General features: G+C 44.3%; 46 protein-coding genes and 1 riboswitch (2 of these 47 cut by a window edge). Of the genes, 27 read left to right on the forward strand and 19 right to left on the reverse strand.

The annotated features are described in order from the left end of the window. Both vsple_RS19715 and vsple_RS19720 read right to left on the reverse strand, forming a co-directional pair. On the reverse strand, positions 1–686 hold the 5' portion of the coding sequence (locus vsple_RS19715; protein WP_261883530.1) for a metal-dependent hydrolase family protein. Its footprint begins 661 nt before the window's first position; only the first 686 of its 1,347 coding nucleotides appear in the window; it begins with the start codon at positions 684–686; its stop codon lies off the left edge, out of view. A gap of 34 nt (positions 687–720) precedes the next feature. After that, entirely contained in the window at positions 721–1,428 is a 708-nt protein-coding gene (locus vsple_RS19720; RefSeq protein WP_261883531.1) for a DUF3299 domain-containing protein, read from the reverse strand. Positions 1,429–1,654: 226 nt separating this feature from the next. On the opposite strand from vsple_RS19720, the gene vsple_RS19725 reads away from it, so the two are divergent. Beyond that, positions 1,655–2,494 (forward strand): helix-turn-helix transcriptional regulator, encoded by an 840-nt coding sequence (locus vsple_RS19725; protein WP_261883532.1) that lies wholly within the window; start codon positions 1,655–1,657, stop codon positions 2,492–2,494. A 126-nt stretch (positions 2,495–2,620) separates the two neighbouring features. Here vsple_RS19725 and vsple_RS19730 read toward each other — a convergent pair whose 3' ends face one another. The 6 genes from vsple_RS19730 to vsple_RS19755 all read right to left on the reverse strand — a co-directional run bounded on the left by vsple_RS19730 (position 2,621) and on the right by vsple_RS19755 (position 11,566). Then, positions 2,621–5,749 carry an efflux RND transporter permease subunit gene (locus vsple_RS19730; protein ID WP_261883533.1) on the reverse strand — a complete coding sequence of 1,043 codons (3,129 nt, stop codon included), beginning with the start codon at positions 5,747–5,749 and terminating at the stop codon, positions 2,621–2,623. An 11-nt stretch (positions 5,750–5,760) separates the two neighbouring features. Continuing rightward, a complete protein-coding gene (locus vsple_RS19735; protein WP_261883534.1) occupies positions 5,761–6,804 on the reverse strand; it encodes an efflux RND transporter periplasmic adaptor subunit in 1,044 nt (347 codons plus the stop codon). Positions 6,805–6,825: 21 nt separating this feature from the next. After that, the gene (locus vsple_RS19740) at positions 6,826–8,184 is read right to left on the reverse strand and encodes a TolC family protein (RefSeq protein ID WP_261883535.1); all 1,359 of its coding nucleotides are present in this window, start codon (positions 8,182–8,184) and stop codon (positions 6,826–6,828) included. A gap of 136 nt (positions 8,185–8,320) precedes the next feature. Next, the gene (locus vsple_RS19745; protein ID WP_255232022.1) at positions 8,321–9,463 is read right to left on the reverse strand and encodes a DcaP family trimeric outer membrane transporter; all 1,143 of its coding nucleotides are present in this window, start codon (positions 9,461–9,463) and stop codon (positions 8,321–8,323) included. A gap of 45 nt (positions 9,464–9,508) precedes the next feature. Beyond that, entirely contained in the window at positions 9,509–10,273 is a 765-nt protein-coding gene (locus vsple_RS19750; protein WP_261883536.1) for a hypothetical protein, read from the reverse strand. 336 nt (positions 10,274–10,609) lie between these two features. After that, positions 10,610–11,566: a helix-turn-helix domain-containing protein gene (locus tag vsple_RS19755; protein ID WP_261883537.1), complete on the reverse strand. Its 957-nt coding sequence runs from the start codon at positions 11,564–11,566 to the stop codon at positions 10,610–10,612. Between the two features lie 140 nt (positions 11,567–11,706). Between vsple_RS19755 and vsple_RS19760 the strand changes: the two genes are divergently transcribed. The 3 genes from vsple_RS19760 (at position 11,707) to vsple_RS19770 (ending at position 14,253) form a co-directional block, all read left to right on the forward strand. After that, positions 11,707–12,411: a DUF3299 domain-containing protein gene (locus vsple_RS19760; RefSeq protein ID WP_261883538.1), complete on the forward strand. Its 705-nt coding sequence runs from the start codon at positions 11,707–11,709 to the stop codon at positions 12,409–12,411. An 18-nt stretch (positions 12,412–12,429) separates the two neighbouring features. After that, positions 12,430–13,764 (forward strand): metal-dependent hydrolase family protein, encoded by a 1,335-nt coding sequence (locus vsple_RS19765; RefSeq protein ID WP_261883539.1) that lies wholly within the window; start codon positions 12,430–12,432, stop codon positions 13,762–13,764. Positions 13,765–13,857: 93 nt separating this feature from the next. Beyond that, the gene (locus tag vsple_RS19770; RefSeq protein WP_261883540.1) at positions 13,858–14,253 is read left to right on the forward strand and encodes a hypothetical protein; all 396 of its coding nucleotides are present in this window, start codon (positions 13,858–13,860) and stop codon (positions 14,251–14,253) included. 231 nt (positions 14,254–14,484) lie between these two features. Here the strand turns inward: vsple_RS19770 and vsple_RS19775 are convergent, their stop codons facing one another. Together vsple_RS19775 and vsple_RS19780 are read right to left on the reverse strand one after the other, a co-directional pair. Beyond that, positions 14,485–15,804, reverse strand: coding sequence for a diguanylate cyclase (locus tag vsple_RS19775; protein WP_261883541.1), 1,320 nt, complete (start codon positions 15,802–15,804; stop codon positions 14,485–14,487). Then, positions 15,801–16,676, reverse strand: a complete 876-nt coding sequence (locus tag vsple_RS19780) for an ABC transporter substrate-binding protein (protein ID WP_338116319.1) — start codon at positions 16,674–16,676, stop codon at positions 15,801–15,803. Before vsple_RS19780 ends, vsple_RS19775 begins: the two co-directional genes overlap by 4 nt. Before the next feature lie 424 nt (positions 16,677–17,100). Here vsple_RS19780 and napG point away from each other — a divergent pair, with 424 nt between their 5' ends. From napG to vsple_RS19795, 3 genes are all read left to right on the forward strand, one after another. Then, entirely contained in the window at positions 17,101–17,880 is a 780-nt protein-coding gene (gene napG / locus vsple_RS19785; RefSeq protein ID WP_150870166.1) for a ferredoxin-type protein NapG, read from the forward strand. Beyond that, a complete protein-coding gene (gene napH, locus vsple_RS19790; protein WP_261883542.1) occupies positions 17,880–18,725 on the forward strand; it encodes a quinol dehydrogenase ferredoxin subunit NapH in 846 nt (281 codons plus the stop codon). Before napG ends, napH begins: the two co-directional genes overlap by 1 nt. Before the next feature lie 328 nt (positions 18,726–19,053). After that, a complete protein-coding gene (locus vsple_RS19795; protein WP_261883543.1) occupies positions 19,054–20,607 on the forward strand; it encodes a methyl-accepting chemotaxis protein in 1,554 nt (517 codons plus the stop codon). A 138-nt stretch (positions 20,608–20,745) separates the two neighbouring features. On the opposite strand, the gene vsple_RS19800 is transcribed toward vsple_RS19795, so the two are convergent. Further along, positions 20,746–21,957 (reverse strand): MFS transporter, encoded by a 1,212-nt coding sequence (locus vsple_RS19800; RefSeq protein WP_261883544.1) that lies wholly within the window; start codon positions 21,955–21,957, stop codon positions 20,746–20,748. A gap of 91 nt (positions 21,958–22,048) precedes the next feature. Here vsple_RS19800 and vsple_RS19805 point away from each other — a divergent pair, with 91 nt between their 5' ends. The 6 genes from vsple_RS19805 (at position 22,049) to tenA (ending at position 28,295) form a co-directional block, all read left to right on the forward strand. Further along, a complete protein-coding gene (locus tag vsple_RS19805; RefSeq protein WP_261883545.1) occupies positions 22,049–23,737 on the forward strand; it encodes an ABC transporter substrate-binding protein in 1,689 nt (562 codons plus the stop codon). A gap of 228 nt (positions 23,738–23,965) precedes the next feature. Beyond that, positions 23,966–24,077, forward strand: a riboswitch (TPP riboswitch). A 103-nt stretch (positions 24,078–24,180) separates the two neighbouring features. Further along, positions 24,181–25,041, forward strand: coding sequence for a bifunctional hydroxymethylpyrimidine kinase/phosphomethylpyrimidine kinase (thiD, locus tag vsple_RS19810; protein WP_261883546.1), 861 nt, complete (start codon positions 24,181–24,183; stop codon positions 25,039–25,041). Further along, entirely contained in the window at positions 25,031–25,810 is a 780-nt protein-coding gene (locus vsple_RS19815; protein ID WP_261883547.1) for an ABC transporter ATP-binding protein, read from the forward strand. Before thiD ends, vsple_RS19815 begins: the two co-directional genes overlap by 11 nt. Positions 25,811–25,862: 52 nt before the next feature. Further along, on the forward strand, positions 25,863–26,606 hold the full coding sequence (locus vsple_RS19820) for an ABC transporter permease (RefSeq protein ID WP_261884024.1): 744 nt from the start codon (positions 25,863–25,865) through the stop codon (positions 26,604–26,606). A 61-nt stretch (positions 26,607–26,667) separates the two neighbouring features. Beyond that, positions 26,668–27,600: an ABC transporter substrate-binding protein gene (locus vsple_RS19825; RefSeq protein WP_419723813.1), complete on the forward strand. Its 933-nt coding sequence runs from the start codon at positions 26,668–26,670 to the stop codon at positions 27,598–27,600. An 8-nt stretch (positions 27,601–27,608) separates the two neighbouring features. Beyond that, the gene (gene tenA, locus vsple_RS19830; protein ID WP_261883549.1) at positions 27,609–28,295 is read left to right on the forward strand and encodes a thiaminase II; all 687 of its coding nucleotides are present in this window, start codon (positions 27,609–27,611) and stop codon (positions 28,293–28,295) included. Between the two features lie 287 nt (positions 28,296–28,582). Here the strand turns inward: tenA and vsple_RS19835 are convergent, their stop codons facing one another. Further along, positions 28,583–30,529 (reverse strand): methyl-accepting chemotaxis protein, encoded by a 1,947-nt coding sequence (locus vsple_RS19835; RefSeq protein ID WP_261883550.1) that lies wholly within the window; start codon positions 30,527–30,529, stop codon positions 28,583–28,585. A 332-nt stretch (positions 30,530–30,861) separates the two neighbouring features. Here vsple_RS19835 and vsple_RS19840 point away from each other — a divergent pair, with 332 nt between their 5' ends. From vsple_RS19840 to vsple_RS19865, 6 genes are all read left to right on the forward strand, one after another. Next, the gene (locus vsple_RS19840) at positions 30,862–31,269 is read left to right on the forward strand and encodes a hypothetical protein (RefSeq protein ID WP_261883551.1); all 408 of its coding nucleotides are present in this window, start codon (positions 30,862–30,864) and stop codon (positions 31,267–31,269) included. 105 nt (positions 31,270–31,374) lie between these two features. Continuing rightward, positions 31,375–32,829, forward strand: a complete 1,455-nt coding sequence (locus vsple_RS19845) for a TolC family protein (RefSeq protein ID WP_420833820.1) — start codon at positions 31,375–31,377, stop codon at positions 32,827–32,829. 9 nt (positions 32,830–32,838) lie between these two features. Beyond that, positions 32,839–34,551, forward strand: a complete 1,713-nt coding sequence (locus vsple_RS19850; RefSeq protein ID WP_261883552.1) for an efflux RND transporter periplasmic adaptor subunit — start codon at positions 32,839–32,841, stop codon at positions 34,549–34,551. 2 nt (positions 34,552–34,553) lie between these two features. Continuing rightward, complete coding sequence (locus vsple_RS19855; protein ID WP_261883553.1) at positions 34,554–37,673, forward strand: efflux RND transporter permease subunit; 3,120 nt, start codon at positions 34,554–34,556, stop codon at positions 37,671–37,673. Between the two features lie 72 nt (positions 37,674–37,745). Then, complete coding sequence (gene copI / locus vsple_RS19860) at positions 37,746–38,288, forward strand: copper-resistant cuproprotein CopI (protein WP_261883554.1); 543 nt, start codon at positions 37,746–37,748, stop codon at positions 38,286–38,288. 292 nt (positions 38,289–38,580) lie between these two features. After that, entirely contained in the window at positions 38,581–39,174 is a 594-nt protein-coding gene (locus vsple_RS19865; protein WP_261883555.1) for a hypothetical protein, read from the forward strand. A gap of 139 nt (positions 39,175–39,313) precedes the next feature. Here vsple_RS19865 and vsple_RS19870 read toward each other — a convergent pair whose 3' ends face one another. From vsple_RS19870 to vsple_RS19885, 4 genes are all read right to left on the reverse strand, one after another. Then, positions 39,314–41,074 (reverse strand): sodium:solute symporter family transporter, encoded by a 1,761-nt coding sequence (locus vsple_RS19870; RefSeq protein WP_261883556.1) that lies wholly within the window; start codon positions 41,072–41,074, stop codon positions 39,314–39,316. 474 nt (positions 41,075–41,548) lie between these two features. Beyond that, positions 41,549–42,175, reverse strand: a complete 627-nt coding sequence (locus tag vsple_RS19875) for a bifunctional 4-hydroxy-2-oxoglutarate aldolase/2-dehydro-3-deoxy-phosphogluconate aldolase (protein ID WP_255231997.1) — start codon at positions 42,173–42,175, stop codon at positions 41,549–41,551. Between the two features lie 130 nt (positions 42,176–42,305). Further along, positions 42,306–43,244 (reverse strand): 2-dehydro-3-deoxygluconokinase, encoded by a 939-nt coding sequence (gene kdgK / locus vsple_RS19880; protein WP_255231996.1) that lies wholly within the window; start codon positions 43,242–43,244, stop codon positions 42,306–42,308. Positions 43,245–43,278: 34 nt separating this feature from the next. Further along, positions 43,279–43,614: a cupin domain-containing protein gene (locus vsple_RS19885; protein ID WP_255231995.1), complete on the reverse strand. Its 336-nt coding sequence runs from the start codon at positions 43,612–43,614 to the stop codon at positions 43,279–43,281. A 332-nt stretch (positions 43,615–43,946) separates the two neighbouring features. Between vsple_RS19885 and vsple_RS19890 the strand changes: the two genes are divergently transcribed. Together vsple_RS19890 and vsple_RS19895 are read left to right on the forward strand one after the other, a co-directional pair. Then, positions 43,947–46,130, forward strand: a complete 2,184-nt coding sequence (locus vsple_RS19890) for a heparinase II/III domain-containing protein (protein ID WP_261883557.1) — start codon at positions 43,947–43,949, stop codon at positions 46,128–46,130. 2 nt (positions 46,131–46,132) lie between these two features. After that, positions 46,133–48,283 (forward strand): heparinase II/III domain-containing protein, encoded by a 2,151-nt coding sequence (locus tag vsple_RS19895; protein WP_261883558.1) that lies wholly within the window; start codon positions 46,133–46,135, stop codon positions 48,281–48,283. Between the two features lie 255 nt (positions 48,284–48,538). Here vsple_RS19895 and vsple_RS19900 read toward each other — a convergent pair whose 3' ends face one another. Then, positions 48,539–48,748 carry a hypothetical protein gene (locus vsple_RS19900; RefSeq protein ID WP_261883559.1) on the reverse strand — a complete coding sequence of 70 codons (210 nt, stop codon included), beginning with the start codon at positions 48,746–48,748 and terminating at the stop codon, positions 48,539–48,541. Positions 48,749–49,421: 673 nt separating this feature from the next. Here vsple_RS19900 and vsple_RS19905 point away from each other — a divergent pair. From vsple_RS19905 to vsple_RS19925, 5 genes are all read left to right on the forward strand, one after another. After that, positions 49,422–50,354, forward strand: coding sequence for a siderophore ABC transporter substrate-binding protein (locus vsple_RS19905; RefSeq protein WP_261883560.1), 933 nt, complete (start codon positions 49,422–49,424; stop codon positions 50,352–50,354). Positions 50,355–50,453: 99 nt separating this feature from the next. After that, positions 50,454–51,407: an ABC transporter permease gene (locus tag vsple_RS19910; protein WP_261883561.1), complete on the forward strand. Its 954-nt coding sequence runs from the start codon at positions 50,454–50,456 to the stop codon at positions 51,405–51,407. Beyond that, complete coding sequence (locus tag vsple_RS19915) at positions 51,400–52,350, forward strand: iron chelate uptake ABC transporter family permease subunit (RefSeq protein ID WP_261883562.1); 951 nt, start codon at positions 51,400–51,402, stop codon at positions 52,348–52,350. The genes vsple_RS19910 and vsple_RS19915 overlap by 8 nt, the downstream gene beginning before the upstream one ends. A 12-nt stretch (positions 52,351–52,362) precedes the next feature. Beyond that, on the forward strand, positions 52,363–53,127 hold the full coding sequence (locus vsple_RS19920; RefSeq protein WP_261883563.1) for an iron ABC transporter ATP-binding protein: 765 nt from the start codon (positions 52,363–52,365) through the stop codon (positions 53,125–53,127). Positions 53,128–53,378: 251 nt separating this feature from the next. Beyond that, on the forward strand, positions 53,379–54,353 hold the full coding sequence (locus vsple_RS19925; RefSeq protein ID WP_255231987.1) for a DHH family phosphoesterase: 975 nt from the start codon (positions 53,379–53,381) through the stop codon (positions 54,351–54,353). 44 nt (positions 54,354–54,397) lie between these two features. On the opposite strand, the gene vsple_RS19930 is transcribed toward vsple_RS19925, so the two are convergent. Together vsple_RS19930 and vsple_RS19935 are read right to left on the reverse strand one after the other, a co-directional pair. After that, positions 54,398–55,687: an MATE family efflux transporter gene (locus vsple_RS19930; RefSeq protein WP_420833821.1), complete on the reverse strand. Its 1,290-nt coding sequence runs from the start codon at positions 55,685–55,687 to the stop codon at positions 54,398–54,400. A 158-nt stretch (positions 55,688–55,845) separates the two neighbouring features. Beyond that, on the reverse strand, positions 55,846–56,577 hold the full coding sequence (locus vsple_RS19935) for a FadR/GntR family transcriptional regulator (protein WP_255231985.1): 732 nt from the start codon (positions 56,575–56,577) through the stop codon (positions 55,846–55,848). A gap of 664 nt (positions 56,578–57,241) precedes the next feature. Here vsple_RS19935 and vsple_RS19940 point away from each other — a divergent pair. Continuing rightward, a protein-coding gene (locus vsple_RS19940) for a FadR/GntR family transcriptional regulator (RefSeq protein WP_255231984.1) crosses the window boundary here: on the forward strand, positions 57,242–57,671 show its 5' portion. 290 nt of this gene lie beyond the right edge of the window; 430 of the gene's 720 nt are visible here — the first part of the coding sequence; its start codon is at positions 57,242–57,244; its stop codon lies beyond the right edge, outside the window.

Consider the following 57,671-nt stretch of genomic DNA (forward strand, 5'->3'; position numbering starts at 1 on the left):
CCACTTACTGCACCACCGGCAAAAATCTTAAGGAAGTGTGCCCCTTTACGCATTTGATCGCGGGCAGCTGTTAGTACTTCTGGTACGCCGTCAGCAATAATCGAACCACCATGAAGTTCTAATTCTGTTAGTGCTGGGCCACCGAATTGTCGTGGTGCGGTGTTTAGCGTTCTGAAGTCACCGTGGCCTGAAGTCATTCCGATAGCGGCTTCAGAAGAGTAAATACGAGGGCCTGGGAAGTAACCTTCATCAATGGCTTTTTTAGGGCCAAGAGATGGGCCTGCTGTGTCACGCACTGTTGTAAAGCCACGCATTAGGGTATTTTCTGCTTCAACCAAGGCTAGCGCGCCTACGTAAGTGCCTGGAGAGTCTGTAAATTCCCAGATGCCTTGGTTCCAAGTTAGGTGAACGTGCACATCAATGAAACCTGGTGACATAGTGCGGCCTTGCGCATCGATCACCATCATGTCGCTTGTCGCTGGAATAGACTTTGAGATTTTAGCGATCTTGTTGTCTTCAATTAAAACGCTCATAGGTGCAGTTAACTTGTCACTTGTTCCATCGAAGATGTTTGCATTGGTGATCAGAGTGCGCTGTACGGCATCTTCTTCAGCGGCAAAAGCCATTGGTGAAGCAGCTAATACGGCAGCAATCACTGTTGAGGTGAAGAGTTTTTTGGATTTCATAGTTTACCTTTTGCTAATTTGTATATTGAGCGGGTTATTTGTAAAACTGGGTCGTATCGGCTTTCATTGTGTAAATGGCTTCAACCTGAGACTGACCGTCGTAGTAGCTCGCGACGCCACTGACCATCTCTGATTCAAGTTTTCCTTCAACCCAAATAGGGTCTTCTAAACCTTTTAATTCAAAGCCTTGTTCGAACTCAACCATGACAATTTGGTTGGGAGGCGGAGCTGGTGTATGTATGCAGGCTCCAGCTATTGGCACAAGGAAAAAACGTGTTACTTTGGTGCCGTCAAAATCAATCGGGGCGATGAAACCGGGGATTTTCCATGTTTGATTCACTACACTGGGGTTTGGGCTATTCATTTGGTCATACTGTTGCTGCATGATTTTGTTCCTAGCCTCGACTAACGCTACTGGGTCAAGCCCAGAAGTTTTTAGTTCCTTAGTGATCGAATCCATTCGAGATTGATATTCAGTGAGATCTTCTTTAGTGAAGACACTTGAATTACTTTCTACTCTTCTCAGCAATGATGCATAATCTTTCATCATCTCAAGGTTGGTAGGGCTCATGGTTAAAAATGGATTGTCGATAGGTTCGACTTTCTTAATTAATGAACTCCAGTTTAAATATAGTTCTCCATCACTTCCTCTAGATGTGTGTGATTCAGAAGCATTTAGTGGATTTGCGAAAACAAATAGAAGGAGCAACGCCCACTTTTGTATCGCTGGAATGAAATTCATGAGTGCAATAACTCCTTATTTTCTAATTAATAATGACTATAATTTATGCATCATGAATTATCTAGAATGGTAAACCTATTGCGACAGGCTTTTACGCACTCCGTCACAATGTGTTAATCTATAAAACTAGATATCCATTGGTTTGGCTTTTAATTGAGGTGCTTTAGTTATTTTTCACGTTACTGACAGCAAATATAGAACACGTATCTATTCACTTTGCTCAAGTTTGCTTGAGAAAAATGGACATCATGTTCATTTATGTGAAGAGTGTAATACCTCACAATTTGATTTTGCAGAGTCGCTGTATAAGTACCTTCAGCATGCTGAAAAAATCTATTCTGGTGATTTTTTGTGTTTTGAAATCGGCCGAAAATTGGCAGAAGAGGACCTTGCAGAAAAGGACAGTAGTAGTAATTGGTATCACTTACTTTCGCAAACGCTGGCGTATCATGCGTTTGCCTCCAATTATGCGACATTTCATATCGACTTTTTAGGCGAGAGACTACAAATTCGCCTAAAACGGAAGCCAAGCATTCGAGCGGCAACTAAAGAACTTAACTCTCTGTTAATTGGGTATGTGCTGACATTAATTCAAAGTGTTGATCACAATAATTTTCTGCCAAGGAGTATAGTAATCAGTTCTGATGTCGAAGTTGAAATACCGGCACTGTATTCTTATCACTCTGCTCAAGGAAGCACGTCGCTTTCAATTAATTTCCCCGCGCGATGGTTAATAGGCAATGCACAAGAAAAGAGTACCTCGACCACTCAGAGTCTTGAGAAGATAAAGCAGAAGTGTCGTAGAAACCTTGGGAAGTCAGATTGGAATATTGGTGAACTGGCAAAAGAGTGCAATTTGTCTGTACGAGCGCTGCAAAGAATATTATCTGTATACAACACCTCCTATCGACAAATCGTGTTGAATGAAAAAATAGCCTTTGTGAAATTAGAGTTGGCTAAACATAATAGCCACGCGAATATTGCAAAAATGCTAGGATTTTCGGAATACTCTGCTTACAGTCGATTTTTTAAGAAAATGACTGGGTCCGCACCGAAAGAGTATTGAGTAAGTGGGTTATTAAGAATGGGCCTTCCTTCAAGAAAATTAACAGAGTTCAGGCCGCCAACTATAATTGGTAATAGTTGGCGGCCTGATATTGATAGATACCGTCCTGAGTCACGGTGTCAGTTGTTAGTCTAGCGTCAAATCGCCTTGGTTATTGCCTTTTACTTTTTCACGAATACGCTGGAAAAGAGCATAGAATCCAGGCGTGATGATAGTACCTAGAATAAGTACACACATGATACCACCAAGAAGTGTCAAACCAGTACCCACCTGAGCAACCGAACCTGGGCCAGATGCAAACGCGAGTGGTACGATACCTAAGATAAACGACCAAGAAGTCATGTTTACCGCACGGAAACGCATGATACCACCTTTCTCAGCTGCTTCGTCGATTGATAAACCTTTATCTTCCCGCTGATTCTTCGCAAACTCGACAATCAAGATAGCGTTCTTCGCACCGATGGTAATCAGAAGAATAAGGCCAATTTGACTGTACAGAGTTAACGATAGGCCGGTCGTAACTAATGCAACATAGGCCCCCAACGCCGCCGTTGGAGCAGCAATAATGATAGCGATAGGCAGCGCCCAAGATTCATACTGTGCTACTAGGAATAGGTAGATGAATACCATTGCAAAGATGAAAGCGAAGATAATTGCGTTGCCCGCTAACTTCTCTTGCAATGCCATCGTTGTCCACTCATAAGCGTAACCGGTCGATAGATTATCAGCAGAGATTGCTTCAACAGCTGCAATTGCTTGGCCTGAAGAGTAGCCTGGTGCTGGGTTGATGAAGATCTTAACTGCCGAAAGCATGTTGTACTTAGTTGTCACGTCTGCTTCTAAGCGAGATTCAACGTCAACGATCGCGCCCAATGGTAGCATGTCTCCTGAAGCGGTCTTAACATGGATGTTTTTCAAATCTTCAATGTCGACGCGCTGTTCTGCTTTCGCTTGCATTGTTACGTAGAACGTATTCCCCCACAGTGAGAAGTCACCTGCACGTGCCGTTGCTAGGTAGACCATTAACGTATCGTTGATCGACGAGACGGATACACCATACTGACGCGCTTTTTCACGGTCGACTTCAATGTAGTAGTGAGGTGCGTTGGCACGGAACAGGGTGTAAGCCGATGAAATTTCTGGAGCCGCATTAAGTTTGGCGATCAACTCATTTGCAGCTTGAGCAAGCTCTGGCTGTGAAACCCCAGTGCTGTTTTGCAGCATGTATTCCAAACTTGTGCCTGAACCTACACCAGAAATTGCTGGTGGTGCGATGGTCATTGCAAAACCACCTTTGATCCCCTGTAGTGCCGCGTTTAGACGAGCTTGAACATCAAATACCGTGTTCTTGCCTTCAAGATTCTTACGCTCTTCCCAAGGTTTCAGAGCAATAAACATAGTCGCGTTGTTCGACTGAATAGATAGTGTCAACACACTAAAGCCACTCGCACCGCCAACCAGATCAACCGCAGGGTCTTCTAGAATAATATTGGTTGCTTGTTCTAACACCTCATCAGTGCGGTTAAGTGCTGCTGCGTCGGGCAGCTGAATTAGGGCAAGTAGTGCACCTTTATCTTCGGGCTCAACAAACGCGTTAGGAACACTTTGGTTGAGTACATACGTTGCTGCCAACGTACCGCCAAAGATAATCAGAAGTACTGAAGTTTTGCGAACTACAACGCTCACCGCTGTGCCGTACACGTTAGTGATCTTGTCAAACCCCTTGTTGAAAGCGATAAACCATTTAGCAGGCTCTTCTACTTTCATAACCAGAGAACAGATCGCTGGAGACAGCGTTAGTGCGTTTACTGCTGAAATTAGTAGTGAGATACATAATGTAATACTGAACTGTTGGAACATTACGCCGGTAATGCCCGGGAGAAAGCTAGTGGGTACAAATACCGCTAGCATGACCAAAGTAGAAGCAACGATAGGGCCCGTTACGTCTTGCATCGCTATGTAAGTTGCTTTTGGTGCCGAGAACTCTGGGTTCTCTTTCATCACTCGTTCAACGTTTTCGATAACCAAAATCGCGTTGTCTACCACGATACCGATCGCTAGGATCATACCGAACATAGTGATGGTGTTAATAGTAAAACCGAATGCGTTCATAAAGAAGAACGAGCCGATGAGCGATACAGGAATCGCCACCGCTGGCGCAATCGTTGCGCGAACACTACCTAGGAATAGGTAAGTAACGAGTACAACGAGGATAACCGCGATGATCAGTGTTTCCGTTACTGTCGAGATCGAATCTGCTACGAAATCAGTCACGTCATACGGGTAAGCAATGGCAACACCGTCTGGCAGTTCAAGCGAGTCAAGCAGAGCTTTAACTTGTTGACCCGTCTCTAGCGCGTTAGCACCAGGAGCAAGTGAGATGCTGAGCATCGCAGCTGGTTGGTTGTTTAGCGTTGTTGTGGTTTCGTAACGGTTGTTACCTAGCTCAATATCAGCAATATCACGCAGGTAGACATTGGAGTTATCCGATTCAGTGCGAACAATGATGTTCTCAAAATCTTCCACTGTTTCAAGGCGACCTTGCGTCAGTAGTGGGATTTGCAACATGCTATTATCGTTAAATGGACCTGCACCCAATTTACCGACTGGGAACTGACTATTTTGGTCAGCAATTGCCGCGCGAACTTCTGCTGGCGATACTTTTAGCGCCGCCATCTGGTCAACGTCTAGCCAAATACGCATCGAGTAACGAGTACCAAGTTCAGTCATGTCACCGACACCGTCAATACGTGACAGGCGGTTTACCATGTTCTGTGTCATCCAGTTATCAAGATACTGGATGTCATGCGAACCATCTTCTGAGTACATTGCCAAAGCCATCAAGGTATCTGATGACGCTTTCTTAACGTAAACACCAAGGTTACTTACGATAGGTGGCAGTGCGGGTACAGCTGCATTTACGCGGTTTTGCACGTTCACTTGCGCCATGTCTGGATCAGTACCGATTTCAAAAGTCACTTTAAGAATATAGGTACCATCGTTGGCAGAACGTGAATCCATGTACAGCATGCCATCAACACCGTTGACCTCATCTTCAATTGGCGTCGCTATGACTTGCTCAATCGTTTCTGCACTTGCGCCTGGGTAAAAAGCGAAGATGTTTACGGTTGGTGGTGTAATTTCTGGATATTCAGAGATCGGCATTAGCTTAATTGCAATGGCACCAAGTAAGCTCAGTACAATCGAAATTACCAATGCAAATTTTGGTCTAAAGATGAAAAATTTACTTAACATTCTTTCTTCTCTTATTGTACTTGGACAGGCGTATCAGGACGAACGCGGATTAGGCCATCTGTAATAACATGCTCGCTATCATTCACACCGTCAGTCACGAATACTTGGCCGTCTTTACGTAGAGCGACTTCAATATCACGACGTTCAGCTTTGTTCTCTTCGTTGATAACGTAAACGTACTGAACCGTCAGATCACGAATCAGCGCAGATTCTGGTAACCATACACCGTCTTCGGATTGGTTGTGCTCAATGGTTATGTGCGTCACTTTGTTTGGTTTGTAGCCGAGTTGGTTATTGTCAAAGCTTGCGGAGATCTGAATAGTACCCGCCGTAGGGTTGATTTTATTTGCCACATAGTTCACGTCTGCTGGTGTATACGTATCGCGCAGACGAACGTTTTGATTTTCTTTGCTCTCTAGACCAAATTCTTTATAGCTGTTGTAATCCATAGTGAAAGTAACGTTCATTGGCGTCAGTTGCACGATGTCGATAAGCGCACCTGTTGCTGGCGCGACAAGGTCGCCTTCAGAGAAACGTGCTTTACCGATTTGACCACTGTAAGGCGCGACAATTTCTGTTGAAGCCAAATCGTATTCCGCTTTCTGCAGATTGATTTCAGCCGCTGTCAATGCAGCCTTAGTTGAATCAAGTTGTGCTTGAGCCATCTCTAGATCAGATTGAGTAGATCCACCAGGACCTTGCAACTTAACAACACGTTCAAAATGGAGTGCTGAACTTTTATGTGCTGCTGTTGCTTGAGCAACACTTGCTTTGGCCAATTTTTGGTTGTGTCGGTAAGTGGTGTCGTCAATTTTGAACAGCACATCGCCTTTCGCAACCATTGCACCATCTTCAGCTATCTGCTCAATAATGTAGCCAGAAATGCGAGGTGTAATTTGCGTATGCGCTTGAGGAACAAACTTCGCAACAAAATCTTTTGTAGGGTTAACCGAAATTAGCTCAGCTTCAACGGCGCTGACTGGCACACCTGCCGCATTGACTGCGCCAGAAATCGCCATCGCTAACACGCCCAATTTATGGATGTTTTTAAACATTTAATGCCTCGGATTTTTAGATTATTTTGTAATAGGTTTGATACTTGCGTTGAGAGCGGTGATATCTGACTCGCCGATTTCACCGGCTAGGAACTTGATAAGTAGTGCTGTTTCAATGAAGGAGAAATACGCATTGTTCAGCTGTGATTCAGACAGGTAGTAGTCGCGAGTCGCATCCAGAACTTCACTCATATTGCGGGCACCTAGCTCATAACCTCGTTGAACCGATTCCAGCGCTTTACCTTGTGATACAACGGTCTTTTCAAACGCATCGATTTGCATCTTGGTAGCTTCAGCATGTCGAATCGCATAACGCACATTTTGGTAAGTTTGGCGATGAGACTCTTCTTGTACCTGATAGGCAATATCAAGTTCAGTGTTGGCGATATCAACGAATGCCGACAGCGATGATCCTGTGTACAGAGGGATGTCCATCGTTAGCATGACTTCAGCAGAAGTCAGTGTTTCGTCTGCCGGAATATCAGCGCCCGATGGATTTACTTTGAGGTCACCATGTAGGCGTTGATTGATGCGGCCAATTAAAGATAATTGAGGTTTGTGGCCAGCCTTTGCACGGTTTACTTCCAATTTGGATTTTTCAATCGCAATGCCAGCTAGTTGAATATCTCGGTTATTCATCATCGCGGCATCTAACCAGCTAATCCCCGTTTCAGATACGGGTAGGTTAGGTGTAAATTCTGCTGTTTTAAGGGGTTGAACCGACTCAAACTCGTGACCAGTCAAGGTTTGCAATGCATCTAACGAAAGTTGATAAGCTGTTTTTGCTTTGATGGCCGCAACTTCAGATTGATCTCGACGAGCTTGGGCCTGCAGCAGATCGATTTCAGAGGAGATACCAGCTTGGCTGCGTCGTTGGGTAATTTCTAGGTTTTCAATCAACGCTTCTTCATTTGCTTTCGCGTTGTCTAATAGTGATTTAGCACGTAGGACTTCGAAGTACGCATTTGTTGTTCGATAAATTAGCGCTTCATGTGCTTTAGTGACCAGCAGTGATGCGCTTTCACTGTTTTTATCAGCTATCGCAACGCCAGCTCGAACGGCAGGAGTGTAGATTGCTTGACGTAAATTTAAACCCCCTTCGGACATTGTGCCATTACCGCCGAATTGAGAGTCCACTTGATCCGAGTCGAGAAAGGCAATCGCATTAAAGTAGGCATTGATTTGAGGTAAAAGCTGACCTTTTTGCGCCTCTACTGCGTAATTGGATTGCTCTTCAGTAAGCATTGCAATATTGAGCAGTGAGTCATTTTTTAACGCCAGATCGTATAGATTTTGTAGGTCGGTGGAGTTAGATTGACTTGCGTTTGCACCACAAGACAAAATTGCGCCAACGAGTAGGGTACACAGTTTTGTATTCATATCGTTTAGTCCAACGAATAATATCGTGTTGACGTTCGCTTAAGATTTTTTTGAACAGAGTATCCGTATTTTTTCTGCGAACGTTGTTTTAGTAAGCCTCAACGTATGTTAAGGCTCGACATCGGTGTGTAAGTGATCAGTATTGCCAGTTCATACCTAGCATGACGCGGTGGTTATCACGCTCTGTGCTGTCGTAAAGTTTGTACTTTGAGTAGCTGTATTCCCCACCGAGTGTCAGGTTTGGTGTTACAGACCAAAGTAGATTTGCCATGCCGTATTGGGTTGAATTTAATGTGACAGGGTTCACTTCACTTTGGTTATCCAGAGGCTCGGCTGATACTTTTCCATATGCAAAGATTGACTTGAGGTCGTCTTGCCACGCACGTGTGTAGGTTGATAGAAGAGTGCGAGTGCCACGCAGATCCAGCTCTTGACTGGTTTCATTCCAAGTGGCGCCGACGCCAGCTAAACCGACTAGGTAGCGGTCAGTACCTTCACCGACATTACCAAGAAGCGTGATTCGATCTTGAGCGGTGATGTCCCATCCAGCAGAGAGCTGAACGCCGTAACCCCACTGACGATGTGTGTCTCCTTCATTGGTAACACGCAGTTCATTAAACACGCTCGTAGCTCGCACCCAAGCACTTTGGTTAGCCCACTCTGCAGCTAAGGCTATGGCTGGTGAAGAACCTGATTTATCGAGTTTGTCAGCGACTTCGTTCGGGATGTTGATACCGTCATTGGTGCTACTTTCAAGTGCGATGTCGTACTTAAACTCACCTGAATTCTGTGTCCAACGAACTAAAGGCTGACGCATGAACGCAGCGCCACTTACAGTAGCTTCTGCAACCGATTGGGGAATGTTGCGCAAATCCATGTAAGTAGACCAAGTTTGACCTGCCAGTAATTGGCCTTGCTCCATTGTCCAAGCAACATAGGCTTCACGCAGGCGTGGTGACATACCGCTGTCATTGTTTTCGTTAAAGTCCATCACCACATGTGAACGAAGACCAGAGCCATCTGCCAGTGTCTGTGATGTGCCAAAACGGATTTGCGATAGTGAGGCATCTATTTTTGTATCACTATTCTCACTTGGTGCTGCTAATAAGGCAGTACCTGGAATATTGATGCCCACGCCTGCCACGTCGGTGTCATACAAAAGTACGGTATTGATAGAGCCGCTGAAGTGAAAGTCGATATCAGATGCTTGAGAGGCTGCAATACTGCTGGTACTCAACATAGCTAGCGAACATGCTAAGGTAAGGTGCTTAATTCTCATATTTGTCTTTTGGTAGTAATAGAATAAGGGGATGTATTGGCTTACTTAGAAGTAGTGACGTACGCCTAACCAAGTGGTTGTTTCCCAGTCAGCATCGAGGTCCGTACCGTTAACACTGAGTGTCGATTTAGAAAAATCGAATCGGGTGTTAATCCATGTTGTGCGGTTACTATTTAGTGGCGCGTTGATTCCAGACTTCACGGTGATGTTCTGTACATCTAACGTATCGCCAGACAAGCTTTGCAGTTCAGGTGTCACAACAAAGTATGCCCCGGTATCGCCAATATATTTTGCGGTAATTAAGCTGGCACCGAAGCCTGTTAAGTCGTCTTTAGTACCATCAGCCAATTCCATGTTGCCTGTAATAGCACTTGCCATTGGGAAGATAAGTAAGCCTCCGACAGACTCAGGGTTTACGGCTGCGACAGCGCCCACAGCCAATAGATCATTTTTTACTGAGTTGGTGCGCGTATTAATGTAGTCAAAAGACACCCCCGCTTTTGGTGTTGCGCCAACACCAGTGTCAAAAACATGGAAGTATTGAACGCGGGAGTTTTGATAATCTAAGCCAAACTTGTCTGGATCGTTCTCTTCGTTGTCAAAGGTAGCTTCAGCAAGTAGAGCAAACTGTTGACCATTTTCCATACCACCGGCAACTTGGCCTTGCCATAGTAGGCTTGAGTCGCCACTGACCATCAGGGCAGTTTGGGTATAAACGTTAGTTACGTCCGCTGGATCAATAACTTCGTCAGCAAACGCAGGAGCAGATAGTGCAAGTGCTAAAGGAGGCAATAAAGCGAACTTTTTCATTTTATTCTCTTTGAGTTAATTCGTCCCTGAAGCAAATTCAGTTTGTGATTCAATAGCGTTAATCCATTCTCTAACTATTTGTCGTTCCGTATTTTTAAACTCTTGGGAACTTTGAATTAAATTCTAGGTCTGAGAATTTTTAATCACAATTACGAATACCATTTTGCGACATTAATAATTTTTGGTGACGCAAATTGTCGAGTTAATAAAATTTTATGAAGTTATTGAAATTTATTGATTGTAAATAAAAATGCCACCTAAAAAAGGTGGCATTAGATACGTTGGGAAGGAAAAAATGAAAAGTTATTTAAATTAATTAAATATAACTATATAAATCTATTTATTAATATAATCAGTTATTGTTTTTCCGCTCTTTTTTTTGAAGAAACGACCAAAAGCTGTAACATTTGAGAAACCTAGTTCAGAAGCTACCTCTTTTGGGTTTGAAGTTTCGTCGAGCTTTTGCATTGCGTAATTGAGTTTCTCTTCAAGCATTAAACCTCGAAAAGTTACCTTCTTGGTAGACAATAAACGCTGCAGCGTTCGGACTGAAAGGTGGCACTCCTCAGCCAGCTTATTTACCGACCAGCATGGGTCAGTAACGTGACTTTTACAAAGTGCTCGAATTGTTTCTAGTGAGCCTTCGACTTCAACAGATCGAGTATCGACAATTGGTTTGACGTCTCCCCGATCAATTGACAGGTCGGTAACCCAATAAATTGGGATATTTATCGAGACATCATAACGACCATTCATTACTTGGAGCCTGATTTGTTGTTCATCGGGTATCAGCAATGAACTTCGTGATTGAGTAATGACTTTGGTTGGTGCGTATTCAGGAGCATAGTGACGAAGCATTGAAATGAAATAGCCAATAAATAATTCATCGATATGTCGACTAGTATGCCGCACGGCTTTTTGCCTTATTAGGCCTAGAATAAGGCGGTCGCTGACAATATCTATGTGATAAGAGGCATAATTCGACATGACGGTATTATTAGTAAAGACTTGAACAACACTGGTCAGAAACTGCTTATTGAGTTTACCGTCGTCGTAATCCTCTTCAAATAGCTTAACGCCTAATGTGAACCCCAAATCATCTTCACCCAACAGCTCACTTACTGATTCGATAAATTTATAAATCGTTTCTGCGTAATGAGTTTTATCTAATGAAGCTGCGCGTTCTAAGTCTTGGAATTCCTGTACATTCCCGAGTTTGCTCTGAACCATATCTTTACAATGGTTAGCAATTCTTTGGTTATACCGACTTTGTGTAATATGCAGTGTTGCCAATTCTCTCACTCCGAACCATTAATCAGAAGACATTTTACGCCATCAAATAATATACATGGCATAAAGTATCGACTTACATTGTAAGACGAATATCCCGCGTATTAAACTCATTTTCGTAAATTACCACTACGAGTATATATATGAGAGTTTTACGAATTTGCGTTTCATTACTATTAATGAGCATCGCATCGACGAGCTTTGCAAATGAATCCAAAATTGAATATGACTATGGATATGATGGCCAACAATTTCTCAGTTGGCGCTCACTCATCTTGCCAACGACAACTTTGGAAAACCCTTTTCAAGGAATGCCTTACCAGCAACTCGATACGCTCCGCACTTATACAACGTTAACAGAAAGGCTTAATACCCAACGAACCGAATTTAGTGACGAAGCGCTGAAATCATTTGAGACCGCACGTGACCAAGCGGCAGCGCAGCTTAAAGACGAGGGTCTGGATGCTGAGGAGTTGTACCAAACTCGTAATGCGATCATGGCACAACGTGAACATCAGATGAATAACCCAAATCCATTGGTTGTCGGTAAAAAGTGGAAGATGGCGGGATTCATGGCACCAGTCGAATTCGATGGTTTGCATGTCACTAAATTCTTCATGGTTCCAATAGCCGGAGCTTGTATTCACACCCCGGCACCACCTCCAAACCAAATTGTCATGGTTGAGTATGAAAAGGGCATAGAACTTAAAGATTTATATAGCGGTTTTTGGGTTGAAGGCGTTCTTGAATCGGAAGCTGTTACTGAAGTGGCATCGTATTACGACGGCGAAAGTGATGTTGATGCAATTTACACAATGAAAGCAAAAGAGTTCCATTTTTTCGAATAATAAAACATAGGAAAGATAATGAAAGTATCTAACAAGGTCCTCTCTACTACAGCACTTGCTGTGGCAATGGCGTTGGCCTCACCTCTCGCACTAGCAGAAACATCTTCATACCTAATCAAAAACGCGCGTATTTTTGACGGCCAGAGCGAGAAACTAACTAAGCCTAAGTCAGTGTTGGTTGAAGGCAACAAGATCACGAAAATTTCGTCATCAATCAAAGCACCAGAAGGCGCAGAAGTTATCGATGCAGCGGGTAAAACGCTTTCTCCAGGTTTTATTGCTGTACACGAGCACATGATGAGTGCGCTGTCTTTCGGTGAAATCTTTACTAAAGACACTCGTTACAAAGCGTACGTTGCAACAACGACTGCTGAAACGTACCTGATGAACGGCTTCACCTCTATTCGTGATGTTGCTGGTAACACGTTCTCGCTAAAAGATGCCATCGACACTGGTTACATCCAAGGCCCACGTATCTACCCATCAGGGCCAATGATTTCTCAAACGTCTGGTCACTCTGATCACCGTTTCCAGTCTGACGGTAACGCAATGAAAGGCGGTACTTGGGATACGATGGAGCGTGAGGGCGATATGTTAATCCTTGATGGTGTGCCTGAAGTTCTTAAAGGTGTTCGTGAAGTTCTACGCCAAGGTGCATCTCAAATCAAGATCGCAGTAGGTGGCGGCACCGGTTCATACGCTGATCCTCTAGACACGGTTCAGTTCACTCCGGCTGAAATTAAAGCCGCGACGGACGCAGCAGGCGACTGGAACACTTACGTAACAGCACACGTTTACAACAGTGACGGTATCCGCCGCGCAGTTGACAATGGTGTTAAGTGTATTGAACACGCAAACCTAATCGACGAAGACACACTACGTTACATGATGGATAACGATGTATGGCTATCTCCACAGGTAATCGTATACACCTACATCCCTCGTGGCTACACGGAAGATCAAGCGGCGAAGCACCGTGAAGCATTCTCAGGTATTGATAACCTCTTCCGCACAGCGAAGAAGATCGGTTACGACAAGATTGCATTCGGTACTGACATCATCACTGACCCTGAAATGATGAAGCGTGCGAACGAAGAGTTTCGTCATCGTACAGAGTGGTTCACTCCAGCTGAAGTTATGAAGCAAGCGACCTACAACTCTGCGCAGCTTCTAGCGATGTCTGGTCCACGTAACCCGTACCCAGGGAAATTAGGTGTTATCGAAGAAGGCGCACTAGCAGACATCCTTCTAATCGACGGTAACCCACTAGAAGACATCGAAGTTGTGGTTAACCCAACTGACAACCTAAAACTTATCATGAAAGACGGCGAAATCTTTAAGAACACGCTTTAACTCTGATTAAATTGTTGAACAAAGAGCAGCTAATTTAGGTTGCTCTTTTGTTGTAAACACCTATCTACTAAGTTAAACCATTTGGAATAAATAATGATTAAAACGGTTATTAAATACCAATATGTCTACACTGCCATGGCAATTGGCTTTTTGATTTGTAGTGGAGTAGTGGATTTTTTCACAGGTTCGCCTCTCAGTGTGGCGAATGTCCCTGTTTCAATCACTCTATTTACAACATACTGCTTCCTTATCTATAAATACTCCACTAACCGTCGCATTTACCTAACGACAATGGTTTTCGCTATTCTACTGTTCTGCCTTGGCGGTGTATTTGGAAACCTACACGAATACTTTACGGTTGGTTTGGAAAATTACTACAATCTTCCTATTTTTATTCTTGCAGTTTCAATTAATGCCTTTGGTAGTATTTTCAACATTATTGCTCTGGCATTGACGTTGAAGGACCAAGGGCCAGACGCACCAATTTAATTCATCTTGTGCTTTCGCTTTCAATATCTTCGTTTGTAAACCAGAGTGACAAGCCTTCATGCATAGTCACGCCCCAGAGGCGACGATCTATGTGGGTTGATTGCATTGGTTGGCAATGTGGTACTTAGCCAACAGGTGCTTAAGCGCCAGACCATTTTTATCGATCTGGCTGTTTACCATTAAAGCAATAAAAAAGAGTGCCAGTCAGAGAAGTAGACGGGCATTCTTGTTTTAAATTGCCTGATTGTAACCTAATTCATCGTCTTTATATAAAACGACTTTAGACTGCTCGCTTAATTTTGCTTCATACATCGCTTTATCAGCAAGCTTCAACACATCTCTTCCATCTTTGGGGTAGAAAGCAACACCAATACTCGCACCTACCGATAACTGGTTTCCATCATATTCAATTGGCTTACAAATTTCCGAAAGAATTTTGTATACTATTTTAGTTGTCTTCTCTTCACATGTAAGTAAATCCAATACAACAACAAATTCATCCCCTCCAAAACGGCTAATAATATCTGTTTTTCTTGTGCTTTCAATCAGCCTTTTCGATACCTCTTGTAGGACTATATCGCCAGCATCATGCCCATAAGTATCGTTAATTTCTTTAAATCTGTCTAAATCAATGAAAACCACGGCTAGGTTTAACCCTGTGCGATCACTTTTGTCCATCGACTTAACAAGCTCACGCTCCAATACCCGCCTGTTTAAAACGCCTGTCAAAGGGTCTTTTTCAGCCAGTAATTGAAGTCTTCTTTTCTGTTGTTTGAGTAATTTTGTTTGCGACTCTATTTCCAAACGCATTGATTGTTTGCTGACGACATTCTGATGCAGTAATCTCGTCATATCATTAAATTCATTACATATTTCTTGGAATTCTTTATCTAATCCATCTTTATTTATGCTGTAATCCAGTGTTCCATCTCTTAAGTGTTTAAAGCCCAGATTTAAAGATTTGGAGCCTTTGATGAAGCTCTTGAGAAGCAAGAAAGCAACAATAACTGATGTTATCGATAGTATTATCAAAGCCGGTGTGTAGTATTTCATAATGCTGACTAGTTGCGACTTTTCGTTTTGTATTGATTTTTTATGTGTTTGATTTAAAAACTGCTGCATCTCTTGAACTAGAATATTCATTCTGGACTTTATTATGCTATCTCTCTCGACCAGTTTAATTTTTTCTACTTTGAGTCGTTTTTCTTTATTGAATTTGACTTCATTTTGCAGTAAATCTTCAAGTTGATTTAATATATCATGAAGGTTGTTTGATACAAACTTATTCCTTTGATTCCATGATACGCTCAATCGTTCCTGTAACTCGATCAGTTCATTTAAACTACTCGCATCTTGGTAGTAGGCATAATTTTGAAGATATAATCGTAAAAGGTCTACATCCAACTGAAGTTCTATAATCAATAGGTGATTAAGGTTATTCTCGTTATTAGTTTTGTATTGATTCCCTAAAACTAAAGCTAAGTTACATATCAACAAAATGTTTAGGCTGCAAAGAATAAGCATTTTAACAAGCAGTGACTTTTTCATCATTCATAAACCTTCTTTTGATAAATATCATAACTTGTTCTCGTGATAATATTTCTGATATCTAGGTTTTTATTATTCAATTTTTTATTTATAATTGACCATCGATATTGAGCTTGCATGTTTGAAATTAATGAAATATCGTTAGTTAGTAAAAATAAATAATCATCCCAGCCCCATTTTATTTGGTCAATATTGACATCTAATTTATTGGAAACTAAAAAAATAGTGGATTCTTTATTTTCATGCATCCAATCTATAGCGTTTGACAATGAATCTAGCAACGCCACCTCTTTATCTAAATCGTAGATTTCTTTTTTCTTTCTGATTAGATTGAAAGATAGCTGATGAATGTTACTCATCCCTATATTATTTACGGGAACGGTAGACTTCACTTTAGACAAAAATCCATAAGGTTCCCAAATTGAAACTGCATCTATTTGATAGGATAGAAGTGCGGGTATTACATTATTCGGTTCTAAATAAATCCGTTCAACAGGAATCCCTTGCAATGACTGCGATATCAACTGAAGATCAAAATAAAATTCACTGGCGCTACCTTTTACTATTCCCACTTTTTTGTTGGATAGATCTTTTATTTCTTTCAATCCAACTGGTTCAAGTGTCAGGAGTTTCATGTCGTTATAAGATTTGACAAAACTCGATACAATCTCAACATTGTTGTTTTTATCGTACTGGAAAAGTACGACGGTTTCAGAAGCAGTAGCGTAATCAACCGATTTGTTTTTCAGTAAATCAGCGCATTTAACCCCACCAAAACAAGGGATAATTTTTACATCTAGTCCGTTATCTCTGAACATACCTTGTTGTTGCGCGACAAAAAATGGAGCGCTTAGTGGAGTTTCAGAAACGGCCACGGTTATTTTATATAACTTCGAGTTTTGCGTGTTATAAGTTGTCATGCAGTATAAAATAGTAACGACTAATACAACTGAAGAAAATTGTAGCAAACGTCTCCGAGATACCATTTAGCGCGTCCATCTAATAGAGATTATTCTTTATATAAACTTTAGTGCATATCGATTGAGGTGTGGAAATTATTTTTCCTCAGCCTGTCGTTAACTATGTGATCATGCTGACAAATATCCCTACTACTTTTGTGTATTAATTGGGAACCATTGATTTGAGTCAATGGCTTTTTCATACCATCCTATATAGATAGCCCAAATGCCTCAGATAGCTGACTATGAGCTTTTTAATGATTGAGCTGATAGAAAGAATCCGTGGATAGCAAACAATAACGAGCAAGGTTGCTACAGCTTTGCGCGTAGTGGGTGGTATATGAAGTCATCGAAACCAAAATTCTCTGAAGGTCGTCGCCGCTTTCTGCGTGACACCGCAAGAACCGCGGCAGGGGTCGGCGCTGCGGCAACTGTGCTTGGGTTGCAATCCATGCAAAGCAAAGCGCGAGATACAACTGGTCTTCCAGTGAGACCGCCAGGCGCATTAGAGGGCGAGGCGTTTGAATCGGCCTGTGTGAGGTGTGGTTTGTGTGTTCAAGCTTGTCCCTACGACACGTTAAAATTGGCAACACTGCTTTCGCCACTCCCTTCTGGGACTCCCTATTTTAATGCTCGAGATATTCCTTGCGAGATGTGTGAAGACATCCCTTGTGTGGTGGAATGCCCAACCGGTGCATTGGACCCACTACTTAAAGATATCGATGATGCGCGAATGGGTACGGCGGTATTGATCGACCACGAAAACTGCCTTAACTGGCGTGGTTTGCGTTGTGATGTATGTTATCGAGTATGTCCGTTAATCGATAAAGCGATCACATTAGAGCATGTCCGCAATGATCGAACCGGATACCACGCGAAGTTGATCCCAACCGTTCACTCTGACGCTTGTACTGGCTGTGGTAAGTGTGAACAGGCGTGTGTTCTTGACGTATCTGCAATTAAGGTGATTCCGACCAACTTAGCTATGGGTAAGTTAGGTGAACATTACCAGTTAGGCTGGGAAGAGGTCGATAGAGATCTCAACAACGCGCCGGTTGAAGATGTGATTCCCACTGATGCACTTGAGTCTCTAAACTCCTTGAAGAAGGGGAATCTATAATGGCTAAGAATCTAGCAAAGAATGCAGGTAAAGAAGCGATCGAGACTTTAGGCTGGTGGCGAGCACATCGGTTTCTTATTCTAAGACGGTTATGCCAAATTGCGGTTATGGTCTGTTTTATCGCTGGCCCAACGTGGGGGATCCTGCAAGGCAATCTATCATCGAGTCTGCTTCTTGGGACAGTGCCTTTGAGTGATCCCTTGATTGTGATGCAGACCATAGCAGCGGGTCACATACCTGAACTCACGGTGCTCGCGGGCGCGGGGATAGTGATTGCTTTCTATTTGATCGTTGCGCCACGCGTCTTCTGTGGTTGGGTTTGCCCAATGAATATTGTGACTGACGCTGCTGCTTGGCTTCGCAGAAAAATGGGCTTGAAAGCGAGTTATCGTTGGTCACCGCAAATCCGTTACTGGTTAATCGGTGTGTTGCTGGTGGGCAGCGCAGTCACTGGCACGGTTTTATGGGCGTGGCTTGATCCAGTGGCGACCCTGCATCGAGGCTTAGTGTTTGGCATGGGGGCAGGATGGATTCTCATAGTCTTAGTGTTTGTCGTCGATTTGCTGCTCGTTGAACACGGGTGGTGTGGCCATTTATGCCCATTGGGTGCTATGTACGGTGTGATTGGTCGTAAGAGTGTGATTCGCGTAAAAGCAGTTCGTCGCGAAGACTGCGATAAATGTATGGACTGTTTTTATGTATGTCCCGAGCCAGAGATACTTCGCCAGCCCTTGAAAGAAGGGGATAGAAGAATAATGTCGCAAAACTGCATCAGTTGCGGTCGCTGTGTAGATGTCTGTGCAGAAAAAGTCTTTGAGTTTAAAAGCCGGTTGGATGACAAGTAACATAGCTCGTTGAAATGGTATTGAACACTCTAAACCACTTGCACTCGACAAGTGGTTTTTTATTCAAATCGATAAAATCCCTTCCCGTCCAATGGCTGATATTCCCAATTAAAAATTTGAGTGGTAACTCGAAAACATAAAATTTATTCAGAATCCAAACGTTTATTTACTACTGTTCTCAAAAATGAAACACATTCATATTTTAAATGGTTGAACAAATGTAACAAGAAATTTATAAAGTAGTAACGTTTGGCCGGGTGGTCTTTAAAGAAGCGAAGAATATAAATAATAGATGCTTCTGTCGGTATTGCTGCTTTGGAATTGCTTGATGAAAATAAAACATAAACTTTTTGGCCTGACTGGCCTAGCGATCAGTGCGCTTATCGTTATCGTATTGATCACTGAAATCAGTAACTTAAAACTGATAAAACTAGAAAAAACCTTGATTGAGGTGAAAGATTTAGAGCTTTCACTGCAAGAGATGAAAAGGATAGAGCTTCAGTTTTTGAATTCGTCTGATACCCGCTTCTCTGCTCTGTTTTCAACGGAGTACGATCGTTTCAATGCGCTTTCACAGTCTTTACTTGCTCACCTTGTTGAACTTGAGGTTGTTGTGGATGATATGCCAAAGCTGCTGAAAGAAATAACGCAATACCAACAAGGGTTTGAGTCGTTAGTGCCGATTTATGGAGTGGACGAAACCAAAGCCTTAACCATCATCGCTCGGTCTGATTACCTCTACAATGATATCTACCGTATTTTCGAAAGTGTCGAGAGGCAGTTTGAGCAAGAGATTGAGTCTGCACAGTCTTCGATTAACCAGTTTATTTTGATTTCGCTCTCTTTCGTCATTATTACACTTGTTCTGTTGTCTTACGGCTTGATCAACAGCATTCAACGCAGTATCTCTAATTTAAATCTCATTACTAGCCAAGTGGCACGCGATCATGATTTAACGTTGCGAGCAACAGAATCTAACGATGAAATCGGTGATATTGCTAAGGGTACTAATACGCTGATTGTGAGTATTGAGAGTCTGATTACTCAGGTACAAAGCAGTGTCGAGAACCTAGGAGCGGTATCGGTGCAGCTTAGATCTAACAGTCATCAAACAGAACTTTCGTTACAACAACAACAGCTTGAAACTGACAGCGTTGCAACCGCCATCACTGAGATGGGGGAAACCATCAAGGAAGTTGCAGCTACGACAGAGCATGCAGCGAGCAATACACAAAAAGGGTTCATGGTAGCGCAGCAGGGCTTAGTTGAAATTGAATCGACCAAGCAGACGGTGACAGAGCTGTCTAATGAGTTAGAGTCGGCAGAGAGTGAGATTGAACATCTGTCAGAGCTCTCTTCTCAAATCAGCTCTGTAATAGGCGTAATCCATGAGATTGCGGAGCAAACCAATCTACTGGCATTGAATGCTGCGATTGAAGCGGCACGTGCCGGTGAGCAAGGCCGCGGCTTTGCGGTTGTTGCAGATGAAGTAAGAACTCTAGCGAGTCGGACCCAAACGTCAACAGAAGAGATCTCGAGCATCATCACTTCAGTGCAGAGCCAAACTCAAGCGGTTGTGTCGACTATGAAAGGTTGTCGTACTAAAGGGACGTTGAGCGTAGAATCCTCGCAAGTGGCATACCAACAAATTGAAGCTGTGATGGACGAGATGCAGAAAATCTTGGACAGCAGCACACAGATTGCAGCAGCGGTGGAAGAGCAGAGTATGGTGTGTAATGAAGTCGCGCAGAATATTGTGGTAATTCGAGATACGACAACTACTAATGTTGAAGGCGTGTCTGACAATACGCGCTCGACGGAGGTTGTGAATCAACAAACCACAGACCTACGAGGCGCGATTGAGGTCTTCAAGGTTCATTAATAACATCAGCCTCTATTGAGTAAGGGTGAGTCTAGTTAGAAATCGATCAAAACTAAGAGCCTTAGTTATTAGCGCAATGTACCTGTTTAACGCCCAAAGCGAAATTCGTTTTGGGCGTTTGTATATCTTATTATGCGATTAGCGAATAGAACGAACACTGGTCGTCATTAACCAAAATGCGGTTAGTAGCTGTGTAACAAAACACCCCACGAACAGCCACTGAGTACCAATCAGTGATGTTAAGTAGCCAGAACTAGCAAGGCCAAATGGCATTAGGAGTTTGAATAGCGAGCCTGTTAACCCGTTTACTCGACCGAGAACGCTGACATCAAAGGCTTCTTGGCGGTAACTCCAGATACAGATGCTGCTATATAGACCCACAGCGGACACCCAAAAGAACCCAGCAATAAGCGCTGTTTGATTATCCATTATAAGTGGAATAACAAACCCGATGGATTCGAGTGCGATAGAGATAATGAGAAGCCATCCCAGCCCCCATTTCTTGCGTAATTTGTCGGCGCTGAATGCACCAATAAGACCACCAATGCCAGAAGCGACGATCAGATAACTGACTCCCACTGCATTTAACCCTAAATCTGCTTTGGCATAGTAGATTGCCTGAATCCAGAATACGGCACCTGTTGTGTTGATGATCATGACTGCAAGAGTAATTAACCACATGTTCTGCTCATTGCGTAGTGCTTGCCATCCCTCTTTTATGGCATTGAAAGTGCTTTGTTTGTCTCTGTTGATGGGTGTTTTTACGTCGAGCCTTTTGAGCTGCCAAAAAGCCAGTAGCATTAAAAGCGCAACACCGATAAAGACGTTGTGAATCGTCGCCAGTAACATGATGGCTCCAGAGAGCACAGGTCCAACGGTTTCCATAAAACTGCCCAAGGAGCTCATTCGAGCTGTGGCCACATTTTGAGTTTCATGAGAAAGCGCGCTTTTCTGAATCGACATACGCGCATTGTGGTAGCCGTAGTTAAACGCCATCATCAAGAAAGCACATGGAAACAGAACCCATAATGGCTCAGCTAGGAACTCAACCGCCAGGAACGAGATAAACACCGTCATAGCCTGACCAAGTAACATGGTCAGCGACCACTGCTTTTTATCACTGCGGTCAACCCACACGCCAATAAATAGAGCCAGCAATAGATTGGGCAGAAACTCAACGGCTCTCATCCAACCCATCCACTCGGAGGATTGGGTCAATTCATACACTAACAACGGTAATGCAAGTGTGTAGATTTGGCTCGCAAAGCTCACAAACAGAGCACTGCTAAACAACGTAACGAAGGTTCTATTCTTCCAGATGGAGCCATGAGACTCAGCTAACGTATTCATCTAAATATCCTTTTTATTTTTGGTAACACGGTTATTATTTGAAAATAAAAGATGAAGAAAAATAGAAATATAATTTTAGGATTTCACCTTTATGCGTTATTGGTTAGCTTTGGTATTTTTGCGAGATTTTGGATTCGAGATAGGTCGATGGACACCGATTTCATTGGATGACATTACGAAAGCGTTGAATTGCACGCGTCGTAACGCTCAGTTGGTTATCAAAAGGCTGGTGGAAGAGTCGATCATTGATTGGAAGTCGGGTGTTGGCAGAGGTAATTTGCCTCAGCTTCTGCTTAAAGAGTCGGTAAACACCACACTAATCGAACAAGCTAAGTTCTGGATGAACGAGGGAAAAGCCGATCAAGCGTTGAACCTAATCAGAAACAAAGATCGAGATCAGTTTATTGCCGAGTTCGTTAGTCAATATCAACAGCAAGATAGCGAGCAAGACATCCTCCAAATCCCTTTTTATCGAGCGACGCACAGCTTGATCCCCTATGAAATATCCAGGCGTACTGAACAGCACATCGCTGATTACCTCTATGCGAACCTGTTACGTTTCAACAGAGATACAGGCCAGTTGGAAGGCGATTTAGCGCAAACTTGGGTGCATACAGGCGATATGCTAGAGGTTCGACTGCGTAAGTCACTTAAGTTCTGGGATGGCTCAGCACTGACTGCATTTGATGTGAAGGCAGCCTATGAATCGATCATCTCGTCAAACTCGGTGAGCCGAGGTCTGTTCTTACTCATTGATGAGTTTTCTGTGGTCGACGAGTACACCTTACGAATTCGCTCCAAACGTTTGTCTCATTATCTGCCAAGGCTGATGGCGCATGGTGCGCTATCGGTTTCCAAATTGAACAGCTACGGTACGATAGTCGGAAGTGGAGCGTTTCGATTGGTAGAGCAAACCGATTACCGAACGCTACTTACTGCGTCTCCTCATTATCACGGCTATCGACCTTGGCTAGATGGCGTAGAAATCTGGAACATGGGCTTATCTGCAAATGACTTTCAAATGCATTGCGATATTGTGCATGGCAGCTCTGCCCCGGATATTGCTGATGAATTCACACAGGTACAACAGTGGGAAGAGGGCTGTATCTACGCTTGTTTAAACAGTGCAAACAACGCATGGATGAAGTTGGCAAATCATCGTCGATACATCCAACAGTTGCTGCAATCCTTGCCGATGAATGGTGTGAGAGACACTATGATTTATCGACGAGCCTCAGGAATGACAAGCCTTGAACCCTTAAAACTTGGTAAAGCAGTGGACTTGTCTTTCGCGAATCAGGTACCGCTGGAGGTGTTAACTTATCAGCTGCCTGGGCATATTGAAGCGGCTGAAAACATCACTGATTTGCTATGTCAGCATGGCTTAAACTCAAACCTTACCGTGCTGCCATACCCTGAATTTGACCAAGTAGAACGACAATCGAGTGCGGATATTATTGTTTCTGGTGAGGTGTTTGGTGAACATAAAGAGAGTTCCTGGCTCGGATGGTTGTTGTGCACTAACACCGTGACGGCGACTCTGAATAAGCAATCAAAGACTTGGTTCGAACAGCAAGTCTTTGATAATTTGGCTCAATCTGATGAAAGTAAGCGTGTACAAGGTTATCAGCGAATTGAGCGCGAATTGATTCGAAAAGCGATCTATATTCCTCTTTTTCAATGCGCGCAAGATATGAGAATCTCTCATAAAGTGAATGCGATGGATCTTCTTACTAATGGCTGGATCGACTTCAATCAGGTTGTCTTTGAAGGCCGCTAAAGGAGAACAAATCTAGAATAGATAAAGTCGTTTGCCGTTATTGGCGAGGTAGAAACCGAATTGAGGCGCGCAACGACGAGCTCGAAGTGTTGATTAAAGATAAGAGATAAAAAGTGAACAACGCAAAATACCTGACGAATTTGCGCACAAAAACGATTTCGTTCACGCTTTAGTAAATAATAATCTGCAAAATGATTACCTCACTCTCAAGAGTGCTGTTAGTATGGATGCAAATAGTCGGGGGGCAATTACACCATGTTGTATTTGCTGAGATCGAATTTCGAGACCCGTTGAACCTGATTCAGTTAGTACTGGCGTAGGGAACTATTGATACTAAAACCTATGCGGTACCGACTTTCATTCCATCGATCCTTCGATCTCTGGTGCCTGCCATCTCGGTTTTAGTTCAGTTCTCCTGCGTCTTTTAGATGGTAGGAGCGACCATGACACAGCATTCCAGCACCCAAATCGACATTCAGTCCATTTCTTCAAGCACTCCAATTGTGTTAACCATTGCGGGTTCAGACAGTGGCGGCGGCGCGGGTATTCAAGCCGATATCAAAGCCATGTCTGCGACCGGTAGTTTTGCATGTTCAGTGATCACTGCAATCACGTCGCAAAATACACAAGGCGTTTCCGCCATCTTTCCGATTCCATTAGATCATGTTGCAAGCCAGCTTGATGCAGTATTCAGTGACCTGAACGTCGTTGCGGTCAAAGTCGGCATGTTGGCAGATTCAAACATCATCAAGGTTGTAGCGGATAAGATTAAGCAGTATCAACCCAAACATCTGGTTATTGACCCAGTAATGGTTGCGACCAGTGGCGACTTGTTGCTTGAGCAGTCAGCCATCAGTACCTTGAAAGAAACGCTTATTCCACTTGCCGACATCATTACACCTAACTTGCCGGAAGGCGCTGCATTGACTGGGAAACCTGTTCCTGAAAGCGAAGCCGACATGCAAGATATGGTTGAAGAACTTCGCGCGTTGGGTGCGAAAGCAGTGCTGTTGAAAGGTGGCCACTTAGAGCAAGACGAAAACAGCAATGACCTAATGATTTTGCCAACAAGCACTGCTCTCATCAGCGCAAAACGCTTCCCAACCAAGAACACTCACGGAACGGGATGCACGCTTTCTTCGGCTATTGCCTCTTACCTTGCGCAAGGGAATGAGCTGACTCAATCCGTTGAGCTTGGTAAGCGCTATATCTCGGAAGCGATTGCCCACGCAGATCAATTAAATGTCGGTCAAGGGCACGGACCTGTGAATCACTTCTACGCAGGTCATGCTGATGTCCGCTAAATCCCTTGGCGTTGAAATCACCAGTGCCAGCATTCGTTATCTCGATAACCAACAGCCGACGTTACAAGGCCTGAGCTTATCGATTCCTGCATCTCAATGGACCGTGTTATTGGGCAGAAGTGGCTGCGGGAAAACGACCATTTTACGTTATCTCGCTGGTCTATTGGGTGAGAGCATCGAGTGGCAAGGTGTCGTGAAGACGAGTGATGGTCAATCGCTAGAGGGCAAGGTTGCTTACATGGCACAGCAAGATCTGCTGCTGCCTTGGTTATCGGTGATTGATAACGTATGTCTAAGCCATCGCTTTACTGGGAAAGACACCCAAAGCTTGGAAAGTACTTTAAGCGATGCAGACAACCACGCAAGAGCTTTGTCTTTGCTGAAATCGGTTGGGCTTGCTGATTATGCTCACGCTATGCCACAACAACTGTCTGGTGGCATGCGTCAACGTGTTGCGTTAGCGCGAACGCTTATGCAAGACAAACCTATCGTATTGATGGATGAGCCTTTCTCCGCGTTAGATGCGGTAACAAGGCACAAACTGCAAACCTTAGCGGCTCACTTGCTACAAGATAAAACCGTGGTCTTGATTACTCATGATCCACAAGAAGCGGTGCGCTTGGCACACAACCTTTACGTGTTGCAAGGCTCACCCGCATCTGCTCAATCACTGCAAGTTCCGACAACATTGCCTCCAAGAACCCTAGATGGTCAGTGCGCGAGCATTCAGCAGAAAATATTAGAGCAGTTGGAGCAAGACTATGCATAGTTCCCAAGCGCTAGCCAAGCCTCAATCGGCATCGAACTATAAGAATCACTCTATGAGCCCGTTACTGCGTGTCGTGATAAGTACTGTAATTATTCTGGGTCTGTGGCAGTTGGTGGTTGTGGTGTTTGAAATGCCGAGCTTTATTTTGCCAGCTCCGATGGAAGTGTTTAACAAGCTGATTGAACGCTATGACGTGTTGTTCAAGCACACATGGGTTACCGCCCAAGAGATCCTACTGGGGTTGCTACTTGGCTTATCGATGGGTTTGTTCTTCGCACTTCAAATGTTGCTATTCGAACCGCTTAAACGTTGGTTGCTGCCTATTCTGATCGCAAGTCAGGCTGTTCCTGTCTTTGCAATTGCGCCAGTCCTGATGCTGTGGCTTGGCTACGGTATCGCTTCGAAGGTTGTGATGGCGGCGATCATTATTTTCTTCCCAGTGACTACGTGCTGCTACGACGGTTTACGCAATACCCCGCGTGGCTATCTCGATCTGGCTCAAACCATGGGCGCCACCAAATGGCAAAGGTTACGTCATATCCAGCTGCCAGCGGCACTGCCGACTTTGGCATCAGGTGTACGTGTGGCTGTAGTGATTGCACCAATTGGTGCGGTTGTCGGTGAATGGGTGGGTTCAAGTGAAGGGCTTGGCTACCTGATGCTACAAGCTAACGCACGAATGATTATTGATGAGATGTTTGCTGCGCTATTTATCTTAGCTGTGCTCTCTATCTCACTCTACTTTGTTACAGACAAATTACTCAAAAAGGCGATCCCTTGGGAAAGCCGCAACTAAACAAAATCTATAAAAATAGAAAGTTCAAAAGGAAAGGTTAACCGTGAAAAATAGTAAATTTATGAGCGCTGCTGCTCTAATGGCTTCGTTGGTTTCAGGCCATGTCATGGCAGACGAAACTAAAGTAACGCTAATGCTAGATTGGTTTGTAAACCCGAACCATGGGCCTATCGTGATTGCTCATGAACGTGGTTACTTTGAAGAGCAGGGCTTAGAAGTTGAAATTCAAGAACCAGCAGACCCAAGCACCCCAGCCAAACTGGTTGCCGCAGGGCGCGTTGATCTTGCCGTTACATACCAGCCGAGCCTAACGATGGATGTGGCAGCAGGTCTTCCATTAGTGCGAGCCTCTACGCTTATCGCAACACCACTGAACACGCTAATGGTTCTGGACAATGGCAAGAATGATTCACTGGCCGATCTTAAAGGTAAGAAGATTGGTATTGCCATTGCGGGTAACGAAGAAGCGACGATCGGCACTATGCTAGCGCAGGAAAACGTTGCGTTTACCGACGTTCAAACCATCAATGTGGGTTGGGCACTCTCTTCTTCTCTGGCATCAGGCAAAGTCGACGCGATTTGGGGCGGCCTGCGTAACTTTGAAACAAACCAACTGGCTCTGGAAGGCTACAAAGCAAAAGCCTTCTTCCCAGAAGAGCACGGTGTACCTGCTTACGATGAGCTGATCTTTGTTGCGAATGCTAACAAACGTGATGAAGCGGCGATCAAAGCGTTCAACAAAGCGCTAGAGCAGGCGACGACCTACATCGTGAACCACCCAACCGAGTCTTGGAAACAGTTTGTTGCTTACTCGCCAGATACTCTTAACAACGAGCTGAACCAGCGCGCATGGAACGACACTCTAACGCGTTTTGCACTTCGCCCATCGGCCGTCGATCTTAAGCGTTACGATGATTACGCACAGTTTATGTACGACAAAGGCATCATCAAATCACTGCCAAAAGCGGCTGACTACGTACCGACGTTTGAATAAGGAGCGTCATGAAATATCAAGATTTAATCACAGCTTGTCAGCAAGATTGGCAGGACTATACCGAACATGAGTTTGTGCAAGCGCTGGCGCAAGGCACACTGCCTCAGTCGTGTTTTCTTCACTACTTGAAGCAAGATTTTCTATTCCTAAAACAGTATGCCCGTGCTTATGCGTTAGCGATTTATAAAGCCAATACGCTGGCGGATATGCGTCGTGCATTGCCAAGTGTACATGCACTGTTGGATTCTGAAATTGGTCATCACGTGACTTACTGTGAGCTGTGGGGGTTGACTGAATCGGATCTAGAAAATGAACCGGAAGACTTTGGTACTGTGGCGTATACACGCTATGTACTGGATGCCGGTATGACGGGTGATTTGGTTGATCTCTACGCGGCACTGGCACCATGCTCTATCGGTTACGCTGTGATTGGCAAAGCACTACTGGAAGATCCGAACACAGTCTTGGAAGGTAACCCATACCGAAGCTGGATTGAGCTTTATGGCGGTGAAGAGTTCCAAAGTGGCGTAGCGGCAGGGGCTGAGTATTTCGACCAGCTATTGGCGGAAATTGATATCAATAGCCAACGTGGACAGAACTTGATTCACATCTTTAAGACGGCGACACGCATGGAAGTGGCGTTTTGGCAGCAAGGACTTGATACAAGCGATGCTGACTGCTTGTCTAAAGCTTGATTACTTTGCTTACAGTTTAATACCAATCGTAGTAATTAATTGCTCACCCTAGCTTGTTAAAACGCTCGATAACTGCGTTAGAATTTTTGATTGTAGAATAACTACTTATCGAAAAATTCTGCCTTGTTCTCAAGCCTTTTTCCTGCGCTATTTTTGATCACTTACTTACTGTGATTGGTATAACTGATTAAAAGCTCTCTGAAGCCAAAAACAATAACCCCGAGTCTTATCAACTCGGGGTTCTTTTTTATTGGTATATGTCCAATTGCCAGTGGCTACGGCACAAGCTAGGCGCTTTTAAAGCGATCAACTTGGCTCTTAAGGTGGTGTGCAACCTCAGTAAGGTCGCTCGCCGCTTCCGAAATTTTGGCCACAGATTCTTGGTTACTCTGGGCGATGGTATTCGCACCTTGAGCATTGTCACCTAGAGAGCGCGTTAGGCTATCTTGCTCATCAACCGAAGCTGCAATTTGGCTATTTGCTTGGTTAAGGTCTTGAATGTGTTGATTGATCACATGTAGGTTTTGAGAAGCCTGCTGTGCCTGTGTCGAAGCTTGAGATACTGTGCCATGGCTCTCTTTGATCGACTCGAGAGCGTCTTTGGCACCGCGCTGCAACGAGGTGATCAAATCATTGATCTGGCTAGCAGACTCTTGAGTACGTTTCGCTAGAGTACGTACTTCATCTGCAACCACGGCAAAGCCACGGCCTTGTTCACCAGCTCGCGCAGCTTCAATCGCAGCATTCAGTGCGAGCAGGTTTGTTTGCTCAGTTACGCCCTGAATCACCTCTAAAATTGCGCCAATGTTCATCGACTCAGCATGTAGGTCGCTCACTTTCTGGCTGCTCAGCTGCATCTGCTCGTCAGCTTGACCAATCTCTTGTAGGGTTTTGTCTACTTCTGTTAAACCCATCGCAACGTTTGAAGTCGCTTGGCTTGCTACTTCAGAGGCATGGTTAGCGCTAGATGCAATCTCAGAAGTGCTTGATGCGAGCTGAGACACAGCTGATGAGATGTTGATGATTTCGTCATTGAGTCGCGATGCGTTGTTTGAGCCCGTTGTGGTCACGCTATCGAGTGACTCTGACATTTCACCAATGCGTAAGCTGGAAGTATTTACTTGCTGAACGATATCGCGCAGCGACTCGATGGTGGTTTTCATGTTCTCTAGTAACTGACCAATTTCGTTCTGGTCAGTAACTTTAACGTCAACACTCAAGTTACCTTGTGCCAGCTCATTGGTGATCTCTTTAACCTGAGCGATGCCCTTGTTGATAGAGCGAGTCACAAGAATCGCACTCGTTGTCCCAACCAATAATGCAATACCTGTGAGTAATACGATGATTTGAATCGAACGTTCTTCACTTACTGTGAGTTCAGGGATAAGTGCGTTTTTCTGCTGCTCGATGATAGATTGTGCATCTAATACGGCAATGGCGAGGGTATCACCAAGGCTGGTTAGCTGAGTTTGAAGCTGTGCGTTCTCAAGTTTCTGTAGGTGGACTTGCTCAAAACCCGTTGCGTAGGCTTCGCGCTGAGCGGTGAAGCTATCGATTAATTCTGCTTGGTAATCTGATGACTCTAGAGAGCGGATGTCACCCTCAATGCCGGGTAGGGCATATTCAAAAAGATCTTGGCCTGTTTCGTAAGTTTTTGGATTACCGTCGTTTGAGTAACTTAGCACTGCGATTTTCGCGGCTAAGAAGCTCTCCATAAGCATGCCAGCGTACAAGCTCGCGTTGGAGTCGTCGTTATTGTAAGACTCGTAAAGTAAGCTCTGAGCTGCTTTGAGCGCGTTCTCTTCTCTTTTCACCATCTCAACTGTGACTAGCTGGTGGATTAATTGCTGGCTCTGACTCATCAACTGGTAAGCTTGGTCAAAGGCAGTAATGCTCTGTTGAACCTGAGAAAGGCGTTCTAGGCTATCGGCGTGTTGAGTTTGGCTGAGTAAAGATTGCAGTTGTTGGTCGATGTCGCTTTTATTGGCGAGATAAGCTTGCTGATATTGGTCATCAAGCGTTGCTAGGTAGCGTTCAGAGGTGAGGCGCATTTGTAGAAAGTGGGTTTCAATATTGCTGGACTCTTCAGCTTGCCCACTCAATAGACTGTAGTGTTTAAAACCGTTAGACAGGGTTTGGATCCCTTGAAAGCTAACAAAGCCCGAGATGATGAAAAAGAGTAAGCAGATCGCATAACCCAGTTTCACTCTTAAAGAGATAGATAGTTGACGCATATACATCCTTATAATCCGCGTTTCACTGTATTCTTGCCTGTAAGTACTCGTAGAGTATTTCACATTTAAGATGTAAGAGCATGTAAAATGTAACATTAATGTGTCACTTGTAGGCGTTTTGTTGTCTTTGAGTGCTGGTTTCAGAGTTTTTGAGTGGTTTGATGTGTGCCTAGTAACATATTGTTATGGTGTCAGAGTTAACAATCAGTGAAGATTGACGATAGGTGTTTAAGGGCGTTCAATCAATATTAGGGCTATATTTCTCTAAAGAATCGTTGACCTTACCCTTGGGGTAACCTTTATACTGACGGTTCAAAATATATGGATCAATTATGACGCACTCACTTAAGACATTTTGGATTACGATCTTCAGCATCTTCGCGATGTTGATGTCGACGTCTGTCTCCAGTGCGTCAACCATGGAAATGCAGATGATGGATAAAGAGACGATGTCTTGCCATCACGCGAGTATGATGACTCATGCAATGTCTTCAATGTGCGATGTTTCTAGTGATGATCAATCTATGCATGATATGGGACAACATGAGACTTCTCATTGCGCACACAGTGGGGACATGGGAGCAAATTGCTGTGTGTCCATCTGCCTAAGTTGGTCCTATCCAATCCAATCTATCAATTCCTTATCCAGTTTTGCCTACTCGCTTGCCCCTTATCACTCTGTGATTATTGGTAATAAAGTTGCGCGCATTCAGTCTATTCTAAGACCGCCTTCCGCTTAATTCACAATTCCCAAATCTCATTACCTATGACCAACCTACGAGGTTGAGCCTAGGTGCGATCTATGCGTTTTTTTAACGCCACAAAATGGATTTATTCTTGTGAATATTGAATCGAGATGGTTGGTGCTGCCAATGTGCACCAGCTTGATAGCGATGCCTGCATTTGTGATGGCAGCATCGTCAAATGAGGCAGATACCTCTACAAACGGAAGTCGTGCTGTACTTGCGAGCGAAGTAGAGACTCTACAAGCCCAAGAGCGCCAGTTAGCATTGCTTATTGACCAAGCCTTGCAGCGTGATAGCGGACGTCAGCAGATCATCGCGCAATCTCAAGCGACTCGTCATGCGGGTATCGCTTCAGCCACCCTCAGTGATCCAAAACTAAAAGTGGGTTTTGGCGGTCTTCCTGTCGATAGCTTTAAGTTCGACGAAGATCCAATGACCAATATTTCTGTTGGGTTAATGCAGCAGTTTGAACGTGGATCGACCTTGGATTTAAAGGCGCGTCAGTCAAGCCAGCAAGCGGATGGTATTGACTGGCAAGTTGCTGTTCGAGAGAGAGAGATCACCAACACCATTACCACACTATGGTTGGAGCTGGGTTATCAACAAGCTGCACGTTCAACCTTGTTAGAAACGCGCCGTTTAATGGTAGAGCTTGAGCGTTTTGTTGAGACCAATTATGGGATCGGTAACAGCGAAGCTCAGGATCTGCTCAACGCTCAACTGAATGTCGCTAAGTTTGATGAAAAGCTGCAAGCCAATCAGCAACAACAGCGTCGAATTATCGCTCAGCTTTCTGAGTGGTTAGGTTCAGACTGGTTGAGTTCATCACAGGCAAATTTTGCTGCCGATGCGTCACAACCAAGCGTACAACCTCAATCTATTCACGCCAGTAACGCCTTGAATTGGCGAGCTTTAGAAGACCAGTTGAAGCCTTACGTTGGTCAATCCCAATACTACGCTTTATTGCAGTCACACCCTATGGTTCGTGCTGCGGATACGGCTATCACCGTCAACGAAACGCAAGTAGAGATTACAGAGCAAGCGTATCTACCGCAGTTCGGTGTCGAGGTGATGTATGCCTATCGACAAGCGAATAATATGCAAGGTAATCCGGCGTCAGATTTGGTCAGCGCCTATGTGACCATGGATATCCCGATATTCACGGGTAATCGTCAAGACAAGAGTGTTGAAGCTGCTCAGTACCAAGTGGGCTATGCCCGAGCTCAGAAAGAGACGCTTCTTAGTCAAATGAACGCTAAAGTGAATGCGCTCTTAGTGGATAGAGACAACCTATCTCAGCGTATCGAACGTTATCAAAACAGCTTTATTCCTCAAGCTGATGCAACCACAAAGGCCGTTGAACGCGGTTACCAAAATAACACTGCGCAATTTAATGACGTGATCACTGCTATGACTAATGCGCTCAATATCGAGCTAGAACAGCAGAGATTAATTACCGATTTAAACATAGTTAACAGCCAATTGGCTGCGCTTGTTGGTGGCTCATATCACCAGCCTTCTCAATCATCAAAGACAACGCCACAAGCGCAATAAGGAAACATCATGAAATCATTTACAGTCGCAAGTATTGCTCTTGTCGTTGGCGCAGCAATCGGTGTTGGTACGAGCCAATTTTTCCCGATGAACCACGCTGCTATGAGTGGAGAAATGTCAGAAAAAAGCGCAGATGAGCCGCTTTATTGGGTTGCCCCGATGGATCCGAATTATCAACGAGACCAGCCGGGTAAGTCACCAATGGGGATGGACTTAGTTCCTGTTTATGCTGATGACTTGGCAGGTAAAAAAGATAAACCGGGAACGGTCACCATTGACCCTGCAGTGGAGAACAACCTTGGGGTAAAAACCGAGTCTGTGATGTTAGAACCTTTGGCGCCAAAAATAGAGACGGTGGGCTACGTTGCCTTTGATGAAAGTCGTCTGTGGCAGACCAACGTCCGTGCGGCGGGGTGGGTTCAAGACCTATTTATTAACGCGGTCGGTGAAACGGTATCTAATGGTGAGGTGCTGTTTACACTCTATTCTCCAGAGTTAGTTAAGGCACAAGAAGAGCTGTTGAGCGCTTACAAAACGGGTCGTAAAGGTATGATCTCAGGTGCAAAGGAACGACTGGTCTCTTTGGGGGTTGATAAACAACAGATCAATCAAATCGTGAGACGTGGCAAAGCATCGCAAACCATAGAGATAAAAGCGCCAGCCGATGGAGTTATCGCAACCTTAAACATTCGAGAGGGTGGTTATCTTTCTCCTGCTCAAGCGGTCATTAGCGCCGGCCCGTTGGAAGAAGTTTGGGTTGATGCAGAGGTGTTTGAACGTCAAGCACATTGGATTTCGCAAGGCACTGTAGCTTCGATGACGTTAGATGCGGTTCCGGGGGGCGAATGGAGCGGTCGAGTGGATTACGTTTACCCAATCCTAGATCCAACCACTCGAACACTGCGAGTGCGGCTTAAGTTCCCCAATCCTAATGGTGAGCTAAAGCCCAATATGTTCTCGAACATCACGCTCAAACCAGAAAGTGACGATCAAGTCCTGACAGTAGCACGCTCATCGGTGATTCACTCGGGTGGCATGACGCGAGTGGTGTTGTCTGAAGGTGATGGCAAATATCGCTCACATCGTATTCGTGTAGGGCGCGAAGCGGGCGATCGTGTCGAAGTGCTTGAAGGTCTCGAACAGGGGGTGAGCGTCGTTACGTCTGCTCACTTCATGTTGGATTCGGAGTCTAGCCAAACCGCAGATTTGTCTCGAATCTCTTCAATCAATGAAGAGCCAATGCAGATGAGCGATTCCGTGTGGGCAAAAGGCAATATCACTAATCTAATGGTGGGGCACCGCATGGCAACTATTGAGCATCAACCGGTTCCAGAGTGGGATTGGCCAGGAATGGTAATGGACTTTACCTTCTCTGATGAGGTTGATTTATCTGGCTTAGCGAACGGTCAGGCGATCGATTTTAAAATGGAGAAGACGGATTCAGGCCAATTCCAAGTCACCGAAGTGAGCCAAAGTGATAACACAATGGCGACGGAAGTCTGGGTCGAAGGCGATATCACCATGCTGATGGCTGATTTTGGCATGATCACAGTGAATCACCAAGCCGTTGATGAGTGGCAGTGGCAAGCCGGAGAGATGAATTTCACCGCTAGCGATGACATTCCACTTGATGATTACAAAGAGGGACAAAAAGTGCGTTTCCTGGTGGTTAAATCTGGCACGGATTACGTGTTGAAGAAAATTGAGTCGGCTGAGGAGTAGTGATGATTAATGCAATTATTCGCTGGTCGATCAGCAATCGATTCTTGGTGCTTGTCGCCACTATCGCTCTGACTTTAGGTGGCCTCTACAGTGTGAAGAATACGCCCGTCGATGCCATTCCGGATCTTTCTGATGTGCAAGTTATTATCAAAACCAGCTATCCGGGACAAGCGCCGCAAGTGGTAGAAGATCAGGTGACCTATCCGCTTACTACAGCAATGCTCGCAGTACCTGGCGCTGAAACCGTTAGGGGCTATTCGTTCTTTGGTGATTCGTACGTTTATATCATCTTCAACGATGACACCGACATGTATTGGGCACGTTCAAGGGTATTGGAGTATCTGAGCCAAGTCGCGCCTAAGCTGCCAGTCAGTGCTAAGCCAACACTTGGCCCAGACGCGACCGGTGTGGGCTGGATCTACAGTTACGTTCTACAAGACAAAACTGGTCAGCATGATCTGGCGGAACTTCGTAGCCTGCAAGACTGGTTCTTAAAGTATGAGCTGCAAACCGTCAATGGTGTGTCTGAAGTGGCGACGGTTGGTGGCATGGTTAAGCAGTATCAAGTGCAAATTGATCCCGCTAAATTGCGTGCCTACGACCTCACACTGAAGCAGGTCAACAATGCTATTCAAAGCGGTAACCAAGAAACAGGCGCATCGGTTATTGAAGTGGCCGAAGCTGAGCATATGGTGCGCACGTCGGGCTATTTGAGTGGCATTGACGATCTCAAAGCATTGCCTTTGAAAGTGACCGCTAAAGGTACACCGTTATTACTTGGTGATATAGCTGACGTGAATCTTGGCCCTCAGATGCGTCGCGGTATCTCAGAGCTTAATGGAGAAGGTGAAGCCGTTGGCGGAGTCATCGTGATGCGCTTTGGTGAGAACGCCAGTGAGGTGATCGCACAAGTAAAAACCAAGCTTGATGATTTACAACGTAGCCTGCCGGATGGGGTTGAGATTGTTGCGACCTATGACCGATCAACATTGATTGACTCAGCAGTAGAAAACCTTTGGCAGAAGCTTGCTGAAGAGTTCTTGGTGGTCGCGATTGTGTGCGCGTTATTCCTATTCCATATTCGCTCATCATTAGTCATCGCATTGAGCCTTCCAGTTGGTATTTTGTCGGCATTTATCGTGATGCACTGGCAAGGAATCAACGCCAACATCATGTCTCTAGGCGGGATCGCAATTGCTATCGGCGCTATGGTTGATGGCGCGATCGTGATGATTGAGAACGTGCATAAACACATTGAGCGCACACCGCTGAATGATAACAATCGGTGGCAAGTGATAGGTAAAGCTGCTGAAGAAGTGGGGGCACCGCTTTTCTTTTCACTGCTTATTATTACGTTGAGTTTCGTGCCTGTGTTTGCTCTAGAAGGTCAAGAAGGCAAGATGTTCTCACCGCTGGCGTTTACTAAGACGTATGCAATGGCGGCGTCTGCGGGCTTAGCGATTACCTTAGTGCCTGTGCTTATGGGTTACTTCATTCGCGGTAAGGTACTTCCTGAGCATAAGAACCCAATCAATAAAGGTTTGGTCGGTCTATATCGCCCATTGCTTAATCTAAGCTTGCGTTTCCCGAAAACGATCATCGTGGTAGCACTGGCTTTGATGGCATCTGCGTATTACCCAACCAGTAAGCTAGGCAGCGAGTTTATTCCACCGCTGGATGAAGGCGATTTGATGTACATGCCGACGACCTATCCGGGTATCTCGATAGGTAAAGCGCGTGAATTACTCCAACAAACGAACAAGTTGATTAAAACCATTCCTGAAGTCGAAACGGTGTGGGGCAAGATTGGCCGAGCAGAAACAGCGACCGATCCCGCGCCACTAACCATGATCGAGACGGTGATTCAGTTTAAACCGAAAGACACCTGGCGTGACGGTGTCACACCGGAGTCGCTGCGTGATGAGCTCAATAACCTGATTCAATTCCCGGGCCTAACCAATGCTTGGGTAATGCCAATCAAAACTCGTATCGATATGTTGGCGACGGGGATTAAGACTCCAATCGGGATCAAGATTGCAGGACCTGATCTGAAAGTGATCGAGAAGATAGGGGCAGATATTGAACCTATTCTTAATGACTTACCGGGAACCGCGTCTGTCTATGCGGAGCGTGTAGCCGGTGGTCGTTATGTCACTATCGACATTGATCGCCGAGCTGCTGCGCGTTATGGCCTAAACATCGCTGAAATACAGCAAGTGATATCAACAGCGGTAGGCGGAATGAATGTCGGTGAGACGGTAGAAGGTTTAGAGCGTTATCCGATTAATGTTCGTTACCCGCAAGAGTATCGTGATTCGGTGATCAAGTTGCAAAACCTGCCTTTGATAACTGCGAATGGTGCGCGCATCGCGTTAGCCGACGTCGCTGACGTGCGTTACGAAGATGGTCCGCCAATGATCAAGACGGAAAATGCGCGTCCAAACGGTTGGGTATTTGTCGATATTGCAGGGCGTGACTTAGGAACTTATGTAGAAAATGCCAAGCTTGCCGTGGCAGAACAACTAGAGCTTCCTGCTGGTTACTCGCTGGCTTGGTCTGGGCAATACGAATATATGGAGCGAGCGAAGGAGCGCTTGAGCATTGTGGTGCCAATCACTATTGCAATCATCATGCTCTTACTTTACTTGAGTTTCCGACGTGTTGGAGAAGTCATGGTAATCATGCTGACTTTACCGCTCGCGATGGTTGGCGGGGTGTGGTTGATGCATTACCTCGACTACAACTTCTCGATAGCCGTAGGCGTTGGTTTTATTGCCTTGGCTGGCGTTGCAGTGGAGATAGGAGTGATTATGTTGGTGTATCTCAACCAAGCGTGGAATTTCAAAAAACAAGACCACGAGAATACGCACACACCGCTGCAGCACAAGGATCTGCTGGATGCGATTCGTGAAGGGGCTGGTTTACGAGTTCGCCCGGTGATGATGACGGTTCTGACGGTAATCATCGGTTTGATTCCAATTATGTACGGGCAGGGTACAGGCTCTGAAGTCATGCAGAGAATTGCAGCCCCAATGATAGGAGGTATGGCCTCAGCGTTACTTCTGACTCTGCTGGTGATCCCCGCTATTTTTGTTTTGTGGAAACAGCGAGACCTGAAATAGGTTCTCTCTAGGTTATTAAATTAAATGGCCCGGTGAGACTTTCGCTGGGTCAAAACAACATTAGGAATTATTATGAAAAAGACAATTATCGCTTTGAGCTTAACTCTATTTACTTCTTCTACTTTTGCAGAGATGGACCACTCTAAAATGGACCATGGAAAGATGGTTCACAGCTCGATGAATCATGAAATGATGGACCATTCTACTATGGATCACTCGAGTATGATGGGAATGCAACGTACATCTAGTGTAGGGATGCCAGCGAATGGCGCTAAACCAGACAAAGTGATTCATGTGGTCCTCAATGACGACAAAACCATCACTTTCAAAAAAGAAGTTAAGATCGAGCCAAACGATGTGGTGCAGTTTGTGGTAATGAATGCAGGCAATGAGCCTCATGAATTCTCGATTGGTAGTAAAGAAGAGCTAGAGAGCCACCGCAAAATGATGGCAGCAATGGCGGGCATGGAACATGACACCAAGAACTCTATTGTCGTAGAACCCAAAAAGGCCCGTCAGTTTATGTGGCACTTCCACGGTGACAATAACGTTGAATTTGCGTGTAACTTTAAAGGGCACGCTGAAGCGGGTATGACGAAGTCAATGAAGATTTAAATTGAGATTGGTATAACACAAAGCTATTGCAAAAATCCCAATCATGGTGATTTGAGAAAACAGTTCGTTGTTGAAGCAGTTGCGAAATTATCACCCGAGCCAGTTTCGCAGGAGCAGGCGTAGCATCGACGATTCGTTGTGATGAGTTATACCATTTAATACTTAGGGTGCCTATTATCTCGTCACTTGAAGAGATAATAGGTTCTCATAGAAAGGCTCTCTCCAAAACAGTCGGCGGATGATGTTATGCTTGGCAGTCCGTCGAGAGTAAGAAGAGATTAAAGGACAGAGAATGAGTAACCTTACATCCAAGCAAGAGGCAGCTTTGGCGACCTTTAAAGAGAACCTGCATTTACCCAATGGTGGTTTTCACACATTGATCACTGAGCTGGGTAAGGAGTACCAACTTCCTTTTCAAAAAGTCCGTTCTGTCGTTAAGCAAACACAGCAGGACGTTGAGCGTCGTATTAAATCTGATATTGAGACAATTGACGCTGACGCGCTCACTCAGGCGGGTTGGATCGCTGCGATCAGAGAAGAGCTCGAAGAGCTGGCCAAAGAGACGGAATCCGTCATGGACAAGCTCAAGGCGAACACAAAATATTTAAACGTCATTACCGCGATTGAAGGCTCAATTTCAACTGAAGACGAACGTGAAGAGTGGATCGAACAGCTGATTCAAGTCTACGAAAAAGAGGTGTTGAAACCACTGCTGGCAATGCTACGCACGACTAAGTTGTATTGGACGCTAATGCTGGTGGATGAAACTTGTAAGATGACGTTAGAGCAGCGAGAGAAATTTGCGGATTATCCTCAACATATGCAAGCCGCAGAACACTTGTACGAATTAGACCAAAAGCTTAGAGCGAAGGCACTTACACAATAGGGCCCTAACCATAAATGTCTTTCGTTTCATGGCAAAGAAACGCTCTTCACTGTTAAGAGTTAAGAAACGATAAAAAAATGCCCAAGCACTTCTGCTTGGGCGTTTTGATTTCATTGGTAATGTTTACCTAAGAATTATCCTATTTCATTGCCGCTGGCTCATCGAGCTTTTTTACACCACCGCGAGCGGCGTTAACCAGTAGCACACCGACTGACAGTACAATCGAACCACACAGTAGGAATAGAGCGCGACCAGTGATGTCATTTGGAATCAGAGCCATTGCCAGGATGCCGAAACCTGCAGTACAGATTAGTTTACCAAGCATTGAACGCTGTTTTGTGTCTAGGTTCTGTTGCTCTTGAGACTCTGCCACAACCGGTGTGTTCCAGTTCTCGAATAGCTTCTCAACTTCCGCTTCACGCTCAGGTGTACGACCTTTGTAAACCAGTGTTGTCGCTAGGAAGAAGCCACCAGTGAACACAACGTGTGCTGCTAAGCTCAGTGCTACTTTCAAATCAGACCATTCACGACCCGTTAGTGCGTGTTCTAGGTTAAACCAGTTCTGTACGTCTTCAGCTTGTAGAGAGATACCGAAGATGTAAGAAACGAAGCCACCTACAATCAGTGTTGCCCAACCAGCCCAGTCTGGAGTCTTACGAACCCACATACCTAGAAGCACAGGGATAAGCATCGGGAAACCAATCAATGCACCAACGTTAAGTACGATGTCAAATAGGCTTAGGTGACGCAGTGAGTTGATGAACAAGCCAATACCGATGATGATGAAGCCCATCATTACCGTTGTTGCTTTACTTACTACTACCAGCTCTTTTTGTGTCGCTTGTGGGCGAACGATTGGGCTGTAGAAGTTCATCACGAAGATACCTGCGTTACGGTTTAGACCAGAGTCCATAGAAGACATGGTCGCTGCGAACATTGCTGACATTAGAAGACCAACCATACCTGCTGGCATTACGTTTTGTACGAATGCTAGGTAAGCGGCATCTGCGCCAACTGAACCGTATTGTTCTGCGAAGTCAGGCATGAATGCACTTACGTACCAAGCAGGTAGGAACCAAATCAGTGGACCAATAATCATTAACACACACGCTAGGCCTGCTGCTTTACGTGCGTTTTCGCTGTCTTTTGCACATAGGTAACGATAAGCGTTGATGCTGTTGTTCATTACACCGAATTGTTTAATGAAAATGAATACAATCCACAGAATGAAGATGCTCATGTAGTTCAGGTTGTTACCAATCATGAAGTCGCCATCGAAGTTCGCAACGATATTGCTGAGGCCGCCACCGTGGAAGTATGCTGCAACTGCACAGGTGATTGTCACAGCCATGATAACAAGCATCTGCATGAAGTCAGATGCAACAACGGCCCAAGAACCGCCGGTTACCGCCATCAGCATAAGTACCAGACCTGTAACAACAATGGTTGCTTCCATCGGAATGTTGAATACAGCAGCAACAAAAATTGCGAGACCGTTCAACCAGATGCCTGCTGAAATCAAGCTGTCAGGCATACCAGCCCAAGTGAAAAATTGCTCTGAAGTTTTACCAAAACGCTGACGAATTGCTTCGATTGCGGTAACAACGCGAAGCTGGCGGAATTTTGGAGCAAAATAGATGTAGTTCATGAAGTAGCCAAATGCGTTGGCTAAGAATAGGATTACAACGACGAAACCGTCGCTGAACGCGCGTCCTGCGGCACCTGTAAACGTCCATGCTGAAAACTGTGTCATGAAGGCGGTTGCACCAACCATCCACCACAACATTTTGCCTCCCCCCCTAAAGTAATCACTTGTTGATGTTGTGAACTTACGGAACATCCAACCAATGGCTACAAGAAAGAAGAAGTAGGCAAGAACAACAAGAGTATCAATAGTCATTTTTTCAGCCTTTTAAGTGTGATCATTAACTGACTCCTAGATTACTCTTTTATAGGTATATTTGTACTACAATATGCTTTTATTGTGATCCAAACCAAGAGCTTTTTGATATATAAAAATATTGACAAAGCCATGACATACGGGGCTTTAAAAATGATTTTGTAAAGATTGATTTACAAAACTAATGTCTTTTGTTTGTGATTATTTGTAATACTATTAGTTCCATTTTAAATCATAGAGTTAGATGTTAAGAGTGTGACTTCGTTGTTGAGAATATATAATGTTTATCCATTTTGGATTAGAAGTTTGTTTTTAAAAAAGTAGGTTGCGGTGGTTCTTAAAGCGACTAAAAACAAGAGCCTTAGGCGCGTGACTTCAAACATTGTCATCCTATCGAAGTATGAATCAGAAGTAGCTTAAACCAAAAAAGCGAACCAATAGGCTCGCTTTGAAGATAATATGCAATCAAATGAATTATTTTGCGACGTGATTCACTGCGTCACGTACAAGTGCGCCAAGCTCGTCCCACTTACCTTCGTCAATGAGTTGAGTTGGAACCATCCAAGTACCGCCACATGCAAGTACAGAAGGGATAGATAGGTATTCGTCAACGTTCTTCAAGCTAACACCACCAGTTGGCATGAATTTAACAGGGTAAACCGCTGTTAGAGCTTTAAGCATGCTTGTGCCGCCAGAAGGCTCTGCTGGGAAGAACTTAAGTGTGCGTAAGCCCATTTCCATTGCCTGTTCAACTAGGCTTGGGTTGTTTACACCAGGAACGATAGCAACGCCTTTGTCGATACAGTATTGAACCGTGCGTGGGTTAAAACCTGGGCTTACGATGAAATCAACGCCCGCTTCAATAGATGCGTCAACTTGCTCGTTAGTCAGAACAGTACCAGAACCGATTAGCATGTCTGGGAACTCTTTACGCATGATGCGAATCGCTTCGATTGCGCATTCTGTACGTAGCGTGATTTCTGCACATGGCATGCCGTTTTCAACAAGCGCTTTACCTAGAGGGATAGCGTCTTCAGCACGGTTGATAGCGATTACAGGAATAACTTTCAGGTTAGCCAGTTGTTCATTTAATGTCGTCATGGATAATATCTCACGTATAAATTGACCGATAAATTTTTTATTATCAGTGCCTTAAAATCTATTGTTCAGTCTAATCTTCGGCTTTAATTGAGCATAGCATGACGCTTCATGACGTCATGCTCACACCAAGTTAAGAAGACAGAGACAGTGTTGGCATAGCTTCTTTTGGAATAATCGCACCTTGGTGCTGAATCACTGCGCCAGCGACACAGTGGCCTGCAAACGCAGCGTCACGGGCATTGCCACCACAGAAGCGCTTGGCTAAGAAACCAGCACTGAAGGAGTCACCAGCAGCTGTGGTATCAATAACCTTGTCTACTGGGTTAGGAGCAACATAATGCGCAGCATCCGCCTCAACTACTAGGCAGTCTTTACTACCACGTTTAATGATGATCTCTTTAACACCGCTTTTCGTTGTGCGCTCAATACACTGCTCAATGCATGTGTCGCCATAAAGCTCTTGCTCATCATCGAAAGTCAGTAGTGCGATGTCCGTGAATTTAAGCAGTTGTAGATACCAAGATTGCGCTTCTTCTTCATTTTTCCAAAGCTTTGGACGGAAGTTGTTGTCAAAAATAACTTGACCACCTTGTTTCTTGTACTCTTCCACAAACGTCAATAGGGCGGTACGACCTGTCTCTGTCAGAATCGCTAATGTAATACCGCTTAGATAAAGCGCATCATAAGAGAAGAGTTTATCTAGCACTAATGATGCATCATCACCGTCAAGTAAGTATTTTGCTGCTGCGTCATTGCGCCAATAATAGAAGCTACGCTCGCCTGTTTCATCGGTTTCAATGTAGTAAAGACCTGGCTGCTTGTCATCGATCTGTTTGACCAAGCTCGTGTCTATGCCTTCTGCATTCCACTTATCCAGCATATCTTGGCTGAATGGATCATTGCCCAGTGCGGTAACATAGCTTGTTTTAATGTTGTGATCTTGGGTTAAGCGAGATAGGTACAAAGCCGTATTAAGTGTATCACCACCAAATGTTTGCTTAAGCCCATCATCTTTTTTCTGTAGCTCAACCATACACTCGCCAATGACCGCGATATTAAATGATTTCATGTGCTTACCTTAGCAACTGAGGTTGCGCTATTAATTATTTTAGGAAGTCTTCGCGAGCTGGGTTGAAGATATCAAGAAGAATACTGTCTTGCTCAAGAGCAACAGCGCCGTGCATCATGTGCTTACGTGCAAAGTATGCGTCACCTTCTTTTAGGATTTTCTTCTCGCCTTCGATTTCTGCTTCAAAGCTACCGCGAACTACGTAACCAATTTGATCATGAATTTCGTGAGTATGAGGGTGACCAATCGCGCCTTTGTCAAAAGATAGGTGTACAGCCATTAGATCGTCAGTGTACGCCACGATCTTACGCTTAATACCGCCGCCCAGCTCTTCCCAAGGTTGCTCGTTATTGATAAAGAATGCGTTCATTGTGTGTCTCCAAAGCGTGTAATTTTTTTATGTGTTCATTAAGTTGTATCCATCATAAGTGATTAGGTCTAATTGTAATACAATATATCTAGAAATGTGTGATATTGATCAAGCGCTACTTTCTATAGCGTTGTAAAATCAAAGACTTAACAGAACTCTGGTAATTATCATTGACTATTTAGATCAAGGGTTTAGTGAGATTTATGTGATTCTGCTCATCATTTCACGATGAATAGCTGGGATTAAACCTCATATTGTATTACTTTATATGAAGTTTAAGAATTAGATTGAAATTCAAATATAGAAACTCTTCATCGAGGGTGATAAAGAACATGACTACACAACCAATATTACTAACGGACGCGGAAATTGAAGTACTTCATTTAGAAGTTGGTCGTCCAAGTTTAATGGGCAAGACGATCGCAGCGAATCAAAAAGAGCTGGAAGCCTTCATGCGCTTGCCTATTGACGTGCCAGGGCATGGCGAGGCGGGTGGTTACGAGCACAACCGTCACAAACAAAATTACACATACATGAACCTAGCTGGTCGTTTGTTCCTTATCACTAAAGAGCAGAAGTACGCTGATTTCGTTACTGAACTATTGGAAGTATACGCAGATAAATATTTGACGTTCGATTTTCATGTTCAAAAGAACACGAACCCAACGGGTCGATTGTTCCACCAAATTCTAAACGAACATTGCTGGTTAATGTTCACTAGTTTGGCGTATTCGTGCGTTAAGTCTACTTTGACGCAAGAACAACGCGACAATATCGAGTCTCGTATCTTCGAACCTATGCTTGAGATGTTCACGGTTAAGTACGCACATGACTTTGACCGCATCCATAATCATGGTATCTGGGCTGTCGCAGCTGTGGGTATTTGTGGTCTAGCCCTGGGTAAACGCGAGTACCTAGAGATGTCTGTATACGGCCTTGATCGTAACGACACAGGCGGTTTCCTAGCGCAAATCTCTCAACTGTTTGCACCTTCTGGTTACTACATGGAAGGTCCTTATTACCACCGTTACGCGATTCGCCCAACGTGTGTGTTCGCAGAGGTGATTCACCGTCATATGCCAGAAGTAGATATCTACAACTACAAAGGTGGCGTGATCGGCAATACAGTACAAGCAATGCTTTCAACGGCTTACCCTAATGGTGAATTCCCAGCACTGAACGATGCTTCACGTACGATGGGCATTACCGACATGGGCGTACAAGTCGCGGTTAGTGTTTACAGCAAGCACTACGCAGTGGATGGCAAGGTTGATGAAAACATCCTAGGTATGGCGAAAATTCAAGACGCAGTATGGATGCATGCTTGTGGTCTAGAGCTTTCTAAAGCGTATGAAGCGGCAACGGCTGAAAAAGAAATTGGTATGCCTTTCTGGCCAAGTGTTGAGTTGAATGAAGGTCCAGAAGGTCACAACGGTGCGCAAGGCTTCATCCGTATGCAAGACAGCAAAGGTGATGTGTCGCAGCTAGTGATGAACTACGGCCAACACGGAATGGGTCATGGCAACTTCGATACACTGGGTATTACCTTCTTCAACCGTGGTCAAGAAGTGCTGCGTGAATACGGCTTCTGTCGTTGGGTGAACGTTGAGCCAAAATTCGGTGGCCGTTACCTAGACGAAAACAAGTCTTACGCACGTCAAACTATTGCACACAACGCGGTAACAATTGATGAGAAATGTCAGAACAACTTTGATGTTGAGCGTGCAGATTCTGTTCACGGCCTGCCTCATTTCTTCAAAGTAGAAGATCAAAAAATCAATGGTATGAGCGCATTTGCGAACGATCACTACGATGGTTTTGACATGCAACGCAGTGTGTTCATGCTAAACCTTGAAGGTCTAGAATCTCCGTTACTATTAGACCTATACCGCCTAGATTCAGAGAAAGGCGAGCATCAATACGATTACTCTCACCAATATGAAGGGCAGATTGTTCGTACTAACTTCGATTACCAAACAAACAAAGAGCTACACACATTAGGTGATGACTTCGGTTACCAACACCTATGGAATGTAGCAAGTGGCGAAGCGAACGAGACAGCACTAGTGAGCTGGCTACAAAACAACACTTACTACACATGGTTAGGTACAAGCTCGAACGACAACGGTGAAGTTATCTTTACTCGTTCTGGCGCGAATGACCCAAGCTTCAACCTACGTTCAGAGCCAGCGTTCATTCTACGTAGCAAAGGCGAAACTACGCTGTTTGCTTCGGTTTTAGAGACGCACGGTTACTTCAACGAAGAGTTTGAGCAATCAGTAAACGCTCGCGGTCAAGTACAAGATATTAAAGTACTTGCGCACAACAACATCGGCTCTGTTGTTGAAATTGAAACAAATACCTCTCGTGTGACAGTGATGATCAGCAACCAATTGGGTGCGACTGACACTACTGAACACAAAGTCGAATTAAATGGCAAAACGTACAGCTGGACAGGCTTCTACTCTCTAGAAGAGAACCTAATTGACTCAACTGCAGCTGGTCAGGAGAAATAATAATGAGCTATCAACCACTTTTACTGAACTTTGAAGAAGCAGCAGAGCTTCGTAAAGAACTTGGCAAGGATAGCCTATTAGGAAAAGCACTTACCCGCGATATCAACCAAACTGACGCTTATATGGCAGAAGTAGGTATCGAAGTTCCGGGTCACGGCGAGGGCGGCGGTTACGAACATAATCGTCATAAGCAAAACTACATCCATATGGATCTAGCGGGTCGTCTGTTCCTTATTACAGAAGAGACCAAATACCGTGATTACATCGTAGATATGCTAACGGCTTACGCGAAGGTGTACCCATCGCTAGAGAGCAACACTAGTCGTGACTCAAACCCACCGGGTAAGATCTTCCACCAAACACTGAATGAAAACATGTGGATGCTGTACGCTTCATGCGCATACAGCTGTGTTTACCACACGATTTCTGAAGATGAAAAAACGCTGATTGAAAACGACCTATTCAAGCAGATGATCGAGCTGTTCGTTGTGACATACGGTCACGACTTCGACATCGTGCACAACCACGGTCTATGGGCAGTAGCGGCTGTAGGTATCTGTGGCTACGCAATTAACGATCAAGAATCGGTAGATAAAGCGCTTTACGGCCTTAAGCTAGATAAAGTGAGCGGCGGTTTCCTAGCACAGCTAGACCAACTGTTCTCGCCAGACGGCTACTACATGGAAGGTCCGTACTACCACCGTTTCTCACTGCGTCCGATCTACCTGTTTGCAGAAGCAATTGAGCGTCGTCAACCTGAGCTTGGTATCTACGAGTTTAACGATTCAGTCATCAAGACAACGTCTTACGCGGTATTTAAGACGGCATTCCCAGATGGCACGCTACCGGCACTAAACGATTCATCGAAGACGATCTCTATTAACGATGAAGGCGTGATCATGGCAACATCTGTGTGTTACCACCGCTACGAGCAGACTGAAACGCTACTTGGCATGGCTGATCACCAGCAAGACGTATGGGTTCATATCTCAGGTAAAACACTATCAAACGCGGTTGAAGCAGCAGACGAAATCAAACCATTCAACTGGGGTAGCCTGTTTGTGACTGATGGTCCGAAAGGTGAGAAGGGCGGCGTGAGCATCCTTCGTCACCGTGATGAGCAAGACGATGACACAATGGCTTTGATTTGGTTTGGTCAGCATGGCAGCGACCATCAGTACCACTCTGCGCTAGACCACGGTCACTACGATGGCCTACACCTAAGTGTGTTCAACCGCGGTCACGAAGTTCTGCACGATTACGGCTTCGGTCGCTGGGTAAACGTTGAGCCTAAGTTTGGCGGTCGTTACATCCCAGAGAACAAGTCTTACTGTAAGCAGACTGTGGCACACAACACAGTAACGGTTGACCAAAAAACTCAAAACAACTTCGATACAGCATTGGCTGAGTCTAAGTTTGGTCAGAAGCACTTCTTTGTGGCAGACGATCAGTCTCTACAAGGCATGAGCGGCATAATCTCTGAGTACTACACAGGTGTTGATATGCAGCGCAGTGTGATTCTTGCGGAGCTTCCTGAGTTTGAAAAGCCACTAGTGATTGATGTGTACCGCATTGAAGCAGATGCTGAACATCAGTACGACTTACCAGTTCACCATTCTGGCCAAATCATCCGTACTGACTTCGATTACAACATCGAAAAAACGCTTAAACCACTTGGCGAAGATAACGGTTACCAGCACCTATGGAACGTGGCTTCAGGCAAGGTGAGCGGTAGCTCTTTGGTTAGCTGGTTGCATGACAGCAGCTACTACAGCCTAGTAACAAGTGCTAACGAAGGCAGTGAAGTGATTTTTGCTCGTACTGGCGCGAACGATCCAGACTTCAACTTGAAGAGCGAGCCTGCACTTATCTTGCGCCAATCGGGTCAAAACCATGTGTTCGCTTCTGTACTAGAAACACACGGTTACTTTAACGAGTCTATCGAAGCCTCTGTTGGCGCTCGTGGTCTTGTAGAATCTGTGTCTGTTGTGGGCCATAACAGTGTCGGGACTGTTGTTCGCATTCAGACCACCTCTGGCAACACTTACCACTACGGTATCTCGAACCAAGCTGAAGATGTTCAGCAAGCAACTCATACAGTTGAGTTCGCAGGTGAGACTTACTCATGGGAAGGTGCATTCGCTAAGCTTTAATAGCTCAAACAGCGAATAACGATGAATCGGGTGTCTTCGGACGCCCGTTTTTTTATTCGGATTTTTATCTTAATTGGCGGTTTCTGATTTGTGATAAATCAGAGGCTACAAGAAATTAGTATTGAGAGGACTGGCAATAACAACCTAGTTAGCGGAAAGCCGCGATGTGAAATGCAAATGACTAGGTCTGTCTTGGTGTTGCTGCTACGAGTGAAACGTGGCGATGTTTCTAGTGGAGGATAGAGTGATGCTGCTCTAGAGGACTGTGAAATGTCCTAGCTTTTGTCCACTGTTCGAGATAATGGTTCCGATACTCTCTCTTTCATCAAATTCGAAGTCGATGAGATAACTTGAGTGCTGTAGCCTTGGCAGTATGTGGCGATGCAAAATGTCACTGTTTAATTGTCGTATCTCCGTGACCCAAGAGATGTTTTCTTTTACTAAGTCTATTTTGATTTTGAGCATTTATGACCTTTAAATTTATTGAGCGATTTCTCGCGAGTTAGTTGATACCAATGGATTTGTCGTGTTGTTCTTCTAGACATAACTGTGCCTTGTGTTTATTACATTAATATTGAAATTAATCAGATAGATTTGCTGGCGATCGAGGATCTGCTAAAACAAAAACTAACTGGGGTGTTGGAACAAAAAATGACGCTATTGAATGACTATCGAAGTAAAGCTGACGCAGAGGCGGTGTAACGAGGTATCGCGAACTGTCTTTGTGGAACTTGGACTGGGATGTTGCATTAACAGCTCATGTTTTGAGCCAGGTGGCGTAATATACGCCTCGTTTTTTATATTTCAAGCTTTATTTCGATTATTTTCAACATAAATCCTCAGATTCTTTCTGAGTTAACTTCTCTCCTTTAAGTATGCCTTGCTCGAGTAAAAGTATGATCAAGAGAGGCACTATTCTTTTTTGTAATACTCATATTTACATCTCTAAATGACAAAGTTGTTGTAGACCAAAATTTTTGAGAATATCATTGATAATAATTCTCACTTGCGTTACAAATTTGTTGTCAAGTTAATGACATACTTTAAATAATCGTTATCTCGCAGTTGTACGGTTTATGACACGGCAATCGCTTTCGTGTGTTTGATAGAAAATCGTCATAACAGCAAAGGAATAGAAATGAACAAAATACTAAACTCAGCTCGCAAGCTAGTGACTGGCTTAACTCTGGTGTTGGCGTCGTCGGTATTCATGACAGCTCACGCAAAAACAGTGACGGTAGAACACATTAAGGGTACTACGGAGGTCTCGGGTATACCTCAACGTGTTGTTGTTCTTGGTTATGGTAGCTTAGATGTTTTGGATCAGATTGGTGTGGCTCCAGTCGGTGCATCACATATGTTATTGCCTGACTACTTAAAATCGTACGCAAAAACGACGACAAATACCGGTTCTCTAAGTGAACCAGATTTCGAAGCCATCTACATGCTTAAGCCTGACTTGATTATTGCTGAAAACCGTATGCTTAAGGTTTACGATCAGCTCGCTCAAATTGCTCCAACGATCATGTTTTACGTGGAAGGTGATAAGTACTGGTCTGATACACAAAAAAACTGGCGCACATTAGGTGATATTTTTGAGAAGCAACCTGAAGTAGAAGCGCTGATTGAAAAAACTCAACAGCAAATTACTGCGGTAAATCAGAAAGTAACCAAAGACGAAACGACAGCAATGATGCTAATGAATAATGGTAGCAACATCGCTATGTTTAACAAAGGTAGTCGTTTTTCTATTGTCTTTGACGACTTTGGTTTCGTTGAATCTAAGAGCGCAAAAGTTGCACCAATCAAAGGTAGCCACGGCAACCTTATCTCTTTCGAATACATCGCTGATGCGAAACCAGAAGTGATCTACGTATTAGACCGTGAACAAGCGATTGGCCTTTCTGAAGGTCGCGCTAAACAACTGTTTAACAACGCGCTTGTGGCTGAGACTCCAGCTGCGAAGCTAGACAACATTGTATTTATTGATTCAAGTGCATGGTACTTAGCTGGTGGCGGTGTAACAGCAACTCAACGTATGCTGAATGACATCGACCGCACTGTTAAGTAGTAAGCAGTCATTTAGCAATCGGGCTTATAAGTTTTGTCTTATAAGCCCTTTTTGAATTTTGTATCGGGCTAGTCCCACCCTTCCTTAGTAATATTTTTTATGTTTAAACCCATTGCTGCCGCTGCCTTTCTGATTGCGCTATGTGTTGCTTCTTTGATGATCGGTGTCGCTGAAATCAGCTTTAGTGATTTTTTCAACGGAAATGACCACGCTAACTCTATTTATGTCGTAAGCCGAATTCCTCGTTTACTCGCTATTGTCCTCGCTGGTGCCGGATTGAGTGTCTCTGGCCTGATCATGCAGCAGATCGTGCAAAATAAATTTGCTGCACCATCGACTATGGGCACCATTGATTGTGCGATGCTTGGCTATATTGTCGGTTTAGTTTTCTTGGGCAGCGCAGCGCAATGGCACTATTTGGGGTTCATTTTCACGTTCGCTGTTCTGGGCACTATGTTGTTGGTGCGTTTTTTACAGCACCTGAAGTTTAAAAACGCGGTTTTGGTGCCGTTGATCGGCATCATGTATGGCAATGTTGTTTCGTCTCTTACCACCTTCATTGCATACAAATACGATCTTGTACAAACGATGTCTGCGTGGACGATGGCGAACTTTGCCACTGTGCTACAGGGTACTTACGAGATCTTATACCTCGCAGTCCCGGCTTGTATTTTGGCGTACATTTTTGCAAGTCAATTCAGTGCCGCCAGTATCGGTGAAAGCTTCGCCCGCAATATCGGTTTAAACTACCAAAAAATTGTCGCAATTGGCGTTGCGTTAGTGGCAGTTTGTGCCTCGTCGGTTGTGATGATCGTCGGCGTTATCCCTTTCTTAGGACTCATTGTGCCGAACATTGTCTCTTTGATGATGGGCGACAACATGAAGAAGATCTTGCCTTGGACCGCGTATTGGGGCGTGATTCTGGTATTAGCGTGTGACTTGCTCGCAAGGGTGATCATTTTCCCTTTTGAAATTCCGATCTCTATGGTTATCAGCATCTTCGGAGGCTTGATCTTTATTTATCTAATTTTGAGAGACAAGTCCAATGCGTGATTCTATTAAAATGGCTCTATTAGCCGTTGTCTGTATCTCGATGATCGGGGTGTTTATCGGGCAGGGGTTAACATGGGATAACTACGAGTTTTTTCTAAAGTTACGTACACCAAAGATCTTGTCAATCGTGTTGGCTGCGATTGCCATTTCAACGTCTTCTTTGGTTTTTCAAACCATCACCAATAATCGCATTCTGACGCCGTCGATTCTGGGCTTCGATAGCCTGTATATGTTAGTGCAAGTATCGTTGTTGTTTGTATTTGGCAGCCTGAGTTTTTGGGTGGTTGACGCCGTTGCGAACTTTACACTTTCCGTGTGCATCATGGTTCTCTTCTCATTTGGTTTGTTCCATTTCTACTTCAAAAGTAAGCGCAACAATGTCTTCACGCTGCTTTTAATCGGCATTGTTTGCGGCAGCGTGTTCGGTAGCTTATCGAACTTCCTAGGAATGCTTATCGATCCGAATGAATTTGCGGTACTACAAAATGTAATGTTTGCGAGCTTTAACAATGTGAAGGGGGAGCTGGTTTACTTAAGTATCCTACCTCTGGGCGCGTGTTTGCTGACGCTATGGTGGATGGCTCCAAAGCTTGACGTGTTATGGCTTGGCGTTGATAACGCAACCAGTTTAGGCGTGGATACCAAGCGCTTAACACAATACGTCTTGGTCGTAGTGTCGATTATGGTCGCCGTTTCTACAGCGTTAGTTGGTCCTGTTTTATTCTTTGGGTTGATTACCGTGAGTTTGGCTCGTCAGATGTTTAAGTCTTATCAACATCGTGTGCTCATTGTTGCGAGTAGCTTGCTCGCGGTTGCGCTGCTGGTGTCAGGGCAATGGTTCGTAGAAAAAGTGATGAGCTTTGGAACCACGGTCAGCGTTATTATCAACCTAGTGGGTGGTTTGTATTTTATGTTCTTGTTGTTACGCACCAGAATTCAATAAAGGTAGTGAGAAGTGATTAAGTTAACAGGATTAAGTAAGAAGTATGGCAAGACAACCGTTGTTGATGAGGCTAGCGCTCTATTCCCGAAAGGGGAGGTGACTTCCATTATTGGCCCCAATGGTGCGGGTAAAAGTACGCTACTTTCAATGGCGAGTCGCCTTACAGATAGTGATGCGGGTGAAGTTCTGATTGGCGACAAACTCCTTGCCGAGTGGGATACCAAAGAACTTGCAAAGCACCTGGCGGTATTGAGACAGTCGAACAACATCAATATGCGCTTTACTGTGCGTGAACTTGTCAGCTTTGGACGTTTCCCTCATTCTCAAGGCAGAATGCAAGACAATGATCATAAGGTGGTGGATACAGCCCTGAAACACTTGGGCATTACTGATATCCAAGATAAATATCTCGATCAATTGAGTGGTGGTCAGCGTCAAATGGCGTTTATCGCTATGGTCGTCGCACAAGACACAGACTACGTTTTTCTTGATGAGCCGCTTAATAATTTAGATATCAAGCACTCGGTCGAAATCATGCAGACCCTGCGCCGTTTAGCTCATGAGTTTAATAAAGCGGTGGTGATTGTTATTCACGACATTAACTTTGCTTCGAGTTACTCAGATAACATTGTTGCGATGAAGCGTGGACAAGTGATCAAAGCTGGCAAAGTGGATGAGGTTATTGACAAGGAAATTATGGAGTCAATTTATGAAATTCCATTTGAAATCCGCGAATTTGATGGTGTGAAGATCTGTATGTACTACTCAGGCCGATAACAGCATCGATCAAACGATTCAGCAATAAGATAGAGAAAGAGCGCCAGTGATAGGCGCTCTTTTTGTTTAATATGGCCCTGGTATCAATAAATCTATAGTTCTGTAAATCGATGACTGGGAAATTGTTCTTTCGGCGGTTTGCAATTTTGAGGTTGACGCGTTTTAATGGATTGGATCTAGAGCGAAATGACAGTTTTTCACTTTTAGAATGAGTCGGTTATGCAAAATACAGGATGGTTTTAAGAAGACTAATGGACTTAAAGAAGTTTGATCAATTTTTAGAATTGTTAGATACCGAAGACCGAGTCATTATTCAGGCTCATGATTTCCCTGATCATGACGCGATCGCGTCTGCCTATGCTATGGCTTATTTGCTTAGCCAAAAAGGATTTAAGCCTTTTCTTTCATACCAGGGGTTTATCGACCGAGTTTCACTGCACAACCTGATTGGTTGGTTAGATATTCCAATCGTAAAGTCGCACCAACTAGATTTAAAGCCTAGTGACAAAATTATTGTGATTGACGGTTGTATCGGCGAAGAGAATGTCACGGACCTACCTGGCTTAGAAGTAGCGGTGATTGATCATCACGATGTGAAAGTGCCGAGTTACGTTTGGTATTCAGATGTACGCACTGAGTGTAGTTCGACGGCAACGATTATGGTGGACTACTTTAATTACTATAAGATGCCTATTCCTAAGAAAATTGCTACTGCGTTACTGGTGGGGTTGACGTTTGACACGGGGAGTTTCACCCAGTCGATAGGTGAGGCGGATATCAAGGCGCTGTTCCAACTTCAGAGACGCGCTGATATGGTGACTGTAAACGGTATTTGCCGAAACCAAATTGAGTATCAAGAACTGGAATACTTTGATTCTATGTTGGCCTCAATGAAGCGCGACAAAAATAGCGCGTTCGCTACATTACCGGAAGGATGTCCTGAAAATATGCTTGGAGTTCTTGGTGATTTTCTCCTAACAGTCGATGAGATTGATGTCGTGGTGCTGAGCGCGAGATCTTATCAAAGGACTTATGTTTCTCTTAGGTCTGAATGTCAGGACAATGATGTTGCTGAAGTCGTACGAAGCGCGCTTAACGATAGTGGTATTGGTTTTGGAGGAGGGCATCCACACATGGCGGGTGGTGTTATTAATCGTCGGTTTAGTATCCCTGATGAGCTTGCTTATCTTTACAACTTGATCCGTCCAAATCTAAACCTAGCATAAACGACATGCCCTATCATTGTGTGATAGGGCAGGACGGTCTTTTTCTAGTCGTACATCAACTCTTTCGCTTTTTCTTCATCAAATTCATTCAGTGATTTTCTCGCCAAGTGTCTAAACGGCAGTGCTTTAACGATCTCTTCAAAAGGTTGAATAGCAAACGCCCAAAATATCGAACCATCAAAGCCAACTATGATCAGTGCGCATAATGGTATCGATATGATCCACTGGCCTGTGAAGTTGATTTTGAATACTGCTGTGGTCTTACCTAGTGCTCTTAACACGTGGCCATGAACGGTGTTGTAGCCACGTACGAAAGGCAAAAATATATAAAGTGGGGCTATCACAGTCAAAGCATCATAAGTCGCGCTGTCTAAATCGGGGTAGATGTCGCCAATAAAGAGACTCAAAGCGACAAAAAAGAGCATCGATAGAATAGAGATGATCACAGCGATATCGATACTCACGTCAACGTTCTTTCTGAGATCTGCCATCTGTTTAGAACCAATGGCTTGGCTAATGGTGATAGCAGATGAGTGCGCCCAAGCAGTGATAAATTGCGTACCTGCTCGTATCCACGGCATCACCAAAGTAATCGCTACATAGGCATTGATATTCAGTTGCGTGTAGAGCAACTGATAAATGGTCGCGCCAATCGATAACATAGTGACATTCGCTGCGACTGGGAATATCTCTTTGAAGTGGTTGAGCACATTGCGGGAGAAGTTGGAACCAAACGCATTGAAAGATACTTCAACACAATTCTCGAAACGAATGCATAAGTAGAGGTAAAGAGTACGAATGATGATCGCTACTAAGCTACCAATGGCGGCACCTTGAACGCCTAAGCCTTCAAAGTTCGACCAACCATGAATAAAGATGTAGCTGACTAGAGCGTTGATTGGTAGCTCAATCAGATAACCTCTAAACGGCACTTTGGTCTTGCCCAAGCCGTTAAACAGCGCAATGATGACTTGCGTCACTGCGGTGAATAGAACAATGTACTTAGAAAAACTGAGGTAGATGGCAATTTCGCTGTGTAGAGACGTATCGTCTGTCAATGAGCTTATTAGCGAGTCGTCAAAAAAGGTTAGGGCCAAGAAAAAGAAAAAAGCTGCGCCAAAGTTTATCAGCATCCCCGCTAAAAAAGAGCGTGATAATGTTGCTTGAATACCAGAGCCTACGGCACGACTTAGTACCAACTGTGTACCGTTTGCCAGCGCCATTTGGATACCAAGTATAAATGCGATAACTGTCGTCGCAATTCCCATAGCAGCAAGAGAAACTTCACCGAGTGGCGATACCAGAAGTGTGTCAATCATCAGCATGGACTGCATCAACAGGGCGTTAAGCGCTAATGGCCAGGCAAGAGAAAGGTTCTTTTTGACGTAAGATTGAGAAAGCACAGTAACCTCGTAAAGAGCAAACTCATGACACAAGTGATTTATATCATGAGTGTTTCAAACCGGATGTTTAGTGAGTGAAGTCGCTAGTGTTAAGCTATTGCTACTTGCCTTAAAGGTACTTTGGATAGTTTTTGATTATCATCGTTTAGTAAGCCGTGTGAGGCTAATCGGGCACCTTCACTATTTCCAGACATAATAGAATCATAAATCGCCTTGTGCTCGGCTAAGCAGAAACGTCCGCCTTCTGCTGAATGATCAATAAACTGTCGGAAGATCGCTGACAAAATATTGCCAAATGGAATATAAAATTGATTGCCTGTTGAGAGGAATATTGTTCGATGAAACAGGTGGTCGTTGACGGTCCAACTTCCGTAATCGAAACTCTCTGCCGCGAGCGTCATCTTTTGAAAGAGTATGGAAAGCTCTTTACGTTGTTCAACCGATGCATTCTTGGCTGCAAGTGCACAAGCTTCTGGCTCTATTGCTTTTCTAAGACCTAAGAATTGAGCCAGAAATGGCTTAGTGTCTTCAAGATCTTGAATCCAATCTAAGAGCTGCGGGTCTAAAAAATGCCAATTAGAACGAGGCATGATACGAGTGCCAACTTTGGGTTTCGACTCGATCAGCCCTTTGGCCGATAACAGTTTCGTTGACTCTCTCAACGCAGTACGACTTACACCAAAGATTTCACAAAGCTCCATTTCGCTGGGTAGCTTTTCTTCTTCTTTTAATTCACCAGATAAGATCTTGCGGGCGACTTGTCTTGCAACTTGGACATGAATGCGGCGGCTAGAATCTTCCACCAGTGTGAATACTGACATGTACATCACCTATATCAAAAGGGGCAAAGCCAGAATTAACTGGCTTTGGGGTATCAGTGTTACGTCGTCAGTGTTAGGTAGGGTAATCAGGATAAGACGTGATAAAGAGAGTTAGCTCAACCAAATTCACCATTTCAATATACTGCTGACCACCTGCGGTACTCAGTGTGAGTATTTAGACGTACCACTGCAAATTATCGAGATGCGATAGTCTCATCTCATTGATGGTCCATAAACGGAACCGACGTTGTTGTAAAATTATTGGCTGACTTTCAAGATAGGTATTGAGAAACCGTAGCAACGATCGATCATCATGAACGCTACTAGACGAAATTGACAATATGAAAAACCTGCCGCCCATTAATAATACAATAGCATCTTTTTGAATCAAGCTGTACGGTGCCAAAATCGACTACGTGTGGCATTAATTAAAAAAAAGAGTCCATATATGTGATATTAGTCATACAAATAATCTCTTAAATGCAAGTGAGAATTATTATAGGTGAGTAAATGGACTCGAGTTGAGTATCGAGTTTACCCATTTCAGTTTATACCATTTATTTTGGTTAAATCTGTGGCGGAGCGCAGCAACGATATTTGGTAGTTGAATACATAAGTGATATAGTAGGGATTAAATAATACATAAATAACAACAAGTGAACATATGGTCGGAACATTCAATTCAATCGCAGGGTCAAAGCGTAGCCTACACGTGCAAGTTGCTCGTGAAATTGCTCGTAGTATTTTGTCTGGTCAGTTAGCTCAAGGTTCTATTATCCCTGGTGAGATGGCGCTTTGTGAGCAATTTGGTATTAGTCGTACAGCACTGCGGGAAGCGGTAAAATTGCTGACATCTAAAGGTCTTTTAGAGTCTCGCCCAAAAGTGGGTACTCGTGTTGTTGATCGCGCGTACTGGAACTTCCTAGACCCTCAACTCATTGGTTGGATGGACGGTCTAGCAGATACTGACGAATTTTGTTTCCAGTTTTTAGGCTTGCGTCGTGCGATAGAGCCTGAAGCTTGCGCACTGGCTGCGAAGAACGCGTCAGCTGAACAGCGCATTGAGCTTTCGGAAACATTCCAAGAGATGGTCG

This window comes from Vibrio pelagius, from assembly GCF_024347575.1.
GTDB classification, from domain to species: domain Bacteria; phylum Pseudomonadota; class Gammaproteobacteria; order Enterobacterales; family Vibrionaceae; genus Vibrio; species Vibrio pelagius.

Excerpts from the sequence above, each read along its gene's own strand:
- vsple_RS19720 (WP_261883531.1), bottom strand. The coding sequence starts at position 1,428 with ATGAATTTCATTCCAGCGATACAAAAGTGGGCGTTGCTCCTTCTATTT.
- vsple_RS19730 (WP_261883533.1), bottom strand. The coding sequence starts at position 5,749 with ATGTTAAGTAAATTTTTCATCTTTAGACCAAAATTTGCATTGGTAATT.
- vsple_RS19735 (WP_261883534.1), bottom strand. The coding sequence starts at position 6,804 with ATGTTTAAAAACATCCATAAATTGGGCGTGTTAGCGATGGCGATTTCT.
- vsple_RS19740 (WP_261883535.1), bottom strand. The coding sequence starts at position 8,184 with ATGAATACAAAACTGTGTACCCTACTCGTTGGCGCAATTTTGTCTTGT.
- vsple_RS19745 (WP_255232022.1), bottom strand. The coding sequence starts at position 9,463 with ATGAGAATTAAGCACCTTACCTTAGCATGTTCGCTAGCTATGTTGAGT.
- vsple_RS19750 (WP_261883536.1), bottom strand. The coding sequence starts at position 10,273 with ATGAAAAAGTTCGCTTTATTGCCTCCTTTAGCACTTGCACTATCTGCT.
- vsple_RS19760 (WP_261883538.1), top strand. The coding sequence starts at position 11,707 with ATGAGAGTTTTACGAATTTGCGTTTCATTACTATTAATGAGCATCGCA.
- vsple_RS19765 (WP_261883539.1), top strand. The coding sequence starts at position 12,430 with ATGAAAGTATCTAACAAGGTCCTCTCTACTACAGCACTTGCTGTGGCA.
- vsple_RS19770 (WP_261883540.1), top strand. The coding sequence starts at position 13,858 with ATGATTAAAACGGTTATTAAATACCAATATGTCTACACTGCCATGGCA.
- vsple_RS19775 (WP_261883541.1), bottom strand. The coding sequence starts at position 15,804 with ATGATGAAAAAGTCACTGCTTGTTAAAATGCTTATTCTTTGCAGCCTA.
- napG (WP_150870166.1), top strand. The coding sequence starts at position 17,101 with ATGAAGTCATCGAAACCAAAATTCTCTGAAGGTCGTCGCCGCTTTCTG.
- napH (WP_261883542.1), top strand. The coding sequence starts at position 17,880 with ATGGCTAAGAATCTAGCAAAGAATGCAGGTAAAGAAGCGATCGAGACT.
- vsple_RS19795 (WP_261883543.1), top strand. The coding sequence starts at position 19,054 with ATGAAAATAAAACATAAACTTTTTGGCCTGACTGGCCTAGCGATCAGT.
- vsple_RS19800 (WP_261883544.1), bottom strand. The coding sequence starts at position 21,957 with ATGAATACGTTAGCTGAGTCTCATGGCTCCATCTGGAAGAATAGAACC.
- vsple_RS19805 (WP_261883545.1), top strand. The coding sequence starts at position 22,049 with ATGCGTTATTGGTTAGCTTTGGTATTTTTGCGAGATTTTGGATTCGAG.
- thiD (WP_261883546.1), top strand. The coding sequence starts at position 24,181 with ATGACACAGCATTCCAGCACCCAAATCGACATTCAGTCCATTTCTTCA.
- vsple_RS19815 (WP_261883547.1), top strand. The coding sequence starts at position 25,031 with ATGTCCGCTAAATCCCTTGGCGTTGAAATCACCAGTGCCAGCATTCGT.
- vsple_RS19820 (WP_261884024.1), top strand. The coding sequence starts at position 25,863 with ATGAGCCCGTTACTGCGTGTCGTGATAAGTACTGTAATTATTCTGGGT.
- vsple_RS19825 (WP_419723813.1), top strand. The coding sequence starts at position 26,668 with ATGAGCGCTGCTGCTCTAATGGCTTCGTTGGTTTCAGGCCATGTCATG.
- tenA (WP_261883549.1), top strand. The coding sequence starts at position 27,609 with ATGAAATATCAAGATTTAATCACAGCTTGTCAGCAAGATTGGCAGGAC.
- vsple_RS19835 (WP_261883550.1), bottom strand. The coding sequence starts at position 30,529 with ATGCGTCAACTATCTATCTCTTTAAGAGTGAAACTGGGTTATGCGATC.
- vsple_RS19840 (WP_261883551.1), top strand. The coding sequence starts at position 30,862 with ATGACGCACTCACTTAAGACATTTTGGATTACGATCTTCAGCATCTTC.
- vsple_RS19850 (WP_261883552.1), top strand. The coding sequence starts at position 32,839 with ATGAAATCATTTACAGTCGCAAGTATTGCTCTTGTCGTTGGCGCAGCA.
- vsple_RS19855 (WP_261883553.1), top strand. The coding sequence starts at position 34,554 with ATGATTAATGCAATTATTCGCTGGTCGATCAGCAATCGATTCTTGGTG.
- copI (WP_261883554.1), top strand. The coding sequence starts at position 37,746 with ATGAAAAAGACAATTATCGCTTTGAGCTTAACTCTATTTACTTCTTCT.
- vsple_RS19865 (WP_261883555.1), top strand. The coding sequence starts at position 38,581 with ATGAGTAACCTTACATCCAAGCAAGAGGCAGCTTTGGCGACCTTTAAA.
- vsple_RS19870 (WP_261883556.1), bottom strand. The coding sequence starts at position 41,074 with ATGACTATTGATACTCTTGTTGTTCTTGCCTACTTCTTCTTTCTTGTA.
- vsple_RS19875 (WP_255231997.1), bottom strand. The coding sequence starts at position 42,175 with ATGACGACATTAAATGAACAACTGGCTAACCTGAAAGTTATTCCTGTA.
- kdgK (WP_255231996.1), bottom strand. The coding sequence starts at position 43,244 with ATGAAATCATTTAATATCGCGGTCATTGGCGAGTGTATGGTTGAGCTA.
- vsple_RS19885 (WP_255231995.1), bottom strand. The coding sequence starts at position 43,614 with ATGAACGCATTCTTTATCAATAACGAGCAACCTTGGGAAGAGCTGGGC.
- vsple_RS19890 (WP_261883557.1), top strand. The coding sequence starts at position 43,947 with ATGACTACACAACCAATATTACTAACGGACGCGGAAATTGAAGTACTT.
- vsple_RS19895 (WP_261883558.1), top strand. The coding sequence starts at position 46,133 with ATGAGCTATCAACCACTTTTACTGAACTTTGAAGAAGCAGCAGAGCTT.
- vsple_RS19900 (WP_261883559.1), bottom strand. The coding sequence starts at position 48,748 with ATGCTCAAAATCAAAATAGACTTAGTAAAAGAAAACATCTCTTGGGTC.
- vsple_RS19905 (WP_261883560.1), top strand. The coding sequence starts at position 49,422 with ATGAACAAAATACTAAACTCAGCTCGCAAGCTAGTGACTGGCTTAACT.
- vsple_RS19910 (WP_261883561.1), top strand. The coding sequence starts at position 50,454 with ATGTTTAAACCCATTGCTGCCGCTGCCTTTCTGATTGCGCTATGTGTT.
- vsple_RS19915 (WP_261883562.1), top strand. The coding sequence starts at position 51,400 with ATGCGTGATTCTATTAAAATGGCTCTATTAGCCGTTGTCTGTATCTCG.
- vsple_RS19925 (WP_255231987.1), top strand. The coding sequence starts at position 53,379 with ATGGACTTAAAGAAGTTTGATCAATTTTTAGAATTGTTAGATACCGAA.
- vsple_RS19930 (WP_420833821.1), bottom strand. The coding sequence starts at position 55,687 with ATGCAGTCCATGCTGATGATTGACACACTTCTGGTATCGCCACTCGGT.
- vsple_RS19935 (WP_255231985.1), bottom strand. The coding sequence starts at position 56,577 with ATGTCAGTATTCACACTGGTGGAAGATTCTAGCCGCCGCATTCATGTC.